45 protein-coding genes (2 of these 45 only partly in view) are annotated in these 57,671 nt (G+C 38.6%); 17 read left to right on the forward strand and 28 right to left on the reverse strand.

Annotated features, from left to right (window positions below):
* The 3 genes from E4O07_RS10165 to E4O07_RS10175 form a co-directional block, all read left to right on the forward strand.
* Window positions 1–561, forward strand: partial view of a precorrin-2 C(20)-methyltransferase gene (locus tag E4O07_RS10165; protein WP_253685439.1) — the 3' portion only. Its footprint begins 102 nt before the window's first position; only the last 561 of its 663 coding nucleotides appear in the window; the start codon falls outside the window, past its left edge; its stop codon occupies window positions 559–561.
* On the forward strand, window positions 558–1,847 hold the full coding sequence (locus E4O07_RS10170; RefSeq protein WP_253685441.1) for a cobyrinic acid a,c-diamide synthase CobB: 1,290 nt from the start codon (window positions 558–560) through the stop codon (window positions 1,845–1,847). Before E4O07_RS10165 ends, E4O07_RS10170 begins: the two co-directional genes overlap by 4 nt.
* A 63-nt stretch (window positions 1,848–1,910) precedes the next feature.
* Complete coding sequence (locus tag E4O07_RS10175; RefSeq protein ID WP_253685443.1) at window positions 1,911–3,164, forward strand: HD domain-containing phosphohydrolase; 1,254 nt, start codon at window positions 1,911–1,913, stop codon at window positions 3,162–3,164.
* Window positions 3,165–3,166: 2 nt separating this feature from the next.
* Here the strand turns inward: E4O07_RS10175 and E4O07_RS10180 are convergent, their stop codons facing one another.
* The 4 genes from E4O07_RS10180 to ileS are packed head-to-tail and all read right to left on the reverse strand — an operon-like array spanning window position 3,167 to window position 7,930.
* The gene (locus tag E4O07_RS10180) at window positions 3,167–3,526 is read right to left on the reverse strand and encodes a zinc ribbon domain-containing protein (RefSeq protein ID WP_253685445.1); all 360 of its coding nucleotides are present in this window, start codon (window positions 3,524–3,526) and stop codon (window positions 3,167–3,169) included.
* Between the two features lie 6 nt (window positions 3,527–3,532).
* On the reverse strand, window positions 3,533–3,781 hold the full coding sequence (locus tag E4O07_RS10185; RefSeq protein ID WP_253685447.1) for an FmdB family zinc ribbon protein: 249 nt from the start codon (window positions 3,779–3,781) through the stop codon (window positions 3,533–3,535).
* Between the two features lie 17 nt (window positions 3,782–3,798).
* Complete coding sequence (locus E4O07_RS10190) at window positions 3,799–4,644, reverse strand: hypothetical protein (protein WP_253685449.1); 846 nt, start codon at window positions 4,642–4,644, stop codon at window positions 3,799–3,801.
* The gene (gene ileS / locus E4O07_RS10195; RefSeq protein ID WP_253685451.1) at window positions 4,628–7,930 is read right to left on the reverse strand and encodes an isoleucine--tRNA ligase; all 3,303 of its coding nucleotides are present in this window, start codon (window positions 7,928–7,930) and stop codon (window positions 4,628–4,630) included. The genes E4O07_RS10190 and ileS overlap by 17 nt, the downstream gene beginning before the upstream one ends.
* Before the next feature lie 149 nt (window positions 7,931–8,079).
* Here ileS and E4O07_RS10200 point away from each other — a divergent pair, with 149 nt between their 5' ends.
* A complete protein-coding gene (locus E4O07_RS10200; RefSeq protein ID WP_253685453.1) occupies window positions 8,080–9,594 on the forward strand; it encodes an IMP dehydrogenase in 1,515 nt (504 codons plus the stop codon).
* 20 nt (window positions 9,595–9,614) lie between these two features.
* Here the strand turns inward: E4O07_RS10200 and E4O07_RS10205 are convergent, their stop codons facing one another.
* From E4O07_RS10205 to E4O07_RS10230, 6 genes are all read right to left on the reverse strand, one after another.
* Entirely contained in the window at window positions 9,615–10,421 is an 807-nt protein-coding gene (locus tag E4O07_RS10205) for a phosphohydrolase (RefSeq protein ID WP_253685455.1), read from the reverse strand.
* Between the two features lie 69 nt (window positions 10,422–10,490).
* Window positions 10,491–11,222 (reverse strand): carbon-nitrogen hydrolase family protein, encoded by a 732-nt coding sequence (locus tag E4O07_RS10210; RefSeq protein WP_253685457.1) that lies wholly within the window; start codon window positions 11,220–11,222, stop codon window positions 10,491–10,493.
* 91 nt (window positions 11,223–11,313) lie between these two features.
* Complete coding sequence (locus E4O07_RS10215; RefSeq protein WP_253685459.1) at window positions 11,314–12,834, reverse strand: glycine hydroxymethyltransferase; 1,521 nt, start codon at window positions 12,832–12,834, stop codon at window positions 11,314–11,316.
* A 93-nt stretch (window positions 12,835–12,927) separates the two neighbouring features.
* The gene (locus E4O07_RS10220; protein WP_253685461.1) at window positions 12,928–13,710 is read right to left on the reverse strand and encodes a CDP-alcohol phosphatidyltransferase family protein; all 783 of its coding nucleotides are present in this window, start codon (window positions 13,708–13,710) and stop codon (window positions 12,928–12,930) included.
* Between the two features lie 23 nt (window positions 13,711–13,733).
* Window positions 13,734–14,801 (reverse strand): MraY family glycosyltransferase, encoded by a 1,068-nt coding sequence (locus tag E4O07_RS10225; RefSeq protein WP_253685463.1) that lies wholly within the window; start codon window positions 14,799–14,801, stop codon window positions 13,734–13,736.
* 109 nt (window positions 14,802–14,910) lie between these two features.
* Window positions 14,911–16,902: a DUF4139 domain-containing protein gene (locus E4O07_RS10230; protein ID WP_253685465.1), complete on the reverse strand. Its 1,992-nt coding sequence runs from the start codon at window positions 16,900–16,902 to the stop codon at window positions 14,911–14,913.
* 136 nt (window positions 16,903–17,038) lie between these two features.
* On the opposite strand from E4O07_RS10230, the gene E4O07_RS10235 reads away from it, so the two are divergent.
* Window positions 17,039–18,379 (forward strand): tetratricopeptide repeat protein, encoded by a 1,341-nt coding sequence (locus E4O07_RS10235; RefSeq protein ID WP_253685467.1) that lies wholly within the window; start codon window positions 17,039–17,041, stop codon window positions 18,377–18,379.
* 66 nt (window positions 18,380–18,445) lie between these two features.
* Here the strand turns inward: E4O07_RS10235 and E4O07_RS10240 are convergent, their stop codons facing one another.
* Window positions 18,446–19,153, reverse strand: a complete 708-nt coding sequence (locus E4O07_RS10240; protein WP_253685469.1) for a DUF2715 domain-containing protein — start codon at window positions 19,151–19,153, stop codon at window positions 18,446–18,448.
* A 107-nt stretch (window positions 19,154–19,260) separates the two neighbouring features.
* The gene (locus E4O07_RS10245) at window positions 19,261–20,118 is read right to left on the reverse strand and encodes a hypothetical protein (RefSeq protein WP_253685471.1); all 858 of its coding nucleotides are present in this window, start codon (window positions 20,116–20,118) and stop codon (window positions 19,261–19,263) included.
* Window positions 20,119–20,227: 109 nt separating this feature from the next.
* Between E4O07_RS10245 and E4O07_RS10250 the strand changes: the two genes are divergently transcribed.
* Genes E4O07_RS10250 through E4O07_RS13420 form a run of 3 tightly spaced genes read left to right on the forward strand, consistent with a single transcriptional unit; the run spans window position 20,228 to window position 22,592 of the window.
* Window positions 20,228–21,118: a DUF2156 domain-containing protein gene (locus E4O07_RS10250; RefSeq protein WP_253685473.1), complete on the forward strand. Its 891-nt coding sequence runs from the start codon at window positions 20,228–20,230 to the stop codon at window positions 21,116–21,118.
* Window positions 21,119–21,138: 20 nt separating this feature from the next.
* A complete protein-coding gene (locus E4O07_RS10255; RefSeq protein ID WP_253685475.1) occupies window positions 21,139–22,452 on the forward strand; it encodes a PALP domain-containing protein in 1,314 nt (437 codons plus the stop codon).
* A gap of 5 nt (window positions 22,453–22,457) precedes the next feature.
* Window positions 22,458–22,592, forward strand: a complete 135-nt coding sequence (locus E4O07_RS13420) for a hypothetical protein (protein ID WP_010689391.1) — start codon at window positions 22,458–22,460, stop codon at window positions 22,590–22,592.
* Here E4O07_RS13420 and E4O07_RS10260 read toward each other — a convergent pair.
* Window positions 22,589–26,167 (reverse strand): alpha-amylase family glycosyl hydrolase, encoded by a 3,579-nt coding sequence (locus E4O07_RS10260; RefSeq protein ID WP_253685477.1) that lies wholly within the window; start codon window positions 26,165–26,167, stop codon window positions 22,589–22,591. The two genes, E4O07_RS13420 and E4O07_RS10260, sit on opposite strands and share 4 nt — an antisense overlap.
* A gap of 212 nt (window positions 26,168–26,379) precedes the next feature.
* Between E4O07_RS10260 and E4O07_RS10265 the strand changes: the two genes are divergently transcribed.
* Window positions 26,380–27,144, forward strand: a complete 765-nt coding sequence (locus E4O07_RS10265) for an Rpn family recombination-promoting nuclease/putative transposase (protein ID WP_253685479.1) — start codon at window positions 26,380–26,382, stop codon at window positions 27,142–27,144.
* A 150-nt stretch (window positions 27,145–27,294) separates the two neighbouring features.
* Entirely contained in the window at window positions 27,295–28,176 is an 882-nt protein-coding gene (locus tag E4O07_RS10270; protein WP_253685481.1) for a DUF4349 domain-containing protein, read from the forward strand.
* Here E4O07_RS10270 and E4O07_RS10275 read toward each other — a convergent pair.
* The 8 genes from E4O07_RS10275 to E4O07_RS10310 form a co-directional block, all read right to left on the reverse strand.
* Window positions 28,173–28,796 (reverse strand): hypothetical protein, encoded by a 624-nt coding sequence (locus E4O07_RS10275; protein WP_253685483.1) that lies wholly within the window; start codon window positions 28,794–28,796, stop codon window positions 28,173–28,175. The two genes, E4O07_RS10270 and E4O07_RS10275, sit on opposite strands and share 4 nt — an antisense overlap.
* Window positions 28,793–29,131: a hypothetical protein gene (locus E4O07_RS10280; RefSeq protein ID WP_253685485.1), complete on the reverse strand. Its 339-nt coding sequence runs from the start codon at window positions 29,129–29,131 to the stop codon at window positions 28,793–28,795. The genes E4O07_RS10275 and E4O07_RS10280 overlap by 4 nt, the downstream gene beginning before the upstream one ends.
* On the reverse strand, window positions 29,112–31,082 hold the full coding sequence (locus tag E4O07_RS10285) for a FapA family protein (protein ID WP_253685487.1): 1,971 nt from the start codon (window positions 31,080–31,082) through the stop codon (window positions 29,112–29,114). Before E4O07_RS10285 ends, E4O07_RS10280 begins: the two co-directional genes overlap by 20 nt.
* A gap of 8 nt (window positions 31,083–31,090) precedes the next feature.
* Window positions 31,091–31,879, reverse strand: a complete 789-nt coding sequence (gene whiG / locus E4O07_RS10290) for an RNA polymerase sigma factor WhiG (RefSeq protein WP_253685489.1) — start codon at window positions 31,877–31,879, stop codon at window positions 31,091–31,093.
* 24 nt (window positions 31,880–31,903) lie between these two features.
* Window positions 31,904–32,578, reverse strand: coding sequence for a hypothetical protein (locus E4O07_RS10295; protein WP_253685491.1), 675 nt, complete (start codon window positions 32,576–32,578; stop codon window positions 31,904–31,906).
* Between the two features lie 42 nt (window positions 32,579–32,620).
* Window positions 32,621–33,514, reverse strand: coding sequence for a MinD/ParA family protein (locus tag E4O07_RS10300; protein WP_253685493.1), 894 nt, complete (start codon window positions 33,512–33,514; stop codon window positions 32,621–32,623).
* A gap of 1 nt (window position 33,515) precedes the next feature.
* Entirely contained in the window at window positions 33,516–34,853 is a 1,338-nt protein-coding gene (flhF, locus tag E4O07_RS10305) for a flagellar biosynthesis GTPase FlhF (protein WP_253685495.1), read from the reverse strand.
* A gap of 69 nt (window positions 34,854–34,922) precedes the next feature.
* Window positions 34,923–35,981 (reverse strand): pyridoxal phosphate-dependent aminotransferase, encoded by a 1,059-nt coding sequence (locus E4O07_RS10310; protein WP_253685497.1) that lies wholly within the window; start codon window positions 35,979–35,981, stop codon window positions 34,923–34,925.
* A gap of 178 nt (window positions 35,982–36,159) precedes the next feature.
* On the opposite strand from E4O07_RS10310, the gene E4O07_RS10315 reads away from it, so the two are divergent.
* Together E4O07_RS10315 and E4O07_RS10320 are read left to right on the forward strand one after the other, a co-directional pair.
* Entirely contained in the window at window positions 36,160–37,770 is a 1,611-nt protein-coding gene (locus E4O07_RS10315) for a CTP synthase (protein WP_253685499.1), read from the forward strand.
* A 109-nt stretch (window positions 37,771–37,879) separates the two neighbouring features.
* Window positions 37,880–40,681: an ankyrin repeat domain-containing protein gene (locus E4O07_RS10320; protein WP_253685501.1), complete on the forward strand. Its 2,802-nt coding sequence runs from the start codon at window positions 37,880–37,882 to the stop codon at window positions 40,679–40,681.
* Between the two features lie 51 nt (window positions 40,682–40,732).
* On the opposite strand, the gene E4O07_RS10325 is transcribed toward E4O07_RS10320, so the two are convergent.
* The 3 genes from E4O07_RS10325 to E4O07_RS10335 all read right to left on the reverse strand — a co-directional run bounded on the left by E4O07_RS10325 (window position 40,733) and on the right by E4O07_RS10335 (window position 46,539).
* Window positions 40,733–42,787, reverse strand: coding sequence for a vWA domain-containing protein (locus E4O07_RS10325; RefSeq protein WP_253685503.1), 2,055 nt, complete (start codon window positions 42,785–42,787; stop codon window positions 40,733–40,735).
* Window positions 42,788–42,858: 71 nt separating this feature from the next.
* Window positions 42,859–45,582: a transcription elongation factor GreA gene (gene greA, locus E4O07_RS10330; protein ID WP_253685505.1), complete on the reverse strand. Its 2,724-nt coding sequence runs from the start codon at window positions 45,580–45,582 to the stop codon at window positions 42,859–42,861.
* An 18-nt stretch (window positions 45,583–45,600) separates the two neighbouring features.
* Window positions 45,601–46,539 (reverse strand): tetratricopeptide repeat protein, encoded by a 939-nt coding sequence (locus tag E4O07_RS10335; RefSeq protein ID WP_253685507.1) that lies wholly within the window; start codon window positions 46,537–46,539, stop codon window positions 45,601–45,603.
* A 228-nt stretch (window positions 46,540–46,767) separates the two neighbouring features.
* Here E4O07_RS10335 and nifJ point away from each other — a divergent pair, with 228 nt between their 5' ends.
* Window positions 46,768–50,328 (forward strand): pyruvate:ferredoxin (flavodoxin) oxidoreductase, encoded by a 3,561-nt coding sequence (gene nifJ / locus E4O07_RS10340; RefSeq protein WP_253730560.1) that lies wholly within the window; start codon window positions 46,768–46,770, stop codon window positions 50,326–50,328.
* A 71-nt stretch (window positions 50,329–50,399) separates the two neighbouring features.
* On the opposite strand, the gene E4O07_RS10345 is transcribed toward nifJ, so the two are convergent.
* Window positions 50,400–51,668 (reverse strand): OmpA family protein, encoded by a 1,269-nt coding sequence (locus tag E4O07_RS10345; RefSeq protein WP_253685511.1) that lies wholly within the window; start codon window positions 51,666–51,668, stop codon window positions 50,400–50,402.
* Window positions 51,669–52,072: 404 nt separating this feature from the next.
* Between E4O07_RS10345 and E4O07_RS10350 the strand changes: the two genes are divergently transcribed.
* The 4 genes from E4O07_RS10350 to E4O07_RS10365 all read left to right on the forward strand — a co-directional run bounded on the left by E4O07_RS10350 (window position 52,073) and on the right by E4O07_RS10365 (window position 54,193).
* Window positions 52,073–52,276: a hypothetical protein gene (locus E4O07_RS10350; protein ID WP_253677418.1), complete on the forward strand. Its 204-nt coding sequence runs from the start codon at window positions 52,073–52,075 to the stop codon at window positions 52,274–52,276.
* A complete protein-coding gene (locus E4O07_RS10355; protein ID WP_253677419.1) occupies window positions 52,273–52,650 on the forward strand; it encodes a type II toxin-antitoxin system death-on-curing family toxin in 378 nt (125 codons plus the stop codon). The genes E4O07_RS10350 and E4O07_RS10355 overlap by 4 nt, the downstream gene beginning before the upstream one ends.
* A 42-nt stretch (window positions 52,651–52,692) precedes the next feature.
* Window positions 52,693–53,598 (forward strand): helix-turn-helix transcriptional regulator, encoded by a 906-nt coding sequence (locus tag E4O07_RS10360; protein ID WP_253685513.1) that lies wholly within the window; start codon window positions 52,693–52,695, stop codon window positions 53,596–53,598.
* 82 nt (window positions 53,599–53,680) lie between these two features.
* Entirely contained in the window at window positions 53,681–54,193 is a 513-nt protein-coding gene (locus tag E4O07_RS10365) for a ClbS/DfsB family four-helix bundle protein (RefSeq protein WP_253685515.1), read from the forward strand.
* A 39-nt stretch (window positions 54,194–54,232) separates the two neighbouring features.
* Here the strand turns inward: E4O07_RS10365 and E4O07_RS10370 are convergent, their stop codons facing one another.
* The 3 genes from E4O07_RS10370 to E4O07_RS10380 all read right to left on the reverse strand — a co-directional run.
* A complete protein-coding gene (locus E4O07_RS10370; RefSeq protein ID WP_253685517.1) occupies window positions 54,233–56,251 on the reverse strand; it encodes an FtsX-like permease family protein in 2,019 nt (672 codons plus the stop codon).
* A 43-nt stretch (window positions 56,252–56,294) separates the two neighbouring features.
* On the reverse strand, window positions 56,295–57,056 hold the full coding sequence (locus E4O07_RS10375; protein WP_253685519.1) for an ABC transporter ATP-binding protein: 762 nt from the start codon (window positions 57,054–57,056) through the stop codon (window positions 56,295–56,297).
* Between the two features lie 141 nt (window positions 57,057–57,197).
* Window positions 57,198–57,671, reverse strand: partial view of a sensor histidine kinase gene (locus E4O07_RS10380; protein ID WP_253685520.1) — the 3' portion only. It continues 600 nt past the right edge of the window; 474 of the gene's 1,074 nt are visible here — the last part of the coding sequence; its start codon lies beyond the right edge, outside the window; its stop codon occupies window positions 57,198–57,200.

Consider the following 57,671-nt stretch of genomic DNA (forward strand, 5'->3'; position numbering starts at 1 on the left):
AATAACAAGGGAAAAAACATGGCCTTAGATACGGTAAGGGAATTCATAAACGATAAAAAGGTTATTCCCCTTAACTTTCCGATGGGTTCGGTTCCAAGAGAGGATTATAAGATTAAGGCAGAAAGTATAATTGAAGAAACAAAAGAAAATTCAAACTCGGTTATTTTGACCATAGGCGATCCTATGATATACAGCACCTTTCTTTATATGATGCCCTATTTTAAAATTCCTGGAATTAATTTGCAAATTATTTCAGGAATTCCTTCTTCCGTAGCAGCAGCAGGAAGAGCACAAATTCCTCTTGCCGAAAAAGGAGAGATCCTTACAATCACAGACCACTTAAGTGCATCAATTTTAAATACATCTACCTCTATAGCTCTTCTAAAAACATCTAAGCAAAAAAATCTTGCCATAAAAGAATTTGAAAAAAACGGCTTTGACTATGTTTACGTAAAAAGAGCAACAATGGAACATGAATCAATCCTTTCCAAAAATGAAAAAGAAAAAATTTTGGAAGATGAAGATTATATATCCTTAATGATCGCCCATAAAATAAAATGAAAGGCATAATGATATCCGCACCGAACAGCAATTCGGGAAAAACCATTGTATCTTCAGCCCTTCTTTATTCTTTAAAAAAAGAAGGCTTTGATATATCGGCCTTTAAAACGGGTCCGGATCAAGTTGACCGGAAGATTCTTGAAATAATTTCAGGTAAACGGGCCGGCAACCTCGACCCCTTTATGATGGGGCAAAAGGGAATGGAATTTTCCCTTAATATCTCCGATTCGGAATATGCTCTGATTGAGGGCGTAATGGGCTGTTTTGACGGAATAGGCACTACTCCGGAAAACTCATCCTTTGATACGGCAGAAAAAATCGGAAGCGGTATCGTATTAGTCTATGCACCTCAAGGCGAAATGTTTACAATTATTCCTAAACTAAAAGGGATGATAGATTTTTCAAAAAACAGAATAAGGGGAATTATACTTAATAAGACCAATCCTAAACTCTATCCTATTTACAAGAAGATGATAGAAGATAACCTTGAACTGCAAGTCTTGGGTTTTTTTCCTAAAATCCCCGAATTCGAAATTGAAGAATCGGGACTTGGTCTCGACATAGATGAAAGGCTCAAGGACGAAAAATTTTTAGAAGTCTTATATAAAATCGTAAAAGAAAATATAGACATTCAAAAATTTTTAAACTTATTTCAGCCTCTTAAAACCGGTACCAAGATAGACATAAGAAAAACGAAGACACGCACTGCAATCGCAATGGATGAGGCCTTTAATTTATACTATTCCGAAAATATATTTTTACTTGAAAAAAGCACTGAGGTCAGTTATTTTTCTCCTCTCAAAGATGCAAAACTGCCTGACTGTGATTTTTTATATTTCGGCAGCGGACAAATAAATAAATACAAGGAAGCTCTTTCAAAAAACATTCCGATGAAAACGGCTGTCAAAAAATTTGCCGAAACCGGAGGACGCATACTGGCTGAAGGCGAAGCTCTCTCCTATCTTTTTGAAGACCGTGACGGTTTTAAAATGTGCGGAATTTTTCAAGGTTCGGTTGAAAGTACACGCAGCCTGCACAATTTCGGATATAAGCAGCTTGAATTTAACCAAGACTGTATTTTAGGAAAAAAGGGAACCCTTTTAAATGCGGCCGAATATCATAAGTCAAAGGCCCTTACTACAGCACCAACTATTGCTATAGTCAAAAAACCACATTCAAATTTAAGCTTTGAGGACTGCTATGTATACAAAAATTGCCTAGGCCTTTTTCAAAACGTTCATTTTATATATAAGCTTGAAAATTTTTATAATCTTATACAAAGATAGAATGAAAATTTTATTTTATCAAAAATTATAGACTTTTTCTTTAGAATATAATACAATGTGATTATGATAGAGAAAAATAAATACAAAGAGCTGTCAAAAGAAGAAATTCTCGTCAAAATCCTTGAAACGGAATCCTTGATACATAGTGTTCAAGACGTTGATGTTCTGTTGGAACAAATACTTACTGAAGCTAGGAGTGTTGTAAATGCCGATGCCGGCTCAATATATATAGCTGAAGGAGACAGACTTGCCATAAGGTATGCTCAAAATGATACCTTACAAAAAAAACTACCGGCAGGAAAAAAACTCCCTTACATTTTTTTTGATTTTCCCATAAGCAATTCAACCATCGCAGGGTGTGCAGCAAATACAAAAAAACTGGTCAATGTTCCTGATGTATACAATATCGATCCCTCTTTACCCTTTAAGTTCGGAAAAGCTACAGACGAAAAAACAGGTTATAAAACCGTTTCCAATTTAACTATTCCAATTCTTTCTATGTCGGGAATGCTCTTAGGAGTTCTTCAAGTTCTAAATGCCCTCGATAAGGACGGTAAGCCGGACACATTTTCCCATGATGATGAAATCTACTTAAGCCATTTTGCTTCAAATGCGGGCATAGCCCTTGAACATGCCTTTTTAACAAGGTCGATGGTTTTACGCATGATCAAGATGGCTGAGCTTAGGGATCCCAAAGAAACCGGAATGCACGTAAATAGGGTAGCAAACTACTCCGTCGAAATTTATGACAGATGGGCTTTTAATAACGGAATACCTATGTCTGAGCAGACAAGATATCGGGACTCCCTAAAAATAGCATCAATGCTCCATGATGTCGGGAAGGTTGCAATCTCGGACACGATTTTAAAAAAGGCCGGAAAGCTGACCGATGAAGAATTTGCAACTATGAAAACTCACACATGGCTGGGAGCCCGCCTCTTTAATGCAGATGAATCCAATCTTGATAAGCTTTCAATGGAAATAGCGCTCCGTCACCATGAAAACTGGGACGGTACAGGATATCCCGGCAATATAGATTTGCAGACAGGAAAGGCTCTCAAAATAGATAAAAATACGGGATATGCACAAGGCCTTTGCGGAGAAGAGATTCCTCTTGGGGCAAGAATTGTAGCAATGGCCGATGTCTATGATGCCCTTTCATCAAAACGCTCCTACAAAGATTCTTGGACAGAGGAAGATATACTTGCCGAAGTAAAAAATATGAGCGGGAAAAAATTCGATCCTCAAATAGTAGAAGCTTTTTTTGAGGTTTTGGAAAGAATTCAAGCTATTAAGGCTCACTTTGTAGATGAGTAAACCTAGACCTTAAAATAAAAAATATAGGTTAATAAGAGGGCTAAAGAACCTATAACAATGCTGTAAATCCACCAAGGAAGAGGATCATCATATTTATTGGATTTATATTTTGAGCGGTATTCTCTTAACTTATTCCTGTGATATTTTTTTGTGTTCTTATTTGCATCGGAGCTGACGGCAAAACCGCAAGAGGGACATCCGTTTATAAATTCATCAGTATGCCCCATATAGTTACAAGAAGGGCATCTTACCGAAGCAAAAAAACGGCCGCAATGAGGACAAACCTTTGTATTCCGCTTTACCTCTTGCCCGCAGTTTTCACAAAAAAACTTAGGTGAATGCCCTTTTAGTACCTTACCCATAAAATCCTAGTGCTTACATGTTGCGCATGACGATGAAGAACAACTTGAACAACCGCCTGATGCAGCCTTTGGCCCGGAAGAGGAGTCATTTACATAAAAACCCGATCCTCTAAAATTAATTCCTAAGCCTCCCGAAATAACCCTTCTTACAGGCTTACCGCACTCAGGACAGACAGAGATAGGGTCATCACTCATTCTCTGAAAAACTTCAAAATCATGACCGCAAGAATCGCATACATACTCATAAGTCGGCATCTTTAAACTCCTATAGCTTAATAATTATATAAAGACTTTATTATTTCGATAATTCTAGCTTCAGTAACGGATCTGTTTTCTATAATCAGCTTATTATCTTCAAGTCTTACATCAGCCTTAAGCTGCTTTCTAAAAAACAATTTCAATAAGGAAGCCGTCATTACATTTTTTGTTTCAATACTTAAATCGTATAGATATTCATTTTCAACTTCCGAATTCTTTTTTAAGTACATCTCTATCACACCTACGGGAAGCCCGAGCCGGACTCCTATTATCTGTCCTAAAAAAAAGTCACCATTTTTTACAAAAATTCCTATATCTTGTGAATTAGAAGTAACGAGTGTATCAAATCGCCGAGAAAAAACAGAGTCCACAGGATTATTCAATTTCCCCAAAAAGATCTCCATGCTTTGTCTGTCATCAGGCCCCATAACAAGACAGGCTATCTGAGGAGACGGGATCGAAACATCAACATAGGATGATTTATAATACTTATACCTCTCCTTTGTTTTTTTAGGTTCCCAGCCGTTTTTTTTCTTAAAAATACTGTCAGTTACTCCATACGGATATTTACCGGTGGAGCAAATCCTGATTTCGGGCAAACCGCTCTTTACAAATACGCCTGAATAAACAGCTGTTGTCCTGCTAAGGGCCTGCTTCATGGCATCTCCCCCAACTGAAGTCAAAATGGGTTCTGCTATCCTTTTATTTTTCTCAATAGGCATATAAATATACATATCTGCATTATCGCCTACCATACCGAAGGGTCTTACAATCCCAGGAAGAGGCGGTGCGGTTTTACATGAGGCAAAAACAAAAGTAAAAATGAGTGCAGCAAGGGTATTTCTAATTATTCTTTTCAATTCCAATCTCCCATTCATAATCGCCGGCTTCAACAAGGCTTGTTTTAATTGAGCCTGATGTTGCCAAATCTCCGGTTTTAAGCCAAGAAGACTGCACAGTCAAGGTTTCATCACAAACATAGTCCTTAAAAAGCTCAAAGGCTTTTTCTAATTCTTTATTATCGGCATTTTTTTGAGAGGCTGAAAGATAAAGTTTAATTCTGTCGGTAACATCAAGACCGCACTCCTTACGCAGGGTTTGAATACCTCTTACCAAGTCTCTGATATAACCTTCCATTAAAAGTTCTTCAGTCAGCTCTGTGTTAAGGCCTACGGTTAAGGTTCCCTCATTTACTATTTTTAAAGAAGCTTTTTCGATCCTGTTTATTACGATCTTATCGGCTGTTATTTCAACCGATTTTCCTTCAATGTCGATACTTAAGGTGGCCCCCTCCATTATATTTTGAATCTCGCTTGAATTCATCTGCTCGATAATGGCAGCGGCTTTTTTCATAAGAGGGCCCAGTTCTTTTCCGAGGACCTTAAAATTAGCCTTGGCCGAATACTCGACAAGCTCATCTTCTTTTTCGTGGAAGATAACCTCTTTAACATTGAGCTCTTCAATTATGCTTTCTTCCATTTCCAAAAGAACTCTTTTTTCTTCAGGATTAAGGGTTACTATTTCTACGGCCTTTAGTGGCTGCCTTATCTTTAAGTTAAACTGATAACGTAAGGATCTTCCCATCGAAACGGCCTTTTGCACGGTTTTCATCTTAAACTCAAGTTCGCTGTTTCTTATCTTGCCGTTGTACTCAGGGTAGTCTGCAAGATGGATGGAAAGAGCATCCTGTTCTGTCCGCAAATTCTGCCAAATGCTTTCGGTAATAAAGGGTACTACAGGAGCGGCAACAAGGGAGAATTTCTTTAAGGCACGGTATAGGGTTTCGTAGGCCTGAGCCTTGTCCCCGTCATTTTCGCTCTTCCAAAATCGGCGGCGTGAACGGCGGATATACCAGTTATTTAAAAGGTCAATGTATTCGACCATCGGCGGAATGGCTTGCGATAGATCATACTTGTCGAGGGCTTCCGTTACATCGGCAACCAGCTTTTCGGTTACCGATAAAATCCACAGATCTAAAGGATTATTCAGCTTACTCAAAAACTCTTCGACGCCCTCGTCCTTTCCGTCAACCTTTGCGTTGCGGGGCGGCTTTACTCCATCGATATTGGCATAGGTTATATAGAAACTGTAGCTGTTCCAAAAAGGAATTAAAATTCCTTTAAGAACATCTCGTACTCCGTCATCCGAATATTTTAAGTCGTCAGCCTTTACGACATTCGAATTCATCAAAAAGAGACGGAGGGCATCAGCACCGAATTGCTTTATAACCTCGTTGGGGTCGGTGTAGTTGCGTAAGGACTTGGACATCTTTTTCCCGTCCTCGGCAAGTACAAGACCGTTTACGATACAGTTTTTAAAGGCAGGTTCATCAAAAAGGGCTGCCGCCAAAATCGTCAGGGTATAAAACCATCCTCTGGTCTGATCCAAGCCTTCGGAAATAAAATCGGCCGGGAAGTTTTTTTCAAAGTATTCTTTATTTTCAAAAGGATAGTGCTGCTGTGCATAGGGCATCGAGCCGGACTCAAACCAGCAATCCAAAACTTCGCTTACACGCTTCATCGTTCCGCCACATTTTTTACAGGGAATAGTTATCTTATCGACAAAATGCTTGTGCATATCATCGGGGAAGACTCCTGAAAGTTCTTTTAGCTCCTCCCTGCTTCCTACACAAATCTTCTCGCCGCATTCTTCACACTTCCAAATCGGAATGGGATTTCCCCAATACCTGTTTCGGCTGATAGCCCAGTCACGGGCTCCCTCAAGCCACTTTCCGAAGCGGCCTGTCTTTATATGGCCGGGCTGCCAATTTATTTTTGCGTTGGCATTAAGGAGATTGTCCTTTATCTTTGTAACAGAAACGAACCAGCTTGCAACAGCCCTGTATATCAAGGGACTTGAACATCGCCAGCAATGAGGATAGGAGTGCAAAATTTGAGCCCGCTTAAAAAGTTTGCCTTCGGTTTTTAACCTTTCCATAATTTGCTTGTCGGCATCCTTTACAAAAAGACCTTGATAGTCGGGTACTTCTTGAGTGAATTTACATTCCGCATCGACGGGGCAGACAGTCGGCACTCCGGTACCTTTAAATATTCTGTTATCGTCTTCACCGAAACCGGGAGCCGTATGAACAATGCCTGTTCCGTCCTCGGTTGTGACAAAGTCGCCTATTAAAACCTTAAAAGCTCCCTGCCCTGCCTCAGCATTTTTTCCGTCTTCGTCCGCGCTCAAGTTTTTAAAATAAGGAAAGAGGGGCTCATAGCGTAAGCCTTCAAGCTCTGCACCCTTCTTTGTCCATATTAGCTTATACTCTTTTGCTTCTTCTTTTCCGTTCTTTGCAAAATAAGCTTCAAGACGTGGAACGGCAATTATATAGTGAGCCCCGTCATATTCTATTAAAGCATAATCGATATCGGCACCCACAGCAAGGCCGAGGTTGCTCGGAAGAGTCCAAGGAGTGGTTGTCCATGCCAAAAGGTAGGTTTCGGAGGGAAGAGCATTTTTCCCCTCAAAGGCCTTAGCGGCAGGAGAAGTCTTTACGGGAGAAAGAGTCTTAAAGCGTACCGTTATTGCGGGGTCGTGGACATCCTTGTAACCTCCCAAGTTAAGCTCATGGTTTGAAAGAACAGTAGAGCATCTCGGACAATAGGGAAGAATATAGTAGCCCTCATACAAGAGGCCTTTTTCCCAAAGGCTTTTCATCACCCACCAAATGGATTCCATAAAGCCGGGATCCATGGTCTTATAATCGTTTTCAAAATCGATCCATCGGCCTAAGCGAGTAACGGTCTCTCTCCACTCTTTTACATAACGCAAAACGCTTGCACGGCAAGCCTCGTTAAATTTATCTATACCGTATTTTTCTATGTCGGTTTTTGAATTAAGTCCGAGTTCTTTTTCGATTAAGTTTTCAACGGGAAGGCCGTGACAGTCCCATCCGAAGCGGCGTTCAACCTTAAAACCCTTCATCGTTTTATATCGTGGAATAATATCCTTAATTGTTCCGGGCACAAAGTGGCCGAAGTGAGGCAGCCCTGTGGCAAAAGGAGGGCCGTCAAAGAAAATATAATTATCCCGTCCGTCACGGGAGGAAACGGATTTTTTAAACACGTCATTTTTTTCCCAAAATTTTAAGACATCTTCTTCTTGTTTTGCAAAATCAACCTTAGGGTCTACAGGCTTATACATTAAAGTACTCCAAAATAAAAAAATTACAGTCAAGGATTATACTATTTTTTTTTAAATTATACAACGCCTAGAAGTAACGAAAAATTCAAAGTCCTTGATTTTTTTTGTAAAAAACTATAATATTAACAAATTTATTTTTGAGGTGATCTATGGCTTTTTTTTATGATGAACCGTCGCATACATTCAGCGAATATTTATTGGTCCCGCGTCTTTCGGGAGTCGAGCACATTCCTCAGGCAGTTTCTCTTAAAACGCCTTTAACAAAATATAAAAAAGGTAAAGAACCTAAAATCAGTTTAAATATTCCTTTGGTCTCTTCGATTATGCAATCCGTTTCCGATCATAATATGGCTATTGCCCTTGCAAGAGAGGGCGGCCTTTCCTTTATTTTCGGCTCTCAATCTATAGAAAACGAAGCTAAGATGGTTGCAAAAGTAAAGAACTATAGGGCCGGTTTTGTAGAAAGCGATTCAAATCTCACACCCGAGCAAACTTTAAGCGATGTCTTAGACTTAAAGGACAGAACCGACCACACCACTGTTGCAGTAACACATGACGGAACAGGGCACGGCAAACTATTAGGCGTAGTTACGGGCAGGGATTACCGCATAGGTCACACAGACTTAAATAAAAAAGTAAAAGAATTTATGACCCCTATCGAACGCCTCCATGTTGCAGAAGAAGGGATAAGCTTAAAAAAGGCCCAAGATATTATCTGGGAGTTTAAACTTAATTCTCTTCCCATTTTGGACAAAGACGGCAGGCTGGTTGCCTTTGTTTTTAGAAAGGATTATGAAAGCAATACCGAAAACCCGCTCGAGCTTCTCGATGAAAAAAAGCGCTACATGGTAGGAGCCGGTATAAATACAAGAGACTATGAAGAGCGTGTGCCCACCCTTGTTGAAGCGGGAGCCGATGTGCTTTGTATCGACTCTTCCGACGGCTTCAGTGATTGGCAAAAGCAAACCATTCAATTTGTAAAAGAAAAATACGGAGATACAATCCCCGTAGGAGCCGGAAACGTTGTCGATGCCGACGGCTTTAACTTTTTAGCTGATGCAGGTGCCGATTTTATCAAGGTAGGAATAGGAGGCGGCTCAATCTGCATTACCCGTGAGACAAAGGGTATAGGAAGAGGTCAGGCCACTGCCGTAATAGAAGTTGCCAAGGCCCGGGATGAGTATTTTAAAAAGAAGGGTATTTATATTCCCATCTGCTCTGACGGAGGAATCGTTTTTGACTATCACATAACCTTAGCCCTTGCTATGGGAAGCGACTTTTGTATGCTCGGCCGCTACTTTGCCCGCTTTGACGAAAGCCCGACAAACAAGGTATTAATTAACGGAAACTATATGAAAGAATACTGGGGAGAAGGTTCCGCAAGAGCCAGAAACTGGCAGAGGTACGATTCGGGCGGGGAGAAAAAACTTTCATTTGAAGAAGGCGTAGACTCCTATGTTCCCTATGCAGGAAAGCTTCACGACAATGTTGCTGTTACCTTAAACAAAATCCGCTCGACTATGTGTAATTGCGGAGTTTTAAGTATTCCCGAATTCCAACGCGATGCCAAAATAACATTAGTTTCTTCGGCAAGTATCATTGAGGGCGGCCCCCACGATGTAGTCTTAAAAGACATGAGCCACTCTTCAAGCTCAAACTATTAAATAAAGAGCGGCTCCAACTATTAAAGATATTGCTTAGCCTCCTTATCCCCCGACTGTGCATAGAGGGAGATAAAGGGCTTTGCAGGGCTCATATTTATTTTTCCCATCAAGACTTCTTCTACCTGAAAAAAGCCTACATCACTGTCCATTAAAACATCTATGCGTACGGGTTTTTCTTTTCCTGCAGCAATGGAAACGGACTTAATTGAATTGGCAGAGTACTTATGTATATCCCCTATCTTAGCCTCTGTATTCATTTCCATCGGAATACGGGCTCTGCCCTTTTTCATATCGCAGCCGTCGGCTATTAAAACTATTCCGGCCTCAATCGAATGTATCCTTCGGCTTGCCATGTGGCCTATTATGCACTCGCTAGCCATAGCCTTTATCACAGCCCTTCGTGTAAAGGACGTAATCCCCATCTTATCCATTGTTCTTTCAATTATGGGAAGGGCCAAGGTCATCGAAAAAAGCTCGTGATCTTGGCGGGTCAGGGACATCCCTATATCGTGAAGATAGGCTCCAAGCACCACAGCGCAGTAGCTGTCATCCAAGGAACCTGAACCCTCTTTTTGTAAGCTCGTCTGAACTCCGGCCTTTTTTAAAAGATCCAATATTTTAAGAGCATTTAAGGTAACTATCTTCATGTGTACAGGACCGTGATCATTATACCCCAATCTTACAATGGAAACCGAATTGGCATAGTCCTGCAAGGCTTCGATTTCAGGATCGGCAATCAAAATATGTAAAAGCTGAGAGACAAGAGGATTATCTTTAACATAGTCTAAAAGCAGTTTCTCAACATTAATTTCTTTAGGCGACTTCATAGCTACTCCAATAAAAATTCCATTTATACTAATATACTAAAAAAAGCCCGGAATTCCATTAAGATTTTATTAAATTTCGTATACCAAAAGGCCTGTTTCTCCCATCGGTATTTCTTTTACGAGTTTACCTTGATGCCATACAAAGGCGCCGCCCCCTGCAGCAGGAGCGTTTTCCTTTACAAGGGAATTTATAAATAAAACCGGGGGTTCCAAAATTGCCGATCTTTCGGCATAGGCGGAGGATTCACCGTTTTCCCATTCGTCCTTTGTATAGCTGCAAAATACCGGCCATAAAAAGGCATCGGGATTGAGGCTGATAATCGGCTCTAAAAGTTCATCTTCCCATAGATCTCCGCATACAATAAGGGCCAGCCGCTTACCCTCAAAATCAAACTCAAAAAACTCTTTCCCCTCCCTATAATCGGCACAAGCCCCTTCAATTCTCCAGCCTTGAGAAACTCTTTTATAAAGACAAATTATCTCCCCGTTTTTTCCGGCTATCATGTAGGAGCTGAAAATAGCACCATGATCGTTTTCGATAAAGCCGAAACCTAGGGCCGTTTTTTCTTTTTGAGCAATTGAACGGATTTTTGCAATGGGTTCCGAGTTTATTTGAAGAGCCGTCAAAATATCTTTTTTATATTCAAAAGAAAGGGAGTCAAAGCCTTGTAAAAAACTTTCTCCGAAAAGAAGAAGGTCAGGTTTTTCGGATTTTGTTTTTTCTATAAAACCTTCAATTTGAGCTATGTTAAAATCAATATCATTATTTTTATTTTCCGATGCACAAAGTCCAATTTTCATATCTTCCTCCATAAAAAAAGGGGCATCCGATATAAAGCAAAAGCTTTTCGGAGCCCCTTATCTTAATAAAAGAAAAATCTTCTTTTATTGTTTAGCAATAGATGCTCTTTAAGAAGTCTAAATCCAATTCGGGATAAAGAACAAATTTATGTAAAATAGCATCTACTTCTTTTTGTATCTCGGCCTTTACAGTGGGGTCAACCACAACATTGGCCTTGCTGGGAGCTCCGCTCTTTGTTACGCCGGGTTTTGAAGCCTTCAATACCCTGTCAATGATTGAAGCGATCTGCTTCATTTCGGCAGGGCCCATTCCAAGACTTGTTACGGCAGGTGTACCTACGCGTAAACCGCTTGTCCACCAAGGACCGTTCGGATCAAAGGGCAAGCTGTTCCTGTTAAGGGTTACACCGCACTCGGACATTGCAGTTTCAGCTTGACGTCCGTTTAAGCCGTATTTTGTTACGTTAATCAGCATTAAGTGATTGTCTGTTCCGTTTGTCTGGAGCTTCATACCGAGCTTCATACATTCTTCAGCGAGGGCGGCAGCGTTGTCTCTTACCTTGTGGGCATAGTCCTGATATTCCTTGCTGTTTGCTTCGCGGAAGGCAACAGCCTTTGAAGCCATAACATGGGGAAGGGGTCCGCCGATTACAAGAGGGCATCCCTTATCTACAAACTCGGCAAATTCTTTTTTGCAAAGAATCATAGCACCGCGGGGACCGCGAAGAGTTTTGTGGGTTGTAGTTGTTACCACATCAGCCCAAAGAACGGGGTTATACTCGCCTTCAAAAACTTTTCCTGCAACGAGACCTGCAAAGTGAGCCATATCGACCATCAAAACGGCTCCGCACTTATCGGCGATTTCTCTAAATTTCTTAAAGTTAATCTTTCTGGGATAGGCGCTGTATCCGGCCAAAAGAATCAAGGGCCTTTCTTCCATTGCTCTTTTTTCGATCTCGGCATAATCAAGCTCGCCTGTTTCCTTGTTTACGGTATATGAGCATGTTCTAAACATCTTTGAAGAAACGTTTTGAACATAGCCGTGGGTAAGGTGACCGCCCGAATAGTAGTCCAAGCCCATAAGTTTTTGGTTTCCAAGAGCATGGCGCAATTCTTCCCAATCCTCATGGCTCAAGCCTTCAAGGCTCATCTTCTTAACCTTTCCTTCGACAACCGTTTCAAATTTCTTTAAAAAGGGTTCTTCAACCTTTGCATTTAAAATTGCCCAATAGGCTACGATGTTTGCGTCAGCTCCGGAGTGAGGCTGAACATAGGCGTGTTCGGCTCCAAATACCTTACAAGCCTCGGCACAGGCTGCCATTTCAACAGCATCGACGTTTTCGCATCCTCCGTAATATCTATGCTCAGGGAAACCTTCCGCATACTTATCGGTCAGGAGGTTACCCATAGCAGCTTGAACTGCCAATGAAGAATAGTTTTCGCTGGCGATAAGTTTTAAGTGACTTCGCTGATTTTCTATTTCTTTTACAATGCTTGATGCAACTTCAGGATACACGGATGCAACCTGATCCAAATTGGCCAAATATGCAACCATAGGCAGCTTTGCATTTGAGCCTTCCTTTTCAAGGTATTTTTTTAAACCTTCTTTCATATTGTAACTCCTATCAAAAGTGTGTTTTATACTATTACTCTGTTATTATAACAATTTATAAAATTATATTCTAGTATTCTTACCTGCCGGGAGCTAACTTTCTTTATTCCCTTTTCGATATTTTTTATAATGATCATAAAAAATAAATATCTTTTCAAACAAAAATACAAAAATAATAAAGCCGCAGGCATATTCGCCAATTAAAAATAACTGCTTAAAGTTATCAGAAAAGGGAACAAAAAATTGCAGCATTTTGAGGCTGTAAAGAATCATAGTTGCCGCTATTGTTATTTTACCGCCCCTTGTAGATTTTATTTCGACCGGGAATTTTAAAAGAATAAAAAAAATCATTCCCAGAGCTTGAAACATTAGCCTTCCAAAAATTAAATAGAAAAACCAATTGGGCACCAAGCCCAGTTGGTAATATACTATTGAAACAAGAGCAAGCAGGGAGTAGTCACTCATGGAATCCAACATACGCCCGATCTTCGTTTCCTGATTAAATTTACGGGCTATAAAGCCGTCAAAAAAATCCGTCAAAAAAACCAAAACTAAAACAACAGCTAAGATTATTTTTATCTGCTCTATCGAATTTTGCTTTAAAAGAAAAGCTATTAAGGGGACTGAGCTTATGCGGAATAGGGTAATTCCATTTGCAAGATTGATTTTCTCAAGCACAAGATTAGTCCCAACATTTATAAAATCTCCCTTGTATAAAATTAAAAAAAACAAAAGTAAGGAATGCCAGAGAGTTATATGTATTAAAAAAGCACTAAAAATTTCAGTATCCGTATTAAATATCTTATAAATTGCAAAAACGGCTGAAAATTGAAACAGCCAAAAAAACAAAACCAATCTGCCGATTTTTTTTTCCATAACTAAAGCAACAACTCCGAATTCTATTTTTTATTTACAATTCTTTCTTTTTCATAATGAATCAATGTAAAAAATAACAAACCTACCAAAATAAGTCCTATAAGGACAATAAGAGCATTAAACCCTTGCAAAATTATAGCCATTCCGGCAAAAAGATTTATTATAAGCTGTAATATCATAAAAATACCCAAAGCCCCTCTAGGGCTAAAACCTATAAGCATAAGCTTATGATGCAGATGAAATTTATCACCCTCACCTATAGGGCGTCTCTCCCTCAGCCTGCGCCATATTGCTGCAACAGTATCAAAGATAGGAAGCATTAAAATAACAGCTGCAAATTGTACTCCCGCAGCCTCATAGCCAGCCGGAGTCGGTATAAGAGGCAAAATAGACAAAACAAAACCCAAAATTTGTGAGCCGCAGTCACCCATAAAAATCTTTGCACTAGGCCGTGATAAATTAAAAAATAAAAAGCCTACGACTGAGAATGCAAGTATAAGCACTCGGAATATAATCATAGAACTTATACCTATAGAATAATAAATCGCAGCATAGGTTAGGAGAACAGAAACACCTAAACATCCTGCTTGACCGTCAATTCCATCAACAAGATTTATTGCATTGGTTATTCCTATTATCCACAAGAAAGTTATTATATATGTTTCCGGCCCCATGTACCAAAAAAATCCTATTGGTCCAAAGCTTATTTTTTTAAATGTATATCCTCCATATAAGACTATTATAGCAGCAAGCGATTGGACCAACAGCTTAAAAACAGCTCTCCAATTTTTTATATCATCCCACAAGCCCATTATAAAAATAAGCAGGCCGCCCAAGGCGATATAAAAGAAATTTAGGTGCAATAGTCTCAATTCAGGAAAACGGAAATGTAATATCAGGCTTGAAATTAGATAAGCAAAGCCGAAACCTACTCCTCCTATTCTCGGAATATTACCGGAATGTATCTTGCGTCCGCCTATTTTGTCATATAAATTATGTTTTTTTGAAAACATAATAGACATATAAACAAAAACGGCAGATAATACACAGGGAAGAAGAATTATATAAAAAACAAACTGGATTATAGCCAAAACCGGTATTCTCCTTAATCACATTCCGTGACGACATTATACAACAATACAGCTAAATTATCAAGCCTTAACAATAATAGCAGAGAACCTATTTAATTAGAAAAAATAATTATTCTATATTAATTTTTTCAACATAATCTAAAAACGCAGATCGCAGATTAGAATGTTCTTTTTCACTTTGGCTGATTTTTTTCTTTAAATTCTCCAAGGTGTTTTCTATCTCAAGAAGTTTATCTAAAAACATCTTTCCCTGTTGGGTCTCAGATCCGACAGCTTGAATATTTTTACGGATCCTATCTTGTTCGGCATTAAGATTTTTTTGCTCATTTTGTAAATTAAACAAGACACTTTGAGCCTTATCAACCTTTACCTTTTCATTTAAAACATCCTTAAAGGCTTTTTTTATCTTTTCGGGCAGCTTAGAATTGGAATAAATAGCTATCATTGAATTATTATCCATCATATTAATTTGAAGAATTTCTTCAAAAAACCTTTCTTCAACTACCTCAAGTTTTTCTTGCGAGCCAGCTTTAACTTTTATATTAAACCTGTACTTGTTTGAAGTCTTTTCCAACAATTTCTTTTCATCTGCAAGATTAAAACCTGAACTTATAAAATGTTCAACTATAATGGAACGTTCTTTTGATGCAGAATTCTTAACAGTATAAACAGAGTTTTTAGATGATTTATATTTTTTTGTTAAGACTCCTTTTACGATTTTAAGACTATGAATATGTTCTTCAAAGTCCTCAGTTTTTGCTCCTCTCACATCTATATCATCCCCAAAGGCTATAATGCGTTTTTCTTTTTCCGGTAAAAACGCCAAAACGGCATCACCTGCATACTCTCCATTTTCAAAAACCGTAATGGGACCGGCAGGAAACTTTAGGCCTGAATTATTCTCGATACTGATACATAACTTAGGATGCACATCAGCACCATAGGGTATATTAGAAAAAACCGAGTATTTTTGAGCAGGAAGCGATACAAGGCTAAGCGGAATCATAGTACTTTTTTGTCTCGGCAAATTAACAGGCTTAACGGGGGTAAAAGCAAACATTTCCCCAGCAGTACTCGTGGCAACAGTCTGATTTTCAAAATAAGCATCTTCTTCAGCCTCAGTCATAGAAAGTTCAATACTCTCATAATAAGGCTGTTTTTGCATTTTCATAGGAGCTTTTCTTTCTTCTACCTTATAATCGGCAGAATTATCATAAGCGGAATCAAAGGTTTCAGGGCTGGCTGCCTGTCCTGCAAGGATGGGAATAGTTTCACGGTGAGTATAATAGGGTTCATACAAATTTTGTTTAAAACCTACAGGCCGGCCGCTTGTAAGGGTCAGTTTTACATCCTTCCAATCAAGATCCGTGGAGTTATCTATTACAGCCCAAGCTTGAAAAGCCGCACTTGTATTGCCCATGTCAAGCCTATATGTAGGCTTCCAAATAGGAGCTTCCATGACGTACGACACCCCTATATTACGCTCTCCTGCCGATTCTATATCAATCGAAATCAGCTTCCTTTCTTTTGCAGAGGCTTCTAAAATTAGACTCAATGCCTTTTGTAAGTCATCATTCCGCTGAGGGTCCGTAAATTTAAAAGATTGTACATCTTTTAAGGATATTATCTTAACACCGTCTGCCGCAGCAATCGACAAAATTATATCAGCCTTAGACTCTTCAATTTTATCCACGCTTAAAATTTTACCGATGATCTTACTCGGCGTATAAACTTCAATTTCGGCTCCCTTCTGCGAGTTAAGGATCTTAAAAATAGAGTTATTTGCAGATAAATCTATCTTTAAACTTTGCATAGTTTTTTTAAGGGTGTCTTCCGATTGATAATTTATCGATAAATTCTTTGCAGCAGGATCTTTTACAAAAATAGATTTTAACACATCGCTTATTTGGGAAGGTAAAAACAGCATCTCTATTTTTCCGCTGCCACTTACCCTGCCTTCATGCTCATAATGAGCAACTCCTGACGAATAAAGGGTTACCTTTTTTAAAGGAATATCATCCTCATTAAACCCGATTACCGAATCAGAAAATACTGTAGTCATACACATTAATGAAATTAACATAAAAAATAATTTTTTCATACCTCCTCCAAGAAAACAATATCATCACTATTATATCACATACAAGAGTTGCTGACTAGGGTAGATTTTACAGTATTATTAAAAATTCAATTCACTTTCCATTGACATATCTCAAAATAAAACGCATAATGAGAGAATGGTATCAACTATTATTATTTCCTTTTTTATTATTGTTATTGCTGTTGTTATTATTGTTCTCATAGCCACAAGAACCAAAACATCGTCTTCAGGGGGAAGAAAAAAAGTTAAAGGCAGGGCAGTGTTAATGAAAGAAGCCTCACGCCGCTTAGCTCAAAATCCTCACGACGTTGAAGGTCTATTTATAATGGGAGATATTTATTATCAAGACCAAGACTGGGAAAAAGCATACACTGCATACTCTGCCTTATTGGATAGGATGAAGCCTCTTGAAATGAGTAAGCAGCTGGATGTTGCTATCAGGTACGGTACCTGCGCCTTAAAAACAAATAGGATTCCTGAGGCAAAAAAAGGCTTCCTTCTTGCAGAGACAATCAATTCTAAAAATCTTGCTGTAAGCTATAATTTAGGTTATATCTATTATCTCGAAAAAGAGTATGAAAAAGCCGTTAAATTTTTCAAAAGAGCCTTAATAATTGAACCAAACAGTTTTTTGGCAACAAAGTATCTTGGATATACGTTTAAGCATTTGCATAAATACAATGAGGCCTTGCCCGCGTTAAAAAAAGCCTTGGATTTTAAGCCCGATGATAAGGAAGTTTTGTTTGCAATGGGCGAATGTTTTTATGAAACGGAGGCAACAGACCGCTGCCTAAAGATATTAAACCACCTTAGGGTAGACCCTGTTTTCGGACCTCAGGCTTCATTATATACAGGTATGATAAGAGCAAAGGCCGACCAGCTGGAAAGAGCAATTGAAGACTTCCAAATAGGTTTAAAGCATACCGGAACACCGGTGGATATTTCCAACGAACTAAAGTACAGATTAGCTCAAGCCTATATAAAAACTCAAGAAATAGGTCAAGCTCTCCATCTTTTAAAAGAAATCCAGAACATAAGCCCGGGATACAAAGATGCAGCAACCTTGATAATGAGATATCAAGAGTTAAACAAAAACAAGAACTTACAGATATATCTGATGTCCGGTCAAAGCGAATTCGTAGCTCTTTGCCGCAAAATAGTAGCCCGTTTTTATCCGAAGGCAAAGGTAAAAATACTGGATATTTCAGTATTGGCCGCCTACACCGATATAGTAGCCGAAATAGATACACCGCGTTTTTCGGATACGGTTATTTTTAGGTTTTTTAGATCTCAGGGAACGGTAGGAGAGCTGCTCCTTAGAGAGCTTCATGCACGGCTAAAAGAAGTAAAGGGCGGGACAGGGATATGTATGAGTGCCGGAACCTTTACTGAAGAAGCTGTTAGGTTTTCTGAAGGACGGCCGCTGGACTTATACGACAAAACAAGACTTTCAAGCGTTTTAAACTCGTTAAAATAAAACTTTGTTTGTTCAATAAAAAAGGCAGCTCATACCGGCTGCCTTTTTGTGCAAAATAATTAAAATCTATAACCTGATAGAAAGACCTAACTTTAAGTTTACACTGTTAGCAATAATATCCTTTATGTTGCCGTCAGTGTTGGAAACTGTATATGATTCATTTCCAACTTTAAATGTTTTTTGAACTTTTAAAGGAGCAAAATAAACAGTATCGGCAATACCTCCGTAAATACCTATAATATCAGTAAAATAAAAACTTGCCAAAATATTTGCGCCTAAACCGAACATAACATCTAATTTTTCATACTTAAACTCTTGATTAAGTATAGAAACAGACTGAGTTGCCTTCATAGCATTTAAACCAAGACCGCCTCCTAAAAAGAGGTTAAAACGTGTTTTCTTAAACAAGGTTAAACCTGCACCAAGCTGAGTATCAAGGATAAAGGCATTTGTTTTTAAAAACTTATCTTTTTCCGCGCTTGAACCCGTTATGAGATCACTATGGTTTTTTCCGGGAAAGGCAATTTGGGCCATTAAATAAAGAAATCCGGCTCTTAGATCTACAGCAACGCCTGCGGCATTATTCTTTTCATCTTTGGCATTTTTTATTGACTCTTGTATATCTGCATGAAATACATCAAACTTGCCCTCATTTTTAGTGTGTACAAAATAATTTGTAAAGGCAGGGCCGAAAGAAATTGCAAAATCTGCAAATGCAAAAGCAGCAAATGCAACCGAAATAATCAAAACAAAAATTATCTTCTTGTGCTTCATAATAAACCTCCTATAAAACACATTTTACCTGCTTAATCATAAGCAGAACCAATTCTAAAACGCATATAGTCAGACTTTGTTACAATTTTATTAAAACTAAACCTTTTTTAAAGCTTGAAAGCAACAGCCAACCTTAATGCAAGGTTATTAGCCCATGAATATTTTATAAGGGATTGGATATCCTGCTTTTTTTCTTTGGTAATTGTATAAGTAAAACCGCTTCCGTTTATTGCTTTTCCTTTGTAATACCTCTTGTTTGACATCGGAATAAAATATACGGTATCTTTGATATCAAAGGAAATACCTATATTCTTTGTAAAATAATAGTTTAATGCAACAGTAAATCCTAAGCCGGACATAGCTATGCTTCGTGTCTCGTTAAGTTCCTTTGCTACAGGATTTCCAGTAATAGGATCTACTATAGTTTGTACAAATTCATCGGGAAGCTTTCTTTTTGTCTGAATATAATTTATACCAAGACCTCCGCCCACAAAAATATTAACCGGTAAGCTCTTTAAAATATTAATACCCAAGCCTATCTGACTATCTACAATAACGGAATTGTTTAACCTATTTGTCGCACCCATTGCCTTTAATTTTTCTCCTAAGGGATCATCACCTGTAGGTACCTGTGTAAAGGGAAAGCCTACGCTGATATTAGCATACACGTAACTTACTTTAAGTTTTAAACCTAGGGCTAAGGCATTATATGAATCAACAGACCTTGGAGCATCCATGGTAAGGTTTCCCTCACCTAAGGCCGCTTCCAAGCCTCCGGCCAAATTAGTTTTAAGCGAATCATTATATACTGTCACCATATTATGGTTCATATAACCTAATCCTATATCGCCGGAAATATCCATAACATCGAAGGCCGACAAGGAAAGCATACAGCCAAAAGCTAAAATAATAAAAATAATTTTTTTTATAATTATCCTCCAAGATAAAATTTTATTTAAAAGCATAATTGTATGTTTTCTATAAGTATAGCCCGGTATTAACATATTTTCAATCAGTTCTAAGTATTTTTTTATATCTATTGCCGTTTTTGCTTAAAAATAGTAGGATATATACATGAGTATACCGCAGTATCCTGAATTTACACCCATTTCGCTGGACATGCAATCCGAAATGGAATTTTACTTAAAAAGGCTTCCTGACGGAATTTCGGAGCTGACTTTTTTGAATTTATATCTTTTTAGGCACAATTATAAATATCAGGCAGCAAAAACCGATAAACTATTGATAATAATAGGGGAGTATAAGGGTGAAAGCTTTTTTATTACACCCTGCTGTACAGTGGATGTCGAAATAACAAAGGAATTATTGGCAAAATACAAAAGATGGATGATTCTTTCAAAATCTTTTTTAGATAATAACACAAATGTATTCAACCTTCCTTTTCTAAAAGAGCTAAAAATCGAAGAAGATAGAGATAATTTTGACTATGTTTATTTGAGAAAGAATTTAGCCGAGCTAAAGGGTAAGGACTTTCATAAAAAGAAGACCCATATAAACAAGTTTGAAAAATCCTATGACAAAATAAAAATCGAGCCTCTCACTCTTGAAAATGTAGAAGATGCCAAAAAAGTACTTGAAGAATGGAATAGTACAAAACCGGACTCAAATCCTGAAAATTCCGACTATGAAGCAGCCTTGGAAGCCCTTTCTATCTTGAGCCGCACATCAATGATGGGCATTATTCTCTATGTTTGGGATGAGCCTGTAGCTTGGACCCTTGCAGAAATAACACAAAACAATAAAACAGCAGTGGTTCTATTTGAAAAGGCATTGGCATCTTACAAGGGAAGCTTTCAGTACATTAATTATGCCTTTGCAGGTTATCTGCCTGAGCATATAGAATTTATCAACAGAGAGCAGGATTTAGGCAATGAGGGCCTGAGACAAGCAAAAATGACATATAAACCGATAAAATTCATAAAAAAGTATAGAATTTTATCTTAAATATGATACAATAGGAAAACATGGATTTAGTAAGTACACGAAACAACAATAAGATAGTATCCTTTTATGAGGCTGTAACAAACTGTATGCCGGCTGACGGAGGGCTTTATATACCGAAAGAAGCCTTGGACTTAAGCGATTGGACCTGTCACCTTAACGAAACTTCAAGTTTTACATCTATTGCGGGAACCTTAACCTCCGCAATACTGCAAAAAGAATTCAGCCCGGCCGTTTCGGAACGTATTGCCGTCTCTGCATTTGGAAATTACAGTCCCAGAGTAAGGCAATTGGATGAAAGGCTCTTTTTACTGGACCTTTTTCACGGACCGACCGGCTGCCATAGAGATTTCGGATTTTTATGGTTTGCCTCGGTTCTTGAGCATATTTTAACCATAACCGATAAAAAAGCTATAGTTTTAGGAACAGGTACAAAAAAGAACGGGCAAAGTATGGCAGCCGCTTTCGGCAACAAAAAAAGAGTCAAGACCCTCTTGATTCATCCCAGGGGTTATGCTTGCGGAATCCCCGAAAAATATTTGGCCGAAAACGGAGGCTCTATATACTCTGTAGAGTGTGACGGAGACATAAGGGATGTCGAAAACTTAAAAAGGTCAGTATATCTTGACAGGGAGCTTGTAGAAAAATATGGGCTAACCTTGGCAAATACGGTAAACATAGGACGGCTTTTGCCCCAAATTTTCTTTTATTTTTTTGCTTTTACCCGTTTTAAAAAGCATAGTTTCGGCGAAATTTACTATGCCCTCCACTCCGGTAATTACGGAAACCTTTCGGCAGGCCTTTTTGCATGGAAGAGCGGCCTTTCTCTCAACGGTTTTATTACCGATTCTACGCCTGAACTATCCGTAAACAAGGACGGGGATTGCTTTTGCAAAACAATGGAAATTCCTTTAGGCCAAAGAAGTGCAGCAGATCCTGTAAGCCCCTCAAATATTGAGCGTTTGGAACAAATTTTTGAAATAAGCCCTGCAATTATGAAGGCTTTGATTTTTCCTAAGCAGGTAGAGTCAAAAAATTATAAGGAACTTATAAGAAAGGCCTATCAAAGATATGGTATTATGATAGATACTTCGACAGCTGCAGCCTATGGAGCTGCAATAAAAAGCAAAATTCTCGAAAATAAGGGACCGGAAACCCTTGTACTGATTTCAAAAGATCATCCGGCCTTTGAAGCCGACATAATTGAAGAGGCCTGCGGCGAAAAAACCAATCAACCGGAATACATGAAGGGCTTAGACAGGCCTATAAAAAATATAAAAAAGATACAGGCCTCTAAAAAAGAAATTGAAAATATGCTACAATATATGGAGAGGTAGTTTTTATGTCATATAAACTTGATGGAGCCAAATTCCCCACACTTGAAGAACTGGTAGAAGCCCTCTACCCTATTTATGCAGATAAGATGAGTGAGGAGGAATTTAAAAAATATGCCGAAGAAAACGCCGAAAAAGACTAGGTCTTTTCATTTGAAAAATCAATAATATTTTTTAGCTTATATTCGGCAGCAGAAAACATCTTGCTCATATCCGAATAAATACACGCATAAAAGTTTAAAGACAAAATATTGCATTTATGCACACTATCTTCCGGCCTTTCTTCCCATAAAAGTTTAAATAAAATATGTATCAGAATAAGCCTCTCTGTAGATTCTTTATTAAACCAAACTTCCCCGTCCCACTCGTTTAAGCCTAAATAGTTTTTTATTACTTCATCATGTAAACAAAAGTCCGTAAGAGCTTTAATACAGTTCATGCTTGAACCTAAATTTTCAAAAAACTCTTCCTCTTTTTCAGTCAAACAAAATAAGCGGCTTAACAAAAATAAGGTACTTTTTGAATCGGCTTCTGAGAGTCCGCAAGAGCAAAGCAGTTCGCTAAGGACGTAGTCAAGACGGAACATTTTAATTTTTTCTTCAGGGAATAATTTAAACAAGGCCGACAATAAAAGCCCGGCCGTATACAAAAGAACACTCTCTTTACTGTCAAACACCAATGATTTAAGATCTTTTATAAATAAGAGAACTTCTTCAGTTTTAATATTTTCATCAATTAACGAAGGCTCGTTTGGGCAAAGGCATAAAAAGCAATCCATAGCTTTTTTCAAGCACAATGCACAGGTCTTGCTTTTTTCTTTAAGATTTTTTAAGCTTTCTTTTTCTTCATCGTAAGGAAAGGTTTCAAAAAACACTTCTTCAAAGGCATCAAAAAAATCCAAGAACCTCGGATAAAGTTTTTTCGATACATCTTCAAGTGTCTTTTTTCCTTTTTCACCGATATCGCAATAATTTGAAACTTGAGGGAAGAGTTCCTTAGAGCATAGGTCTTGAATAGTATTGTAAAGGCTTCCGTATTTACATTTATTGATTTCAAATTCCAAATTCTTAAAACCTCGACCCTCTGCTTTTTCATAAAGCACCTTATAATAGCCTCCATCATCTTTCAGCTCATATATATTTAAAAAGACTTGGCATTGGTACCCGTCTAAGGCTGCAAAAAAGCCCTTTTCTGCAAGTTCGGAATTTTTTCTTAAAAAGAATAAGGAAGAGCGCTGTTCATAAAACACCGTAAAATAGGCCTCTCCTGAATTTAGATTAAGAGAGGTCATAAGAGTTTCCTGTCTTAATTCCTTTTCGTTTTTTGCGTTTTTTAAGGCAAAGGCAGCTGAAAGCTTAATCCAGCCCGAAGCTCTTTCATAGGCATTATTATAAAATATCAATGAACGCTCCCCGTCAAAAAAGTTTGACCAAGCAAAGACATTTTCGTTTACGTTTCCCTCATTCCAAAAATCAAATAGTCTGAATTTTTCAACCCCCGAAAAAATACGGCGCTTTTTTAAAAGAGGAAATATTTCGTTTTTATGCCTTTCAAGCAAGCCCCGGTTTACAGCCTCATCCTTATACGCTCTTCTGTACTCCATTCCATATTTTTCGGTAAAGCCTTCGAGCTGGCCGTGCCCGAACATGGGAAGCCCGGGCATAGCCGACATCATTGTACAAATGCCGAAGTATTTATCCCCGTCTCCGAATTGGGCTACGGCGGTTTCTTCATCGGGGTTGTTCATGAAGTTTACATAACGCCTAAGGACTTCGGGATCGAACTCAAGGGTGTTTTTGATGGTTTCCCTGTATTTTGCATTTTCTTCTTTTTTAAGCATGTTCATAAAGGCGGAGTTATATACGCGGTGCATTCCGAGGGTGCGCACAAAGTAGCCTTCCATCATCCAAAAAGCTTCAGCAAGCAGGAGGGTATCGGGGGCTTCTTTTGCACAGCGGTCTACAACCTCCCTCCAAAATTCTTCAGGAATTCTTTTTTCAAATTCATCTATGGAGAGAGCATGGCGAGAGCGGCTCGCAATATCTCCTCCAGAACCGGGAGCCGGATACCATAAACGGCGGATATGCTTTTTGGCAAGCACCATGGCCGCATCGAAGCGTATTATGGGAAAATTACGCGCAACATGGAGGATTTTTTGGATAACCTTTTCGCGGGCTTCTTGGTTCAAAAAATCTATTTGAGCCGTGTCATTCCATGGGAGACCCGTGCCGTCATTTCCATGATAGATATAGCGTACATCCCCGGAATAGTTATCGACACGTTTAAAAACTACAGCGCAATCGGTTTTCGAATAATAGCCTCTTTCAAGATAAACACTTGTTCTCCCATCACGGGAAAGGTTTTCGGTATCGTAATTATACGCAGGAAAGGGTGATTCCCTTGTCTGCAAAAAAAGATTCGGCTCTTCCATAATCCATTTGGAATCAAGGCCTGTATGATTGGGAACCATATCGGCCGCCATTCTGATTCCGAATTTCCAGGCTCTTTCCCGTAAATTAGCCAGAGCCGGCCAGCCGCCAAGTTCCTCTGCAATGTCATAGTCGTAGATACTGTATGCACTTGCGGCCGCATCCGAATTTCCGCAAATTTCTTTAATACGGCGGCTTGCCTCAGAGCGCTGCCAAACGCCGATCAGCCAAAGTCCCGTTATTCCTGCATCCGCAAAGAATTTAAGCTCTTCATCGGGAATTTGGTCTAGACGTGTGATGGAAGCAGAATATTTTTTACTCAGCTGATCCAGCCAAACTAAGGTGCTCTTTGCTATTAGAACAAGGTTGGGCATCCAATTTTTATCGGCTGTAAAGGCCTCATACTCTTTTAATAAATTTTCAAAGGTGGGGGCCGGGACATCAAAGCTTCCGCCCTTTGGCGGAGCCCAGCCGGCTTTTTCCTCTTCACGGATAAGATCCTCTGCACCCAAGACTTTCAACAAAAGATTTTGAGTAAACCTAGCCCAATGCTCTTTTATATATTTAAGCTGACCTAAAATGCTGTTGGGACATCGCTTTATAGGCTCTTCCAAAAAAGAAAGAATATCCAGCCGCCCCTGGTCCTTTCCTAATCTGCTCCCTATAGGCTTATTTTTTTTTGACCACTTTTTTGCCGTTTCCCAAAAAATACCGTATGAGTCGATTGTTTTTAAATTGGAGTCATTAAATAAAACTTCAAACTTTGAGTTTGCAGGATTTCTATTTGCAAGGCAGAGTAGGATAAGTTCTTCAAAGGCGAGCAATTTGTTCGGTACATTTGATAATTCATCATTTGATTCAAACCATTCATCCAAGGAAATTTTATCGGTATAAACATCCTTAGGAGGAAAATCTTTACAAAAATCTTTTAGTAAAAAATCAAGACTATGAAAATTTTTGCTCTTAAATTCTTTATCGATAAATTCATATCCTTTTACAAAAAAATCGGCATCAATATTTTGGCGGTAAAGCCTTAAAACATAATGGAGGACCTCATCAAAAATTCCCATAGCGTTCAATTCCCCTGCCTGCAAATGCTTTTGAGCCTTCCCAAAAAGGCCTTCCTTTACAAGAGAATTAAAATTAAAAACGAAGCTATGAACTTCAGATATGTTTTCAAATACGGCATTTCCGCATGAAGAAAAAAGAGAAGACTTTAAATTACACTTTTTACGGACATCTCCATTTATATGAAATTCCATTGCCTGAAAAAAAGAGTTTATATCCATAAATTAAGTATAACATTAATAGGCTCAAAACGCAAGCCGGAAATCGGTAATACATTTTCTTATTTAACCGCAAAGACACAGAGAGCACAGAGGATATATTAACTTGATACTTTTGAATAAATCACAAATTTTTTACCGATTTACTATTTTTTTCAAATAATTCCTATAAATATAATGAGGAGATGGAATGTGAAAAAATTAGGAGAACACAAATGGTAAAACGATTTGAAGATTTAACATTTACAGATGATTTTATGTTTTGTAAAACTATGCAAAATCCGCATTTTTGTAAAAAACTTATTGAAATGATATTATTTGATACAATAGGCAAAATTGCGTATATCTCGGTGCAGCATAGTATTAACACTTACGAGCAGGCAAAGTCCATAAGGTTTGATGTCCTAGTGCAAACAGAAAGCGGTAAATTTTATGATGTCGAAATGCAGATAAGCAATGAACGTAATATTCCAAAACGAATGAGGTTCTACCAAGCAGCCCTAGATATTTCTTTTTTGGATAAAGGAAATTCATATAACAACTTAAATGACAGCTTTATAATTTTTATCTGCACCTTTGATGCTATAGGCAAAAACAAGCCCGTTTATACTTTTGAAAATACCTGTATTGAAGATAAAAATACCCCTTTACAAGACGGCACACGAAAGGTTATAATAAATGCAGAAGCTTTTAAGTACACTGAAGACAAAGAACTAAAGGTTTTTTTAGAATATCTTAAAACAGGTAAACCAAATAGTGAATTTACAAGGGAGATAGAAAAAATGATACAAACAATAAAACAAAATGAACAGGCAAGGCAAGAATACAGATTATTATCTACTTTTGAAATGGATGCTATGGATAAAGGGGCTTACCGCAAAGCTATAGAAACAGCTAGACTTATGAAAAAAAGAGGATACCCAACTTCTGAAATTTTGATAATGACGGGGCTTACAGAGACAGAAATTGAAAAAATGTAATTTTTCAGACCGTCAACACCGAAAATATTTACGTAAAGATTTTGCTTTTGTGTGTATAAGGAGAGGATAATTTAGCTGCAGAGGAGGCAAAGGCTCCCATTGTAAAATGGAGTAAATTGTGTTAAACGTTTGGAAAGAGAGGCTGGTAAAATGAAAAAAATTGTCTTTAAATTTCTATTTTTAACTCTGCTGATAAATATTTTTATTTCTTGCGGCAATAAGAAAAACTCCTATGAGGCATCCAAAGATGCCCGTTTCGGCGGTTATACTGCAGAATCAAAAAGCGCCTCCGATCCAGCCTTTGACAAAAACAAAGAAGACTTAAAGGAAGCCGATGCTATAAATTTAGATGATAAGGATATCGAAAGAAAACTCATAAAAACAGGTCTTATAGAATTTGAAACTGATGATATAAAAAAAACAAGGGAAATAATCGAAAACCTTGTATTGAAATATCAAGCCTACATAAGTCAAGAAGATGAAAAACATTTTTATTCCGGTATCAGACAGACAATCAGTATTAGAATACCAAAAGAAAATTTTGATAATTTTTTAAACGAAGTTACGGCGGGAATTAAAAAATTGGATAATAAAACTATTACGGTTGAAGATGTTACGGAAGAATTCGTAGACAGCATTGCCCGCCTAAAAGTAAAAAAGGAAACCGAACAAACTTATCTAAAAATTTTGACTCAGGCTAAAACGGTAAAAGATATTTTAGAAGTACAAAACCAAATTCAAGATTTACGTTCAGACATTGAGGCAATTGAAGGCCGTTTACGTTATTTACAAAAATCCGTAAATTACAGCACCTTAAATATTTCAATGTATCAAATAAACAGCGATATAGAAAAACCTTCATTTTTTAGCAAAGCCGTTGATGCCTTAGAAGACGGAATAAGCCTTTTTAGCGATATAATAATCAGTATTCTTTATCTTTGGATATTTATACTTATAATTGCACTAATTTTGATAATCATCATCAAAAAAAGACGCAGCAAAAAAGCCAAAATGAAGCAAGATTTGGATTAAGTATTCATCGAAATAATGAGCTCAATTTCTCCGGTAGGAAGGGGAATTTTTTCGGCTATGAGCTCTATTGAAAGTCCTTTTTTAGCCATTTCAATTATCTGTTCTTTCATTGAAGCAGTTTGGTCGGGAACAATCCCGGCTTTGGGAGCAAGAATTTGTTTTGTATATATCTTAATAGGCTCATCTTCAATATGTGAATTTTCTTTTTTACTTACTTGTTCTGAAAGACTTGTATCCCGTAAATTCTCATTTGAAATTACGGGCTTTTTAGTTTTTACAAGAACTTCCGGATCAAACCCTGATAAGGCATTAGCCTTAGCGGTTTCAGCCAGGCTTTGATAGACCCTCTCGGCTGCACTCCGTTTTTCTTCTTCTCTTCCTGTAAGCAGGATACGCTTGTCCAATTCGGACATAAGGCCGTTCACTTCTTTAATCTTGTCTTCCATTATCGTAACGGACTGATCCGTTTGAAAGGCAATCTGAGCCACGAGTTTTTGCGTTTCATTTTTTATATTATTGACTGAAGCCCTATCCGAAAATTGATTTTTAAGTTTTAAATAAAAAATGAACATCATCAAGAGATTTAATATTAACAACACGATAGCAATAATAGTCATCATCCCGAAATATCCACTCTTTGGCCCAAAGAAGGGTCTTTTATATATTCTTCATTATTTAGTTCTTGGTCGGTTTGAGGAGTGTTTTGCTTTTTTGCATTTTCGCCTCCCTTATTTTCCTCATCGGGAGACCTGCCGTCCTTATTGATTCTAAGATTCTTATTGCTGTCGGAGTCTACAACCTGAACAGAGCTCAGTTTTTTTTGTGCATCGATTTTATTTTGCTGCTGCTGGGCATCCCGAACCATAGAAGCTACCTGCTGTTCGGCGCCCTGCTGTTTCCCGACCTTAGCCATTTGAGCATATAGAGTTTGTAGATCAATTGGTTGAATAGCCACTTGGAACCTTCTTAACATCCTCTTCGTTTTCTTCTTGATATTTTCCGTAACGCACAATTCCCTTGTCGAGATAGAATGTAGTAGCCTTACAATCCATTCTTACATCCTCGACAGTATCCCTTATAACTATGCGTACTCCCGGATATACGTGTCCGGAAGCGGAAACCCGGCCCTGATTCTTCAATGTATTTAAGTACTCTTTTATTTGGGCTATTTCTTTTTGTACCTCATGAATTTCCGTTTGGAGAGTATACTTATACTCGCTCATCTTGTTATAGTTTTCTTCCTTGTCCTTGGGCAGCTCTCCCCGCTTTGATTTAAGCTCTTCAAGGCTCATCAGATTAAGCTTTAAGTCCTCCAAGGTTTTTTGATCCATTTCTTGTTTTTGCAGCAAGAAGTTTAAGCGCTCCTTGCTTTTCGGGTCAAAGCCTACACTTACAACAAGATCGTTTCCTCCTGAAACGCTTCCTAAATTCCTTGCCGAAACGGATTCGGAGGCGCTTAAATTACCGCTTATTATATCGGCCTTCTTTCCTCGGCATATGATTTTACGGTTAGCCATTACGTTCGATTTTATGATACCATCCGACACAATTACCATGTCTCCGGCTTCAACAACGTCCGTGTTTTGAATAAATTTAGCCCAAATAGATTTTCCGGCCCTTATTGCACCGCCTTCCTTGCCCATGATACCCTGACTTACAACTATATCACCCTCGGTATCCAGCTCTGCCCTTCCGACCGAGCCCTTAACCTCTATATTTCCTGAAGCCTTTATAACAAAGCCGTCGTCAACATTTCCGTTTACAAAGACGGATCCCAAGAAGGTAATGTTTCCGGTTCTGATTGAAACGTCGCCTTCAACTACATAAATTTCCTGTACCGTAATCTTATTTTTTACTAAAAGAACTTGCCCGTTTACCTCAGCGACTATCGTTAGGCCGTCAGCGGCAATCTTTGTGTTTTTACCAACAGGCATTACAATATCTTTTCCGTTAAGGGCATCAAGATACTTTCCCGTAACGGTCTTACCCGGCTTTCCTCTTTGAGCAGGAACCTTTTGAGCCACAGGCTGTCCTTCGACAACATTTTGAATAAGATTTAATTCTTTAAAATTGATCTGGCCTGAGCGGGTTTCCTGTAAGCGGACTTGAGTATTATCTACCTCAAAGTTATAAAGAATCTTTGCATCGGCACCGTTTTGCGGGGCTATACCTTCTGCCACCAGATAATCTTCACGGTAAACAGGGGAGTCTTGGAATTGCCTTACCCTCTCTTCATTTATTCCTACAATTATTCTGTTATTCTTTAAAAATGCGATAATAGTGTCTGCCGAAAGATCTACACCTCCGGCCGTCGGCGGAGTTACATAAAGGTAAGCCCTCATTTCATCATCGCTTATGTTGACAGCCATTGCAGCGTCATTACCCGGAATACGTTTATAAGGAGCTACTCTGACATATTCACCGTTTTTTTCATCCAATATTGCAGAAAGAACATCGTCTTCAGGGATGGGGAGAGCTCTGTCCCTAAACCTGTCTCTGGCAGCCTTTATATCGAAAGCGCGGCCTGTTCCTGAAGGAGGTGTTACCTTAAAGTAAATACCATCGGCAGCACAGAAGACATATCCCATTCCGTCCCGATTGATAATTACCTCGCCTTCAATTATATCTTCAGTTTCAACTGTCTCCTCTTCGATATTTTGCTGCTTCTTTACCTTTATGGTTTCATAAGCCCTTATCTTCCATTCTTTTGGAATTATAGCAAAAAAACCGGAAGCACCTTTTTGTAAGATTTCATAGTCTATCGACGAAACAGGCATCCCTAATTGTATCGCTGCATTCGCAAGGGCTTCATCAAGGGTTTCTCCGCTTATATCAACAAAAAAACGGCCGGAATCCAGTTCGTGCATTTCAGACATTTTTTCCTGTATTTGATTAAGCCTAATCATAATCCCCCCTATTTTATGCCCTTTGTAACATTAGAAAGCTTAGCTCTTAACTTTATATTTGCACTTGTATGTATCTGAGATACTCGAGATTCTGTTACATGCAGAACCTCTCCTATTTCCCTGAGAGTCATGTCCTCATAATAATACATAATTAAAACTTTTTTTTCTCTGTCGGGTAATTCTTTAATAGCATCGACTATTACCCTCTTTATATCTTCACGTTCTACAATTACATCAGGGTTTAAAGAAGAAGGTGCTTCAATTATGTCTCCTACTGAGAATTCTTCCGAATCATCATTCGAAAACCTCAAGTCCGTCAAAGAAATAACGCTTGTTGCAGATATTTTAAGCAAGAGAGAGTTATATTCTTCAATATCCAAGCCCATCGCTCCGGCTATCTCCTCGTTCGAGGCAGAGCGGCCTAGACGAGCTTCCAAGTCGGCTATCGTTTCTTCAATTTCACGGCTTTTTTGGCGTACCGAGCGGGGAACCCAGTCTATAGATCTCAGCTCATCAAAGATAGCTCCCCTTATTCTATTAACGGCATAGGTATTAAATTTAACGTTTTTATCGAGATCATATTTTTCTATAGCATCCAAGAGACCGAAAACGCCGTAACCGACTAAGTCGTCAAATTCTACATTTGTAGGCATCCCTATTCCGACCTTTCCGGCAACATATTTTACCAATGGAGCATACTTTAAAATAAAATATTCTCTGATTTTAGGATCTGAGGTTTTTTTGTATTTATCCCAAAGTTCTTCTTCAGGTATATTTTCATAATCCGTATTTGCCATTACCCACACCTTTTATTTTCTAATTTATGAATCCCGTTTAAGCACGGTACGAATAGCATTTACCATTGTATTCGTATCCATTCCTGAACCTGCTAAATCCGTCGATACATCAAATGCAGCTGTTCCTCTCTGAGTAAAATCCATTTGATCATCGCCTTCCTCCGGTTCATCCTCAGGTATAAAATCCTGCAAGTCGGGAAGTTCTTCCAATTCTTTTACAGTATTTTTTTCTTGTTTTTTTTCGGTTCCGTCTGAAAAAACATTTTTTGATGCAGAAGCTTGTGAGTCATCCTTTATACTCGCAAAATCTTCGTCGATTAGATCCTCATCACTCGGTTCATTAGTATCATCCAATATCGAATTTTCATCTACCGGTTCAGCATTTACCATGCCGGAGTCTAAATCGGCTCTTTCTTCATCATCCATAAACGGTACTTCCACCGGTTCATCGATACTTATATTCAAATTTTTACCGGTTTCTTTTTTTTCGGATTCCTGTGAGTCAAGAGACTGAAACAAGTCCGGCACAAAATGATCCAGAAGAATTTGAGCTCCTAAAACAAAGCCTCCGCTTATCAAAGAGATGATAAGTGAACGCAAAAGTATCGTAGAAAAGCGCACCCCGCTTATCAGGCCCAATAGGAAAGACAGAGCCAATGCAGCTATTGCACATATAATGGGAATTCTAAATTTTGCCACGACCCTGATAACCTCCTATTTTTAAAATTCAAGGACCTAAGTTTATTCCCACTTTCTTCCAAAAAGTTTTTGTAAAAAGCCGGAAAAGCCTGAATATTCATTATAATCCGTTTTTTCAAGTTTTGCAACTATGTGGCGCAAACAACCTGCCGCTTTACTTTTTGGAGCATATATAAAGAAGGGCTTTTGCTTTAAAACAGCCTGTTCGACCGCAGGATCGTTATAAATAAAGCCCAAGTACTCGACTTTTAAATTTAAAAATTGAGCAACAATCTGGATCATGCGTTCGGCTATTTTTTTGCCCTCGAGAGCAGAATTTACACGGTTTACAACCATTTTTAGGTTTAAATCATAGTTTTCAACTTCAGTCGCTATTATTTTTATAATTCCGTAAGCATCGGTTATTGCTGTAGGTTCCGAAGTAGTAACAATTACAACCTCATCGGCGGCGGCTACAAAACTGAGAACGTTTTTGGAAACCCCGGCGCTTGTATCTATTATTATTATATCGGCTTCCGCAAGGGTGTATAATTCTTTAATAAAATCGGACCTTTCGGCTTCTTCCATATTTGCAATTTTTGAAAAGCCTGAAGCTCCTGCAATAAATTTTATTCCGTATTCAGTATCGATGATGATGTCCGACATTTTCTTTTGTTTTTTCATTACATGATAAAGATTGAATTTCGGAATTATGTTCATCATGACATTTACGTTCGCAAGCCCCAGATCCGCATCTATTACAATAACGTTTTTTCCCATCTTGGCGTAAGCAATAGCCATGTTTGTAGAAATATTTGTTTTTCCGACTCCGCCCTTTCCGCTGGTTACGGCAATTATTCTTGTCTTTCGTTTAGGAGGAAGGTCTGAAAGTACCGCCTTATCACTGCTGTTTTTATTCTTCATCAATGTTTTTAAATCTTCTGCCTGATCCGTCATCTTAGCTCCATACTATAGAAATCTCATCATTGAAATTTTCGTTGATATAATCCAAAGAGAACCCTGTAAGTTTTCTTAGAAAAGCAAGTTTTGAAGCCTTAGCTATATCCTTGGGTACTGTTTGGCCTTCGGTTATATAGGCGACGGGTATCTTGTATTCATCCAATACACTGATAATACTGCCTACATGAGCTGTTTCATCAAGTTTTGTAACTATAAGGCTCGAAAAGTCAAAAACGGAATATTGTTTTATTATTTCGCTTATATCGGCAGCCTTAGTTACGGCACTTACTACAAGATGGGTTTCAATCCGGCCCGGCTCTATCTCATCGAAATACTTCTGCATTTCAAGTATCTTTTCAGGATCGGCCGGACTTCGCCCTGTCGTATCTATACATATAATATCGGCAGAATCCTTATATAGATCGAGATATTTATGTAAATCCAGAGGATCGGTAGCTATGATAAGGGGAATGCCCATGTGCTCGCAGTATTTTTTTATTTGAAAGGCGGCACCTATTCTAAATTGGTCAAGGGTAATAACCCTCACATCAAGAGACCGGCCTTCAAGTTTTGAAACAGCCAAAATGTAGTAGGCAGCAAGCTTTGCAAGAGTTGTGGTCTTGCCTATACCTGTAGGTCCGACCAGGGCAATCAGCTTTTGCTTTTTAGCGGAATCATCCTTATTTACATCTTCAAGTTTTATCTGTATGGAGGAAGCTATCCACTCAAGTACTTTTTTTTGGACAAGTTCAAAATCGTTTAATTCTGCCAAGCTCAAATTGTTGGATATCTTTTCTTTTATGGATCGTATATATTTAAGAGTAAAATCGTTTTCTTGTAAAATTTCTGCAATTTTTACAATATTTTCATGCTCTTGGGAAGGCGAATTTTTTAGCTTTATTTCTTCTACCAGCCTTTCCACTGTTTGTGCAAGATTTTTAAGCTCCTTATATTCAGTATCGGATTTTGACGCGTAGGATGTTTGATTTTCAAGCTTTTCTATGTAGGGCATCATCTTTTCGGCCATTTCTTCCGATTGAGATGCAGCAAGCTTGATTATTTTTAGGCGTTCTTCTTCAACGTTCATAGGTGAGTAATTTGTTAGGGGCTTGGACCTTAGTTGAACAGGTTTTTCTTCTTCATCGGATAATTTGGGCACAAAGGCCCCATCTTGTATAGTAAAGGTAAGTCTTACCGTCTTCTTGTTAAAAAGATTAAAAAAACCTTCATAGCTTTTTACTTCGCGTCGAGTAACAACAATATTCGGTCCGTACTGTTCGTGAATTTTTTGAATACACTTTTCGTATGTTGAAGCTTCTTCGACAAATGTTTCCATATAAACTTTATACCACCCGAAGCCATTATAAAACATTTTTATAAATTTTACAATACAGATACAATATGTTTATTTTGACCTTTTAGAGCTAATTGCCTTAATAAATTTACAATTATCTTTATGAGAGCGTACAGCAATTCTTATATGATTATCCCCGAGGCTTTTAAAGCTTGTGCAGGTTCTTACCAAAATTTCTTTTTTTTCAAAGAATTTTAAGGCATCTTCATCTTTTGCATTTAAAACTTTAAGAAGGATAAAATTGCAATGACTTTTATAGGCTTGTAATTTTATCGCTCCGCTTGTGCCGTATTTTTCGATATTTTCGAGCAAAAAAGTTCTTTCTTTTTGAATATAGGCCTTGCTCTTTTTTATAAAATCCTCGTCAAAAAAGATTGCAGGGGCGGCAGCTTCAGCAAAGGCATTTATGTGCCAGACTATTTCAATCTTAGAAAGGGCGGAAACCGTCTCAGGCGAAGTACAGGCATAGCCCAGCCTAATACCGGGCAGAGCAAAAAATTTGGTTGCAGCCCTGATTATACAGATATTTTTGTATCCGGCTTTTTTAAAAAGATTTATGCTGTCGTAATCGGGCGGACAAAACTCGTAAAATGCCTCATCCAAAAGTAAAAAAGCTCCTGTTTTTTGTACAAGATTATAAATTTGTAAAAGGCGGTTCTTTTCAATACGCAAGCCCGTTGGATTATTCGGGTTTCCCAAGATGAGAAGGTCGCCGGCCCTCAAGTTTTTTTCAAGCCCTGCAATATCGATAGAAAAATCTGAAAGAAAAGGAATTTCAACTAACGGCTTTTTATGAACAAGGGCTCGCAAGCCGTATTCCGAAAAGGAAGGGGTAAAAACGATAACCCTCTTAAAAAGAAAACAAAAGTTATCGATTATTTCTACAGCCCCGTTCCCCAAAACAATATTTTCACACCCGCATTTTAAGTACTTAGCCGTGATCTTTTTTAAGGAACGGTAGCGAATGTCGGGATAAACCAAGAGATTATCAAACGATGCACTTAAAGCCTTTTTTAAACCCTTAGGTGCCATGAGAGGATTGATATTGCTGCTAAAATCGATTAAAACCTCGTCTCTTTTTTTATAGGACAAAACCCCGCCGTGTTCCAAAACTGCCTGCCTTTTTTAGTATGGTAAGGATTATAACAGATTTTTAAGATAATGGCAAAGGGATTAAATTTAACCGCAATACCCCTCTTGCGAATAAGTCAAAAATAGGCTATACTAAAGCACGGTTGAGAGGCTAAAAAAAAGCTCAACCGTTTTTTTTTGGTCGAGGGGAAAAATTATGAAATCCAAGTTTATCTTTGTTACAGGCGGTGTTGTTTCATCTTTAGGCAAGGGTCTAACGGCAGCTTCTATAGGAATGCTTTTAAAAAGCCGCGGATATTCCGTAGTCAATCAAAAATTTGATCCGTACTTAAACGTAGATCCGGGTACCATGAACCCCTACCAGCACGGTGAAGTTTTCGTTACCGAAGACGGGGGAGAAACCGACCTCGACCTCGGCCACTACGAAAGATTTACCGATGTTCCCCTGCACAAATTTAACAGCACCTCCGCCGGAAAGGTTTACCTTGCCATCTTGGACAGGGAAAGGGCCGGAGGCTACAACGGAGGAACCGTTCAAGTAGTTCCCCACGTTACCGACGAAATCCAGTCAAGAATCATTGGGACAGCAGAACAAACCGGAGCGGATTTTATTATTTCCGAGATAGGCGGCACTGTGGGCGATATCGAAGCCCTCCCCTTTATCGAGGCCATCCGCCAAATCCGCTACACTGTAGGAAAAGAAAACTGCATGTTCGTTCACTTAGGCCTTTTACCCTACTTAAAAGAATGCGGCGAGATAAAAACAAAGCCCATGCAGCACAGTGTAAAAGAGCTTTTAGGCTTCGGTATTCAGCCCGACATTTTAATTTGCCGAAGCGAAAAACATCTTTCAAAATCGACACGCGAAAAACTAAGTCTTTTCTCGAATATACCTCAGGATGCGATAATCGAAAACTTAACAGCAAAATCTATCTACGAAGTTCCGCTTATGCTAGAAGAGGCCGGCCTCGGCAAGGTTCTTTGCAAACTCTTCAATATTGAAAATAAAGAGCCTAATTTAGAAGAATGGAAAAAAATGGTTCAAACTTATTACAAGCCTGAAAAAGAAATAACCATAGCCTTAGTAGGAAAATATGTAGAACTCCCGGATGCCTACCTCAGCGTTGCCGAAGCACTTACGGCAGCCGGTATTTATCATAAAACCTCAATCAAACTTCTTTGGGTTGACTCCAAAAAGATAGAAAGCAAAGAAGATGCAGCAAACTTTTTAAAGGATGCAGACGGAATTATCGTGCCGGGAGGCTTCGGCGACAGGGGCATCAACGGTATGCTTTTAACGGCCCAATTTGCCCGAGAAAATAAAATCCCCTACTTTGGAATTTGTTTAGGTATGCAGATTGCCGCCATAGAATATGCCTTAAATGCCCTGCACATTGAAGAAGCCAATTCTTCCGAATTCGATAAAAACGCTAAAAATCCGGTCATCGACCTAATGCCCGATCAAAAAGATGTAAAAATCGGCGGCACCCTCCGCTTAGGGCTTTACCGATGTATGATAGCCGAAGGCTCCCTTGCAGAAAAAGCCTATAAATCCCACGAAATCCAAGAAAGACACCGCCACAGATACGAGTTTAACAACCTTTATAGAGAAAAATTCGATAACTCGGATATGATTTTTTCGGGTCTTAATCCTGAACGCAATTTGGTGGAAATCGTAGAGCTAAAAAGCCATCCTTGGTTTGTGGCTGTCCAATTCCATCCGGAATTTGCCTCAAGGCCCAACAAGCCCCATCCACTCTTTAGAGACTTTATCAAGGCAGCAGTCGACAACAAAACCGGCCGATAGCCGGCCGATAGCCTCAAATACCCTTTGACAAAGGAATTCTTTATAAAGGATTCCATTCTAAAGAGGGTATTGATTAAAGCCGATATTAAAGCGGGGAGGCTATACGCTTATGCAAAACATAATTCTCACAACAAAAAAAATATTTATATCTGCATTTATTTTGATTTTGATTACGGTAAATTTTATGTCATGTAAAACCGCTCCTGAACCTAAGGAAGAAACCCTGATTGATCTTATAAAGGCAGGAAAATCGGAAGAACTACAGGAAAGACTTAACAGCTCTGCCTTAAATATGAAGGATGAAGAGGGAAACAGTCTTTTACATATTGCCGCCGTAAAAAACGATCCCATGATTGTGCGCTTATTAATAAACATGGATGCCGACATAGAAGCACAAAATAATACGGGGTCAACACCTCTTGCAGCAGCTCTAAGCAATGCATCTTATGATGCCGTTAAGGTTCTCATTGAGTACAATGCAAATATATTTGCAAAAGATAATGAGGGCGAAAAGCCCTTCTATATAGCCTGCAAAAACAATGTTCCTAACTTGATTTTGACGGCTCAGACCTTAAAGCAAAAAGATGAAAATCACGATACAGCCCTGCACCTTGCAGTAAAGGCTATAGATAAGCAGCTTACGGAGCAAATTCTAGCTATAGAATCCCTTGAAACCAAATACAATAAAGAAAATCTTAGCCCCCTTGGTATAGCATACAAATACAACGATTTTGAAGCTTCAGCCGAAATTGCCTCCATACTTCTACTTGCAGGCATACACCCAATGGGAAAGGATTTTAATGAATTTGAAACGGCAACCCTTGCCCGAAACTACTCAATGCGTTTCGCTGACGGCGAAACCCTGCTCCATATTTTTGCAAGAAAGGGTTATACGGGATTTTTAAAATTTTTAATTAAAAGCAAGGTTCCTATCGATGTAAAGGATATTTCAAGCTCAACGGCAATACAGGAAGCCGTTTATAACGGAAATATCGAGGCCGCAATCTTACTCTTACAAGCCGGAGCCGATCCAAACAGCCGTAACTCATCCGGAAACACAGCCCTCCACCTAGTTATGCCGGAGGCCTCTCGCTCAAAACTATTTAGCGAGCTTATTACTGCCGGAGCCAATCCAAACCTTAAAGATAACTATGGAGAAACGCCTCTTCACATTGCTGCACGAATCGGTATGAATGATGACATCCTCGATCAGCTGCTAAAAGCCGGAGCCGATATAAATGAACGCAATAAAAAAGGACAAACCCCTCTTATTTTGGCTATCGAAAGAAATCAAACACAGCAAGTGGACTTTTTGATCAATCATGGAGCCGATATACATGCCGAAGACAAGTCGGGCGAATCTGCCTTCATCCATTCCATAAGCGCAGGTCTACCCATGGTAGAGCACGTAGTCACCGAAAAAAACATTACCGAAAGAGATTCCGAAGGCTCGACCCCGCTTCACATAGCAGTAAGCCATAGGGCTAGTTCAGATATTATTTATTATCTGGTAGAAAAAAAGAGTTTAATAAATACACGCAATAAACTTGGAAATACCCCCCTTCATATAGCTGCCGAAAAAAACTACCGCGAAGCAGGAGAAATATTGATAGCAAATAATGCAGATATATTTTACGCAAACCTGAGCGGAGACAGCCCCTTAAAATTTGCCCTGACCTTAGGTGAAGGCAGAGAAGATTGGATGATAAACTCTCACACAATAGGTGCCGGAGACGGAGCCGGAAACACGCCTCTTCATCTTGCTGCAGAATGGCAGATTTTACCGATGATACCTTATTTAATCGATAAGGGAGCGGATATAAATGCAAGAAATGCAAATAATGAAACACCTCTATTTAACGCAGTTAGAACCGACAGTCCCGAGGCCGTAAAAGCCTTGTTAGGCAGCGGATCAAAAAAAGCCGACTTGGATGCAAGAGACTTTTTGGGAAATACGATTTTACATGCAGCTGTAAGATGGTCAGCATATAAATCCGCCGATTTTATTTTAAGCAAGGATACGGAAGAATATGTAAGGCTTATAAATGCAAAAAATCTTGCAGGAAAGACGGTTTTACATGAAGCCGCCAAGCAGGGTGAAATAAAATTCATAAATATCTTTTTAAAAGCCAAGGTGGACATAAACACTGCGGATGAAACAGGCCGTTCTCCCTTATCCGAAGCCGTACTTGCAAATCAAATCGAAGCTATCGGCTTATTGCTAAAAAACGGAGCCTCACCCGTTCAACAGGATATGTACGGAAGGACAGCCCTGCATGAGGCTGTAGAAATTTCGGAAGAAAGCCTCAGCCTTGTAAGGAATGCAGGCGGCAACCCCTTAGCCAGAGATGCCTACGGAAAAACTCCCTTCGTCCTCGCCCTGAATAAAAACATAAGAACTGTAGATCTTGTGCTGGGCAATGACAGCCTTTTAACCGATACTGACGGAGACACACCCCTTCATATAGCGGTAAAGGAAAGGATAAGTCTCGATTATTTCCAAAGAGTTATGAAAAAACGATATCCTTTAAATAAACGAAACAAAAACGGAGAAACAGCTCTTTTACTTGCAGTTCAAAACAATCAAAAAGAAATAACAAGGGCACTTTTAGCAGAAGGAGCAGATCCTTTTATAGTCAACAATAAGGGAGTTTCTGCTATAACAGAGATTTTTACAAATCATCCCGACTTTGCGCCGATAGCCGCCGAATTCTCATTAAAGCAGACGGATACACTTGGAGAAGGAATGCTGCACTACGCAGCCAAATTTGCAGATGTACAAACTGTCAAAGACTTAATTTCACTACCCGGTATCAAGCTTGATGTAAAAAATACGGCAGGAGAAACACCTTATCAGGTTGCCCTCAGATGGAATAGAAGTGAAATAGCAGAACTTTTAAAAACGGAATAAAATAAAAAACCCGTAATCTTAAAGATTACGGGTTTTTTATAATCCAAACATTTACTTATCGTACTTTATAGATGTTAAAATACTGTTTAATTTTTCCGTCGGGCTTTCATACTCCCTAAAGGTAAAGTAAACATGGTATCCCTTATCCGATACGAGGGTAACGGTTTTACCTATACAGTTATTTACAATGTTTGACTGCTCATATGGGAAATACTTAGGCTTAAGAATAGCCAGATGATAATCTTGTCCGTCATACCTAACCTGAGCCAGATGAGAAGGAAATGGAACTAAGAAAATTAAGAAATGATCTGTCTTACCTCCTCCCAAGGTCAAGCTTGTGCCGGGCTTCATAATGTGAATATTACGCCTTCCTATATTCCTATTTTGGTTTAGAACATAAATCTCGGTCATGCCCGACTGATTGCGTTTTATTTCGATTGTTTCAAAAAAGTTAGCCGGAGACATATAGGTGCCCCTCGGCTCCTTTGCGGCAAAAGAAGCCGCTAAGACACGCCTGCGAAGTACTTCATCATCTTGTTTTTGAGCGGCTATGCGATCCAAATTATCCGCCGAATACATCGAACTTCCATCTCCTGCAAAGTTTTTATTTTCGGAATATATTGAAGTATTCGATGCAGAGTTAAAAGCATTTAAGCGGCTTGCATGATCATCTTCCTCAGAAAGTTGATGAGGATATCTTTTATCCTCTTCCTGATAATTCGGCTGACTGCCTGCAGCATAGCGGGCCTGATTGGAAGATGAGCTTGAACCTCTTCTCCTTGCAAAGAAGACAATCAAGAATATCAGAAGAAGAAGCAAGATAATTGCAAGAAGGATAAACCAAAGAGCATTTGAATCTTTAAGTCTTTGAAAACCTGTGGGGAAGACTGCTAAGGAAGTTTCCATAACCTGAGGTAAAACTCGCTTTCCATCTGCAAATTCAAGCCTCATAATAAGATTATAATTACCTTCCTTGTATTCCGGAGGAAGAAGGGCCGAAACCCGGATCACTACATCCTTTTCACCGGATTTTACCTTTGTATTTTGTGAATCGACAGGTATTTTACTGATATTGGCACCGTTATCAATCACAATATGAGTTAAATGAAGCTCTACATCTTCATCGGAGTTATTCGTTACCTCAAAGGAAAAATCAAGTTTATTACCCTGAGCTTCAAGACCGCCATCAGGAAAATGGATAAAAGGTAAATTTTCCGCATTTTCCGTAATTGTAAATTTGTCATTCTTATCCTTAGAAAGTTCACTGCCTGCAGCACCGGAGGCTTCTTTAAAGTCTTTTGAAACATCGGTAAGACTTCCCTGCCCTGTTCCTGCATCACCTGAGCCGCCCTGAGAAGTACCCGAACCGCCGTAACTTCCTGAGCCGGAAGAACCTCCCGCATAACCGCCTCCTCCCGAAGAAGAACCTGAGGTTCCTGAGGATGAGCTTCCTCCTGCAGAGCTGCCGGTACCCTGAGCCCCGGAACCGCCGCTGCTTCCTCCTGCATATCCGCTGCCGGAATTGTAAAATTCTTCACCGTCCAATCCCCGTATTACGGCATCGGCAGGATAAGGAAGTTTAACATAATAAACCTTCCAGCCTTTTTTTCTGATACTTCCTGCAAGGAGCCCTATTTCATTTTTTATCTGATCATCAGTATAATTTTTATAAGGACTTGATGCAGGAGGATTAAAGATTCCGTCTGAAATTATAATCAGTATTTTTTCTTTTTTATCCGGTAAATTTGAACCGTATTGGCGGGCGTATTGAAGTCCCGTCAAAAAGTCCGAGCTTTTTCCCAACTGGTACAAAAGTAAAAACCTTGAAACGACTCGGGACATATCCTTTTCGCTGTTAATTTTTTGCGACATTTCATAACGTGCATCTGCATTAAAGGATAAAACATGAACAGTATCACCTTTTCTTACAAATTTATCGTTAATTTCAGTCAAGACACGATTATTAATGTCTTCATAGTAGGGAAGGATAGTTCCTGACGTATCCATTAAGATGACAATTTCAGCATTTGTCTTTGCAGTATTTTGAGCAAAGATGGGCGTAAAAAGAACAAACAAAAACAAACACAGAGAAACTCTTTTAAACATTTTTTCCTCCTTTCGGGATGCAGTTAGAAGACTTGCAGGCCTTAAACCAAAACCTGCAAGTCTCAACTAAATTATTTCAAATCCGCGATAGAAATATCTATAATCTTATAGCTCCTTTTTTCGTCATTGACTTCAAATTCAACCTCTTCTCCTTTTTTGCGGTTGAACAATCCGTTTCCTAAAGGCGACATATAAGAAATGATACCGTTTGCAGGATCAGATTCCCATGGTCCTAAAATTGTATACTCTTCTTCATTATTTGTCAAATTGTTTAAGATTTTTACCCGGCTTCCAAAGTAAACTTTCTTTGCAGTTGCAGTGGTGGGGTCAAAAATTTGAGCCCTGTCAAGTTCATCTTGTAATCTTGTAAGAGCATTGTTTAAGCGGGTCTGCTCTTCTTTTGCAGCCTTATACTCGGCATTTTCCCGCAAGTCTCCGAGCGAAAGAGCAAAACCGATGTCCTTCGCATTTTGCGGAATTTTAACATCTCTGATTTCGATAAGCTCCTTGTTCTTAAGATCAAGCATCTTAGCCGTAACAATCAAGCCGTGAGCTGTAACACTCTTTTCCTCAATATCGAAGAATTTAAAGTCCTTATGTTTTTCAACAATTTTAGCTCTAATATTCATCTTAATCACAGGATCCAGATCTTTTATGTCCCCTATAAGGGTATAAAGCCTTGTTATTGTATCCACATCGCTTTCAATTATGAAGTTTTGCAAAAGCTCATCCTTACCGAATAGGATTGTATGTACTTGATGATTGATTTTTCGGTTTTCGGTTGTATTTCTTCTCGATGCAATTTCTCGGTATGTAATATCAAGAATGTGGATAAGCACTATGAGCTGCTGTTCTACGCTGATACCAAGTTCCTTAAACCATTCCTCTTCCTGAATATTTTTAAAGAACCAAATAACGGCACTTCTGTATATTCGGTAGTTTTCAAAACAATCCTTGACCAAATTCTTTACATCGTCGGTAGAACCGGCTTCTATCAGAGCATCCAAGATCTCTGAAGATAAAACCGTGGGGAAGAGTCTTATATATTCTTTTTCCCAATTAGGAATAAGATTTTTTATGTACTTTAAGAATTTTTGACGAAGGGTCTGTCCCTTTATCGAAACCTTATCCTTTATTTGAGCATAGACCTCCATCGGATCTTCAATACGGCTGTAAAGCTCTGCGAAGTTATATTGCTTTACGGCCGAGATCAGCTGCTTGTCTGCAATAAATTCTTTAACAAGAATATAGGCACAAATAACTTGCTCATTTACCTGACTAAAGGCTTTTAAGAAGCCTTCAAAGTAATCAAGCATTTCTCTGAAGGTATCGGATTCGTCATCGCAGGCTTCCGAGGTATCATAGGCATTAAGAAGTTCAATTCTGGCAAAAAAGTTCTTTTGAGCCTTAAATTCGTTTGAAAGTTTTTCTTCAGCGGCAATAGGACGCTCCCTTACGCTGTAAAAGTCGATATTATCCGGATTGATACCGAACATAGGATTCTCTTTTAAGACCTTTCTAGCCTTTGTATTCCAGCTGGTCCATTCACCAGCTGTCAAAAGGGAAGGAACAAGCTCCTGTTTTATCCTTTTCATATCGCAGTTATTGTCAAAGCTCTTTATTATAATCTTCAAAGCCCACTCGGGATCACTCTTTATTTTTTTTGTAAGAATTTCCTTGCTTATTGTAGATTTTAATACCCATATATGCTCTCTGTCCAAGGTTTGGAGGGCTGTAATACCCATTTTAAGACTCATAGAGTGGATATTTTCTTCTCCCTGTTTTTGTTTTTTTGCAAATCTTATTAAAAGTTCATCATCTTTGATTGATTTAATGTGTCCTACACCCCATGTGCGGTGAAATACAAAGGACCCAGTATCAAATGAAATATGCTTTTCAAAGTCTGCTATAGCATCAAAAACAGGTCTCCAAGGCTGGGTTATATCTGACACCTTAATACATTCTGCAAGCTGGCTGTGATCCTTATACTTATTTTTAAAACACTCGGTAATTTCTTCACGAGCCCAGTTGTCCTTTTCGTCGTAAGAAAGAATAAGCTTTAAAATATCGATACAGATGTTCCAATTTTCATTTTCCTTGTAATACTGATAAACATCCTGCATCAATATGGAATTACGGCTGTTATCCATAACACCGGTAATCTTAGCCTGTATGCGGAAGAAGAAGTCAATTTCATCAGGTATTAAGGTTACAAGTTTTGACCAGATTTCTTTTACACCGTTTATTTGCTTGCGGTTGATAAAGCGGTACAAGGCCTTTTTGTAGTACTCTATCGATTTTTCGGTATTGCCGTCTTTTTCATATTTTTCGGCTAAAAGTTTAGCAATCTCAGCCTCATCATAATCAACCTTTACCAAGCGCTCCCAAATATCATAAAGGTCTTCACTTCCTGCAGCCTTGTAACATTCAGCCAAGGTGCGGAGGGCAAATTTAGATTCTCCGTATTCGAGAACCTTTTTACAAAGATATTCAACTATTTGCGTTCTGTGGTTGTCGGTAAATATTCCGATTAAGCTTACAACATTTGAATCATCCAAAAGCTGATTTGAAAGAGAAATTATACTTGAAATATAAAGGGCTATTATACTGTTTTTCGTATGTGTTAAATGCTCATCACATATTTCTTTGATTTCATCCACAACATTTTCTTTTTTTGCCGTAGATACTAATTTATATAGATCTTCAAAATTCTTTGTTGTGTAGTTGCCTATAGCTGCTCTGGTCCATTTTTCTTCATTGAGCATCTCTATCAATTGTTTTTGTATATCAGACATAAATCCTCCGAAAATCTGCTATCTCATATAGCAATTATATATATTTTGATCTAATACTTTTATCCGCAAAAGCAGGTCATCTATTTTTGACTTGCTTTCATTTACACTCACATAATGGTCTATCAGCCAAAAATAATGATTTATTAAACGCGGAACAAGCTTATGTTTTTGTTCTTGAGAGGCATTTTGAACCTCGCCTTCCATCAAAAAGATATTTTGCTTTAGCTGCCCTACTTCAAAAGCCCTAAGCTCCCGCTTTACATTAAAGACCCCGTCAATAACGCCGTAAACAGGCAGCCAATAAGCGATATCTTCAACCTTATAGCCAAGATTATAAACTCTATGAATAAGCCTGCAAATAATTTCCGATTCAAGAAATTGCAGCTCAATCCCTTCAGGATTTATAAAAAAGGCTTCCCGAAAAAAAGCTTTTGCAAATTTTATTTCCCCATATAGGGCGTAACAATCGGCCAAATCTGCTAAAACCGCTCCCGAATTCTTGTCTATCTCGGCGGCATACCTCAAAAAATCAAGGGCCCTTTCATAGTTTCCGAGAACCTTATAACAAAGACCTATTTTACGGTAAGGCTCTGCATCGGGCAGCTCTGACTCTTCATTAAATAGGTCTGCGTAAAATTCCAAAGCAATCGTAAAAACGGCACATTTTAAAGAATATATGATAGATTCTTTTTCTTCTCCCTGGCGGTGAATATAAGCTAAAAAAGGCTTCCACTGAGAAATCATCATCTCAGCCCTTTCTAATGGAGTCGAAGCTTTTTTTGCTTTTTCAAGCTTATCCTCCCAAAACCGCACGCCCTTTAGAGTATAGTCGATTTCTGCATTCTCCAAGTCATCCCTTAATAACCTTTCAAGCTCGGCATAGGACCCTCTTAGATCTCCCTGCTTGAGGATGTTTAATGCATTATTCAATTTACTCTGTACGGGTCTCTCACTCATAATATCCTCAATTTATTATTGTACATAAAAAAACGATTTTAGTCAATTGTGCATATTAACTCATTTTTCTATAATATGCTTTACTCTCTTGAAAAAATATACAATTTATGTTAAAGTATGCAATCGGGAATGTTCATTTTCGTTATATGCAGTATGCTTTTAAATCATATTTTCTCCTTTATATAATAGACTTGAATAATCCCTAATACTTTTATAAGGACGGTTTTTATGAGCCAAGAAAAAAAACTTGTAATGATCGACGGTAATACTGCTGCCGGTCACGTTGCCCACGCCTTAAGCGAGGTAATTGCCATTTACCCGATCACACCGTCAAGTCCGATGGGTGAGGTCGCTGATGAATATTCAGCCCGCGGAAGAGAAAATATTTGGGGCACTGTTCCCGATGTTGTTGAGCTTCAATCCGAAGGAGGTGCTGCAGGTGCCGTACACGGTGCCTTAACCACAGGAGCCCTTTCCTCAACATTTACCGCATCTCAGGGCTTGCTCTTGATGATACCGAATATGTACAAAATAGCCGGCGAATTGACCAGCACTGTTTTCCACATTGCTGCCCGTGCCGTAGCTTGCAGTGCTCTTTCTATCTTCGGAGATCACCAAGACGTAATGGCTTGCCGCCAGACAGGTTGGGCTATGTTGGCATCCAACTCGGTTCAGGAAGTTATGGACCTTGCCATTATTTCTCATGCTGCCACATTGGAAGCAAGAGTTCCCTTCCTCCACTTCTTTGACGGATTTAGAACTTCTCACGAAGTACAGAAGATTGAAGAAGTTTCTTACGATATTATGCGCCAAATGGTAAGCGATGAACTTGTTCGTGCTCACCGAAAGCGCGGTTTAACCCCTGAAAATCCCGAACTTCGCGGAACTGCACAAAACCCGGACATTTACTTCCAGGGAAGAGAAGCTGTAAACAAATACTACCTTGCTACTCCCGAAATTGTTCAAAAACAAATGGATAAGTATGCAAAACTTACCGGAAGACAATATCACCTTTACGACTATTACGGAGCAAAGGATGCCGAACAGGTTATCATCATTATGGGCTCCGGAGCCGACACTGTTGAAGAAACGGTAGATGAGCTCAATGCAAAGGGAGGAAAATACGGTCTTTTAAAAGTAAGGCTTTACAGACCCTTCAGTGCCGAACACTTTGTAAAAGCCCTTCCTGCAACAGTAAAGGGTATCGCAGTTCTTGACAGATGTAAGGAACCCGGTTCTCTCGGTGAACCCCTATACGAAGATGTAAGAACAGCAATCGGCGAAATGCAGGCTGCAAAAAAATGCCCCTTTACCCACTATCCCGTTATCATCGGCGGGCGCTACGGTCTCGGTTCAAAAGAATTTACACCGGCTATGGTTAAGGGAGTATTCGACAACCTTGAAGGCGAAAAGAAAAATAATTTCTCTGTAGGTATCGAAGATGACGTTACAAACACAAGCATCAAGTACGATCCCAACTTCAAGCTTGAAGACAAGGACATGCATCAGGCTATGTTCTTCGGTCTCGGTTCAGACGGTACTGTAGGCGCCAACAAAAACTCAATTAAGATCATCGGTGAAGCTACAGACAACAAGGCTCAGGCCTACTTCTCCTATGACAGTAAAAAATCGGGCGGTTTTACGATCTCTCACTTGAGATTCGGAAAACACTCAATCCGAAAGCCCTACTTAATTACAAATGCAGACTTCGTTGCCTGCCATAAGTTCAGCTATCTTGAAACCTACGATATGCTCCACAGCCTTAAAAAAGGCGGAACCTTCCTCTTGAACGCTCCTTACGGAAAGAACGAGATTTGGGATAATATGCCCATCGAGGTTCAAAAGCAGATTATCGAAAAAGAAGCAAAATTCTATGTAATCGATGCTATCAAGATTGCAGAAAATGCCGGCATGGGCAACCGAATCAACGTTGTTATGCAGACAGCCTTCTTCAAAATCTTCGGAATCTTGCCTGAAGCCGAAGCCGTAGACCTAATCAAAAAATTCATTGAAAAATCCTACGGAAAGAAAGGCCCCGAAATCGTTCAAAAGAACATCAAAACCATAGATATGGCTCTTGAAGGAGTTGAAAAGGTTGACTATCCCAAGACAGCAACAAGCAAGCTCAAGATGCACCCTGCAATCACAGGCAATGTACCCGACTTTGTAAAGAATGTTTTGGGCAAGGTTGCTATCCAAAAAGGCGACGATATCAAGGTAAGCGAAATGCCTGAAGACGGAACCTTCCCCACAGCCACTACTCAATATGAAAAGAGAGCTATCGCAGAACATGTTCCGATATGGAAGAGCGATCTCTGCATTCAGTGCGGTCAGTGTACTGTTGTTTGTCCTCATGCCTGTATCAGAATGAAGGCCTATGACGGCTCTCTCTTGGCAAAGGCACCTCAGGGCTTTAAATCCTGCGATTATAAGGGCAAGGAATTTGAAGGCGCCAAGTTCACAATTCAAGTTTCGGTTGAAGATTGTACAGGCTGCGGCCTTTGCGTTCAACAGTGTCCTGCAAAGTCCAAGGAAAATCCCGAAATCAAGGCTATCAACATGGAAAACTTTGTTGAAAACCGAAAGCAGGAAGCTGCTAACTGGGACTTCTTCTTCAACGATATTCCGGATCCGGATGTAAAGAAACTTAACTTGAGCGTTCCCAAGGGTATCGGTATGAAGCGCCCGCTCTTCGAGTTCTCCGGAGCTTGTGCAGGCTGCGGTGAAACTCCCTACGTAAAACTTCTTTCACAGCTTTTCGGAGACAGAGCCATTATTGCAAACGCAACAGGCTGTTCTTCAATCTACGGCGGAAACTTGCCGACCACACCTTATGCAAAACGATGCGACGGAAGAGGACCTGCATGGTCTAACTCCTTGTTTGAAGATGCAGCAGAGTTCGGTTACGGTATGAGATTAACAAGCGATAAGCTTGCAGTTTATGCCCGTGAAGTTGCCGCTAAGGTAAAGGAAAAGGGAATTGCAGCCGGCGTAATCGACAAGATTCTCAATAACACTCAAGAAGATGATGCCGCTATCGAAGATCAGAGAAGCTTCGTTGCAGAGCTCAAAAAAGAACTGGCCGGTTCAAAAGACGAGTTGGCCAAGGAATTGGATTCTTTAACCGACCACTTTATCAAGCGCTCCGTTTGGATCCTCGGAGGAGACGGATGGGCCTACGATATCGGTTACGGCGGTTTGGATCATGTTCTTGCCTCAGGCAAAAACATCAATGTTCTTGTAATGGACACTGAAGTTTACTCAAATACCGGCGGACAGATGTCAAAGGCAACTCCTATCGGTGCCGTTGCAAAATTTGCAGCTTCCGGTAAGGATATAAGCAAAAAAGACTTAGGCATGATGGCTATGAGCTACGGCTATGTTTATGTTGCCCACATTTCGATGGGTGCAAATATGAGCCAGGTAATCAAAGCCTTCCGCGAAGCCGAAAGCTATGACGGACCTTCGATTATCATCGCTTACAGTCACTGTATCAACCACGGTATCAACATGACCAAGGGTATGACAAACCAAAAAGAAGCTGTAACATGCGGTTTATGGCCCCTTTACAGATACGATCCGAGACTCGTCGAGCAGGGCAAAAACCCCTTCCAGCTTGACAGCAAGGAACCCGACTTTAATCTTGCCGACTTTATGTACAAAGAAGTCCGCTTCAAGACCTTAAAGAACGCCGATCCAGCAAGAGCTCAGATGCTCTTGGATAAGGCTGTTGCTAAGGCTAAGAGGCAGTGGCAGGAATACAAGTATTTGGCTGACAGGCCCTTCTAAAAGTCTAATTACCGTATAAAACGAAAAGCCCCCTTAACTTCTATCGAAGATAAGGGGGCTTTTTTTTAATTTTACTTGTCCAAAATAGTTATTTCTACACGCCTGTTTTTAGCCATGTTTTCAGGCGAGTTATTTGCGGCAACGGGCCGGCGGGCGCCAAAGCCGCGGGTATAAACGTGTTCTCTTTCTTGCACACCCAGTTCGATAAGATAATTAGCTACGGCAGCAGCCCGCTCTTCTGAAAGCCTTTGTCTCTCTTTTTCCGTTCCGGCTAAGGCCGTATGCCCTGAAATTAATAATTCTCTATCGGAGAACTTTGAAAGAATTTCGCCTATCTTTTTTAATTTTTCCTTTTCGCTCTCCCTTAGAACAGCCGAATTGGGCAAAAACTGAATATTTTCAATACTGATTGTTAAGCCTTCATCCGTTTTCTCGATGGTAGTATTTTCAAGGTTTAGATCCTCAACGCTCTTTTTAATTTCTTCTTCAGTGCCCGTATCTATCTTTTTTACTTCAATTACTTCTGCTCTTGCAGTACCTATAAAGTCATAGGTGTAGCCTGAATAAAGAAACATTTTAATATTAAATTCTTCATTGTAACAAAAGAGGTTTCCTCTTTCTTCGTCCCAATATAGGTTCTGCCTCGATTTGCCTAAGATTTTTACAGGAACATCTATCTCACCCTTGTAATTTTTAAGAACCTCTTGAGGAACAAGGTGATTTAAGTCGTAGCTTGCCGTTATGTGGCGGTAAGTTTTTCCGTCTATTTCTGCAAGACCTATGTATTGATAGTCAACCTTAAACGGAAAGGTAAAGGGCTTTTCTATTCCGAAGGCATCCCTAAAATCATGGGCTTCAAAGCCTTCTCCCTGCCATGTATCACCCGGCTTAACGGGATAATTAGGAAATGTCGGCACATTCCGTACCACAGGCATAAAATATTCATCGCCGATAGAGTAAAAACCGGCCTCATCACGCCTAAATACGCTTGGATAATTGCGGGACCAGTCAAAGGTTTTGTTGGAATTTTGCTCACTTGTCATAAACATACACGAAAAAAGAGCTGAGGCAGGTTTATCCCCCTCTACTGCCTGTATATCCGAAACTTCTACCTCAATTCTATTGATAATATGAGCTTGATGATGAAATTTTCCGTTTACGTAGACCTTTTCATCTACAACCGAGTGAATTTTATAGGCATCATCATCAATAAATCTAAATTTAAAGAGAAATTCGGCATTTTTTTCATCCTCACCAGCAAAAAGGAGAGAAAAACCCAGAGCAAACACGAACAAGACGAGCTTTTTTAAAATATTATTCTTAAAAATACGGTATTTCACATTTTCTTATCGGTATTTTTAGAATAAACCTTTAGAAAAAGTTTTTTCTAAAAAAAAGCCTATTTTTAAGCAAAAATTTAAAAATTTCCCTTAAATTTTCAATTTTTTTTGTAACTAAAAGCGCCTAAATAGTTTTGTTTAGTGTATGTTGAACGACAACAAACAATTCAATATACCTCCTTTGCAGTTTCCCGGCAGGTTTTTCTCCTCCTTTTACCTGCCGGGTTTTTTATTTTCTTGACAGCTTACAGAATCTAAATGCAGCTTGCATTGCGGTCTAATTTAATATTATGTTCATACTATACTCAAATATAATAAATGTAATTGTTAATTCGGTAAATAAAATATTATTTATTGCTGGAAGATAATTGAAAAATATGCTATAGTAATACAGGAGGTGTCTTATGTTTGCAACGACAGGAATAATTCAAGATAATACTGTTTATATAAAAGATTGTGTACTTGACCAATATAACGGGAGAAAAGTGATAATTACCATTTTAGATGAAGATAATTGTTATGATACTATTCCTAACCAGCAACTATCTGAAATTTCCGATTCAATAATTACCAAAAATATGAAAGCCTATCAGGAATTGGCAAAATGAATTTCTTCTCGGAAGAACAGGTTTTAAAAATTCATTCATCTTTAATTACAAAAACCGGAGGAGTACATGGAGTTCGGGAATTAAATCTTTTGGACTCAAGCCTAAAATCAATATTTCAAACTTTTGATGGAAAAGAATTATATCCATCGACTTTAAATAAGGCAGCTCAACTTTGTTATTCACTAATTGAAAATCATCCTTTTTTAGATGGAAATAAAAGAATAGGTATCCATTTATCATTGATTTTTCTTAAAATAAATGGAATTGATTTGAATTATACTCAAGAGGAACTAATTAATTTTGGATTTGAAATAGCTTCAGGCAAGATAAAACAAGAAAAAATAAAAGACTGGTTCGTGGAGCACAAAATATAGAAAACACATAACAACCTGCTCCGGACTGTTTTAGATTTAACCATGCGCGCTGAAAGACTTTTTGAAATCGTATTCATTCTTCTCAACCGGAAGCAGACAACTGCACAGGAGCTTGCAAAAAAATTCGGAGTATCGGTACGTACTATTTACCGCGATATGGATATTTTAAGTACCGCAGGAATCCCCGTATATACAATGCAGGGAACAGGCGGCGGTATTTTTATCGATGAAAGCTACACAATCAATAAATCGATTTTAACAAAAGAAGAGCAGGAAAAAATTCTGCTTGCACTGCAATGCCTTTCACCAATCGATGAGATACACACCGAATCCATTTTGAACCGTTTATCTGCAATCTTTCAAAAAAATACGGACTGGGTTAAAATCGACTATTCAATTTGGGGAAGTGAAAACGGTAACGGCATTTTTGAAACATTGAAGCAGGCGGTTTTGGAATGCCGCGCCGTCAAGCTGGAATACATCAGCTCTTATGGAGAAAAAAGCGAGCGCACGGTTTATCCCTTGCGATTTTTGTATAAATCAAAGGCGTGGTATGCCGAGTGCTATTGTACCGAAAAAAACGATTACAGGCTTTTCAGATTAACCCGTATTCTTTCTATTACAAAGACTTTAACGGCATTTAACCGTACTGACTTACTGAATAAAATGCCTGACCATAAAGAGGCTGCACCGGTTTCGCTTACAAACATTAAATTAAAATGTACCGCTAAAACAGTCTACAGACTCTACGATGAATTTCCTCCGGAGCTTATTACAAAGGATTCCGACGGCTCGTATACCCTGAATGCAGCTCTCCCCTTTGATTCATGGGTCTGCGGTTTTATCCTGTCACTTGGTACCGAAGTAGAAATCCTCGAGCCGAAAAGCTTAAAAGAAGAAATCGCCCGCCTTGCAGAAGGAATTATGAAAAAGCATAGGAAAGTTTAAATCATTTTTTCAAACCTGACACATTCTGACATGTTTACGTAGTATAATAGGTTATATATTTTTACAAGATGAGGAGTAAACTATGCCGAGACCTACGACAAAAGAAGATTTGATTTTTGCTTCAAATGAGCAGTTTGAAAAACTGTGGAGCTTAATTGACGGTATGACCGAAGAAGAAAGAGCTGCCGATATAAATCCGAACGAGCGCGATAAAAATGTCCGAGATGTGCTGGTTCATCTTTATGAGTGGCACTGTCTTTTATCGAGTTGGATAAAGTCCAACACGAAAGGGAAGCCGGCACCCTTTTTGCCTGCACCTTATAATTGGAAAACTTATCCTAAAATGAATATTGAGTTTTGGAAAAAGCATCAAGATACTTCTTATACCGATGCCGAAAAAATGCTAAAAAAAACTCATAAAGACGTTATGAAACTCATCGAGACTTTTTCGAATGATGAACTTTTTTCAAAAAAATGTTTTAACTGGACAGGAACAACAACTCTCGGAAGCTACTGTGTATCTGCAACAGCCAGCCATTATGACTGGGCAATCAAGGATATAAAAAAAGCTCTAAAGAAATATAGAGAAAAGTAGTACCAACAAAAAGGCTGTTCAACGGAACAGCCCTTTTATCTATCTAATAATTTTATTATACTTACTCGAAGTAATCTTATAAAAAACCAAATATAAAAGTAAGGTAAATCCCCCGCTTAAAAACAGTGCAGCAAAAAAGACTATCTTGTTAAATAGGCCGAAGGCAAATAAGAGCCGGGTAAACAGGGGAGATGCAAAAAGGCAATGAACCAGAGAAACCAAAACGGGAAGCACAAAGAGCCAAACAAGCTGGGCGTGTGAAGTCTTTTTAATTAAAGAAGAATCCATTCCTATTTTGAGCATTATTTGCCAGAGTCTTCTGTCCTCCATTCCCTCGGAAATCTGTTTAAAGTACATGATGAGAATAAGCCAGATTAAAAACATCAAACTTAAAAAAGCGCCTAAAAATAAAAAACTTCCGTCAAATTCTCTTCTGTTTTTGTAGGACTCAAATTTATTGTGATAAAAAAGCCCCGATTCAGAAGTCTTTGCCAATTTTTGTATATCTTGAGAATAGCTTTGAGGAATACTTAGATTATCGGCCGAAGTATTCCAAAAAAAGGATTCTTCAAGTGTAAGCTGTTTTTTATTTTTAAATCTCACTTTTGAATTTTCTTTTAATAAATTTAATTCATCTTTAATAAGGTCAAGACTTTTAGAATCTTTAGCTATAATATTTATATAAGGAAAAGGAGAATAAGGAATATATGGAGAATTATCCAGTATGGCAACAAATTTACTTTCAAGTTTTGTTAGTTTAAATTCTTTTTGACCAATTCGTAAAGGCTTTGTGCAGTCAACCTCCTTATTGCAAAAAATAAAAAGCTCATCATCATTCATCTTTGCAGCATTTGCTAATAATTTTTTACGCAGCTCATCAGGGAAAATATTTTTAATATCATCAAGATTGCACAGCATAACTTGAACATTATTGCGGGAAAAATATGAATCATCATTTTCATAAAAAACATTTCCGTTTATATTTGAAATTCCATAAATGTATCTTACATACAAAAAATCTTTTGTTTCTATACTGTTCTTTAAACCTATTTCTTTTATATCTGCAATTAGCCTCTCTTTATTTTGTAATTCCGCATTGTTCTTTTTAAAAACTTTATCCAATTGATGATTGCGGGTAAAGGCCTTTGATATGATTTTTTCGCTTACCATATAAATACTTGTTACCGAAGCGAGGGTAAGCAGGATCATCGTAAGCAAAATACAGATACTCGCCAAACCCTTCGCATGCTGACTCATTCTATAAATCATTCCCGAAACGGAAATAAATTTTGCAGGTTTATAATAGGATTTGCGTTTTTTCATTTTATTTAAAATAAAAACGGTAATGCTTTCAAAGAAAAAAAAGGTTCCCGCAATTACAAAAATAACGGCAGGCAAAAAAAATTGTAAAGCCATCATAGGAGTAAAACTTAAAATTGAAAGGATATAGCCTGCCCCGGCAAAAAAAAGTGCAAGAAAAGTTTTTAAGCGTAAATATTTCGACCTTTTTTCTCCGCTTTTTGATTCGGTTAAAAGCTGGATAGGATTTAAAAGACTTATCTTTTTTAAATTATAAAGGTAATTTATTACAAAAAAACAAAAGAATACAATACTTGCAGGTTTTAAAAATGTAAGCGAAAGACTATAGTCGATTTTTGAAGGAATCCCGCTTAACTTAAATAAAATTAAAAAGCATAATTTTCCGAAAAGCATGGAGCCTATTGCGCCAAAAAGCATACTTAAAAAATAACAGGCTAGGAATTCGAAAAACAAAACTCCTGCAATATGTTTTTTTTCAAGTCCCAAAATAGTATAAAGCCCTATTTCCTTTACCCTGTTCTTAATTAAAAACTTATTTCCGTAAAAGATAAAAATCATCGAAAAAAAACCGACTATTATAACACCGAATCCCATCAAAGCCTTAAGTCCGCCTAATTTTTGAGTAAAGGCATCTTGTGAAAGAGTGTACATAATCGAGAACATCATTATCGAAAGTGAGCAGGCAAAAATATATGGAATATAAGTTTTTGCACCTGTCGAAATATTTTTTTTTAGCAAGCTTAAAATAAAAATTAAGTTTCATAAACTGTCCTCCCTTTTCCTAAATGCCGGTGCGGTTCATCATAAAAAGACCTTCATTGATCCTTTCCCTAAAAACGGCCTGCCCCATATCGCCTTTGTATATTTCGTAATAGATATTTCCGTCACGCAAAAATAAAACGCGCTTTGCATAGCTTGCAGCCCGTGCACTGTGGGTTACCATTATGATGGTCTGTCCTTCTTCATTCATTTGAGTAAAGGTTTCCAAAAGCATATCGGAAGACTTTGAATCGAGGGCACCTGTAGGTTCATCTGCCAAGATGAGCTCAGGCCTTGTAATAAAGGCCCTTGCTGCAGCCGCTCTTTGGCACTGGCCGCCCGAAATCTCATAAGGATACTTTTCAAGAAGATCCGAAATCCCAAGCTTTTCTGCGATGGGAAGAAGCCTTCTATTCATTTCATCAATCGGATAATTTGAAAGTACAAGAGGAAGTAAGATATTATCCTTTACTGAAAACTGATCCAAGAGATTATAATCTTGAAACACGAAGCCCAATTTATTCCGCCTAAAGGCTGCAATATCTTTCCCCTTTATCTTGGATACGGGTTCTCCTTGCAAAAATATTTCGCCGGAAGAAGGCTTATCCAAGGTTGCAAGCAAATTGAGTAAGGTCGTTTTTCCTGACCCCGATTCGCCCATAATAGCCGTAAATTCATTTTTCTTTACCGAAAAACTTACATCGCGCAAGGCAACCGTTCCCTGTTTTGAAAATCTGGCTTTATAAATTTTTTGAATATTTTTAACGTCAAGTAATGTTTCCATAAAAACACCTCCAAACAAATTTAAGTATGAGCATTGTATCAAAAAAAGAAAAGGACTGCATTGACGGAGTCTTACATTTTGTTTTTTTGACTTACATTTTTGTAAGGATTAAAAGGCATATTTAAAAATCTTGTTGGATTTTTAGAGATGCTCTAAAACTTCTCCTCCAAGTTTAATTCTTGCCTTAGTCCATTCACCTTGAAGAGAATCTATGCTAAGCTCACAGTTAAGCCTTTCGGCTATTTCCCGTGCAAGGTAAAGGCCGAGGCCTGTAGCCTTTTCGCTGAGACGGCCGTTCAAACCGGAATACCCCTTATCGAAAATTTTAGGGAGGTCGGAAGGGCTTATTCCGATTCCGTTGTCCTCAATTACAAGAACCGAAGGATTTCGATTTTCAATATAGATGCTCAAAATTCCTTTTTTGCCTTCTATTCCGCAGTACTTTAAGCTGTTGGAAACTATCTGCTCAATCATCAGTTCAAAAAGAACCGGATCGCTTATAATATTCAAATCGCAAGGCTTATAATTAAGCTCTATATTTTTATAAATAAAAATGCTTCTATATTTGCGGAAGATGTTTTGAAGAACATCATTTAGATTGAAATTAGAAAAATC

Origin of the sequence: Treponema sp. OMZ 798 (assembly GCF_024181385.1) — a bacterium.
Classification (GTDB): domain Bacteria; phylum Spirochaetota; class Spirochaetia; order Treponematales; family Treponemataceae; genus Treponema_B.

Bases quoted from the DNA above. Each gene is read 5' to 3' on its own strand.
- E4O07_RS10250 (WP_253685473.1), top strand. From the start codon at position 20,228: ATGAGTATACCGCAGTATCCTGAATTTACACCCATTTCGCTGGACATG.
- E4O07_RS10315 (WP_253685499.1), top strand. From the start codon at position 36,160: ATGAAATCCAAGTTTATCTTTGTTACAGGCGGTGTTGTTTCATCTTTA.
- E4O07_RS10365 (WP_253685515.1), top strand. From the start codon at position 53,681: ATGCCGAGACCTACGACAAAAGAAGATTTGATTTTTGCTTCAAATGAG.
- E4O07_RS10170 (WP_253685441.1), top strand. From the start codon at position 558: ATGAAAGGCATAATGATATCCGCACCGAACAGCAATTCGGGAAAAACC.
- E4O07_RS10285 (WP_253685487.1), bottom strand. From the start codon at position 31,082: ATGATTAGGCTTAATCAAATACAGGAAAAAATGTCTGAAATGCACGAA.
- E4O07_RS10270 (WP_253685481.1), top strand. From the start codon at position 27,295: ATGAAAAAAATTGTCTTTAAATTTCTATTTTTAACTCTGCTGATAAAT.
- E4O07_RS10180 (WP_253685445.1), bottom strand. From the start codon at position 3,526: ATGGGTAAGGTACTAAAAGGGCATTCACCTAAGTTTTTTTGTGAAAAC.
- E4O07_RS10245 (WP_253685471.1), bottom strand. From the start codon at position 20,118: ATGCTTTTAAATAAAATTTTATCTTGGAGGATAATTATAAAAAAAATT.
- E4O07_RS10320 (WP_253685501.1), top strand. From the start codon at position 37,880: ATGCAAAACATAATTCTCACAACAAAAAAAATATTTATATCTGCATTT.
- E4O07_RS10220 (WP_253685461.1), bottom strand. From the start codon at position 13,710: ATGGAAAAAAAAATCGGCAGATTGGTTTTGTTTTTTTGGCTGTTTCAA.
- E4O07_RS10300 (WP_253685493.1), bottom strand. From the start codon at position 33,514: ATGACGGATCAGGCAGAAGATTTAAAAACATTGATGAAGAATAAAAAC.
- E4O07_RS10335 (WP_253685507.1), bottom strand. From the start codon at position 46,539: ATGAGTGAGAGACCCGTACAGAGTAAATTGAATAATGCATTAAACATC.
- nifJ (WP_253730560.1), top strand. From the start codon at position 46,768: ATGAGCCAAGAAAAAAAACTTGTAATGATCGACGGTAATACTGCTGCC.
- E4O07_RS10255 (WP_253685475.1), top strand. From the start codon at position 21,139: ATGGATTTAGTAAGTACACGAAACAACAATAAGATAGTATCCTTTTAT.
- E4O07_RS10355 (WP_253677419.1), top strand. From the start codon at position 52,273: ATGAATTTCTTCTCGGAAGAACAGGTTTTAAAAATTCATTCATCTTTA.
- E4O07_RS13420 (WP_010689391.1), top strand. From the start codon at position 22,458: ATGTCATATAAACTTGATGGAGCCAAATTCCCCACACTTGAAGAACTG.
- E4O07_RS10175 (WP_253685443.1), top strand. From the start codon at position 1,911: ATGATAGAGAAAAATAAATACAAAGAGCTGTCAAAAGAAGAAATTCTC.
- E4O07_RS10240 (WP_253685469.1), bottom strand. From the start codon at position 19,153: ATGAAGCACAAGAAGATAATTTTTGTTTTGATTATTTCGGTTGCATTT.
- E4O07_RS10265 (WP_253685479.1), top strand. From the start codon at position 26,380: ATGGTAAAACGATTTGAAGATTTAACATTTACAGATGATTTTATGTTT.
- E4O07_RS10275 (WP_253685483.1), bottom strand. From the start codon at position 28,796: ATGATGACTATTATTGCTATCGTGTTGTTAATATTAAATCTCTTGATG.
- ileS (WP_253685451.1), bottom strand. From the start codon at position 7,930: ATGTATAAGCCTGTAGACCCTAAGGTTGATTTTGCAAAACAAGAAGAA.
- flhF (WP_253685495.1), bottom strand. From the start codon at position 34,853: ATGGAAACATTTGTCGAAGAAGCTTCAACATACGAAAAGTGTATTCAA.
- E4O07_RS10260 (WP_253685477.1), bottom strand. From the start codon at position 26,167: ATGGATATAAACTCTTTTTTTCAGGCAATGGAATTTCATATAAATGGA.
- E4O07_RS10360 (WP_253685513.1), top strand. From the start codon at position 52,693: ATGCGCGCTGAAAGACTTTTTGAAATCGTATTCATTCTTCTCAACCGG.
- E4O07_RS10235 (WP_253685467.1), top strand. From the start codon at position 17,039: ATGGTATCAACTATTATTATTTCCTTTTTTATTATTGTTATTGCTGTT.
- E4O07_RS10350 (WP_253677418.1), top strand. From the start codon at position 52,073: ATGTTTGCAACGACAGGAATAATTCAAGATAATACTGTTTATATAAAA.
- greA (WP_253685505.1), bottom strand. From the start codon at position 45,582: ATGTCTGATATACAAAAACAATTGATAGAGATGCTCAATGAAGAAAAA.
- whiG (WP_253685489.1), bottom strand. From the start codon at position 31,879: ATGGCAAATACGGATTATGAAAATATACCTGAAGAAGAACTTTGGGAT.
- E4O07_RS10325 (WP_253685503.1), bottom strand. From the start codon at position 42,787: ATGTTTAAAAGAGTTTCTCTGTGTTTGTTTTTGTTTGTTCTTTTTACG.
- E4O07_RS10375 (WP_253685519.1), bottom strand. From the start codon at position 57,056: ATGGAAACATTACTTGACGTTAAAAATATTCAAAAAATTTATAAAGCC.
- E4O07_RS10210 (WP_253685457.1), bottom strand. From the start codon at position 11,222: ATGAAAATTGGACTTTGTGCATCGGAAAATAAAAATAATGATATTGAT.
- E4O07_RS10230 (WP_253685465.1), bottom strand. From the start codon at position 16,902: ATGAAAAAATTATTTTTTATGTTAATTTCATTAATGTGTATGACTACA.
- E4O07_RS10215 (WP_253685459.1), bottom strand. From the start codon at position 12,834: ATGAAAGAAGGTTTAAAAAAATACCTTGAAAAGGAAGGCTCAAATGCA.
- E4O07_RS10205 (WP_253685455.1), bottom strand. From the start codon at position 10,421: ATGAAGTCGCCTAAAGAAATTAATGTTGAGAAACTGCTTTTAGACTAT.
- E4O07_RS10200 (WP_253685453.1), top strand. From the start codon at position 8,080: ATGGCTTTTTTTTATGATGAACCGTCGCATACATTCAGCGAATATTTA.
- E4O07_RS10185 (WP_253685447.1), bottom strand. From the start codon at position 3,781: ATGCCGACTTATGAGTATGTATGCGATTCTTGCGGTCATGATTTTGAA.